Origin of the sequence: Streptomyces sp. KL109B (genome assembly GCF_030766935.1) — a bacterium.
Classification (GTDB): Bacteria; Actinomycetota; Actinomycetes; order Streptomycetales; family Streptomycetaceae; genus Streptomyces.
Genome location: NZ_JASERL010000015.1, coordinates 114,653 through 169,469, shown reverse-complemented (window position 1 = coordinate 169,469; position 54,817 = coordinate 114,653). Strand labels below are relative to the sequence as shown.

General features: G+C 72.0%; 57 protein-coding genes (2 of these 57 cut by a window edge). 35 read left to right on the top strand and 22 right to left on the bottom strand.

All coding sequences use genetic code 11. From position 1 onward, the window contains the following. The 3 genes in view from RBJ65_RS36820 to RBJ65_RS36810 are tightly spaced (at most 53 nt apart) and all read right to left on the bottom strand, a layout consistent with a single transcriptional unit that may run on beyond the window. Positions 1-803, bottom strand: the 5' portion of a protein-coding gene (locus RBJ65_RS36820; protein WP_306319739.1) for a sulfite exporter TauE/SafE family protein. 58 nt of this gene lie to the left of the window's left edge; only the first 803 of its 861 coding nucleotides appear in the window; its start codon is at positions 801-803; its stop codon lies beyond the left edge, outside the window. Next, positions 800-2,233 carry a rhodanese-like domain-containing protein gene (locus RBJ65_RS36815; RefSeq protein WP_306319740.1) on the bottom strand — a complete coding sequence of 478 codons (1,434 nt, stop codon included), beginning with the start codon at positions 2,231-2,233 and terminating at the stop codon, positions 800-802. Before RBJ65_RS36815 ends, RBJ65_RS36820 begins: the two co-directional genes overlap by 4 nt. Positions 2,234-2,286: 53 nt before the next feature. Beyond that, entirely contained in the window at positions 2,287-3,492 is a 1,206-nt protein-coding gene (locus RBJ65_RS36810) for an FAD/NAD(P)-binding oxidoreductase (protein ID WP_306319741.1), read from the bottom strand. A gap of 144 nt (positions 3,493-3,636) precedes the next feature. On the opposite strand from RBJ65_RS36810, the gene RBJ65_RS36805 reads away from it, so the two are divergent. Together RBJ65_RS36805 and RBJ65_RS36800 are read left to right on the top strand one after the other, a co-directional pair. After that, positions 3,637-4,032, top strand: a complete 396-nt coding sequence (locus tag RBJ65_RS36805; protein WP_306319742.1) for a VOC family protein — start codon at positions 3,637-3,639, stop codon at positions 4,030-4,032. Positions 4,033-4,111: 79 nt separating this feature from the next. Further along, positions 4,112-5,479: an aminopeptidase C gene (locus RBJ65_RS36800; RefSeq protein ID WP_306319743.1), complete on the top strand. Its 1,368-nt coding sequence runs from the start codon at positions 4,112-4,114 to the stop codon at positions 5,477-5,479. A 3-nt stretch (positions 5,480-5,482) separates the two neighbouring features. Here RBJ65_RS36800 and catC read toward each other — a convergent pair whose 3' ends face one another. Genes catC through RBJ65_RS36770 form a run of 6 tightly spaced genes read right to left on the bottom strand, consistent with a single transcriptional unit; the run spans position 5,483 to position 10,593 of the window. Continuing rightward, a complete protein-coding gene (gene catC, locus RBJ65_RS36795) occupies positions 5,483-5,761 on the bottom strand; it encodes a muconolactone Delta-isomerase (protein WP_306319744.1) in 279 nt (92 codons plus the stop codon). 35 nt (positions 5,762-5,796) lie between these two features. Next, positions 5,797-6,645 carry a catechol 1,2-dioxygenase gene (gene catA / locus RBJ65_RS36790; protein ID WP_306319745.1) on the bottom strand — a complete coding sequence of 283 codons (849 nt, stop codon included), beginning with the start codon at positions 6,643-6,645 and terminating at the stop codon, positions 5,797-5,799. Positions 6,646-6,692: 47 nt separating this feature from the next. Continuing rightward, positions 6,693-7,796, bottom strand: coding sequence for a mandelate racemase/muconate lactonizing enzyme family protein (locus tag RBJ65_RS36785; protein WP_306319746.1), 1,104 nt, complete (start codon positions 7,794-7,796; stop codon positions 6,693-6,695). A gap of 31 nt (positions 7,797-7,827) precedes the next feature. After that, entirely contained in the window at positions 7,828-8,787 is a 960-nt protein-coding gene (locus RBJ65_RS36780; RefSeq protein WP_306319747.1) for a PDR/VanB family oxidoreductase, read from the bottom strand. Continuing rightward, a complete protein-coding gene (locus RBJ65_RS36775) occupies positions 8,784-9,302 on the bottom strand; it encodes an aromatic-ring-hydroxylating dioxygenase subunit beta (RefSeq protein ID WP_306319748.1) in 519 nt (172 codons plus the stop codon). Before RBJ65_RS36775 ends, RBJ65_RS36780 begins: the two co-directional genes overlap by 4 nt. Next, positions 9,295-10,593: an aromatic ring-hydroxylating dioxygenase subunit alpha gene (locus RBJ65_RS36770; protein ID WP_306319749.1), complete on the bottom strand. Its 1,299-nt coding sequence runs from the start codon at positions 10,591-10,593 to the stop codon at positions 9,295-9,297. Before RBJ65_RS36770 ends, RBJ65_RS36775 begins: the two co-directional genes overlap by 8 nt. A gap of 151 nt (positions 10,594-10,744) precedes the next feature. Between RBJ65_RS36770 and RBJ65_RS36765 the strand changes: the two genes are divergently transcribed. From RBJ65_RS36765 to RBJ65_RS36740, 6 genes are all read left to right on the top strand, one after another. Then, positions 10,745-11,302 carry a flavin reductase gene (locus RBJ65_RS36765; protein WP_306319750.1) on the top strand — a complete coding sequence of 186 codons (558 nt, stop codon included), beginning with the start codon at positions 10,745-10,747 and terminating at the stop codon, positions 11,300-11,302. Continuing rightward, the gene (locus RBJ65_RS36760; RefSeq protein ID WP_306319751.1) at positions 11,299-11,592 is read left to right on the top strand and encodes a hypothetical protein; all 294 of its coding nucleotides are present in this window, start codon (positions 11,299-11,301) and stop codon (positions 11,590-11,592) included. Before RBJ65_RS36765 ends, RBJ65_RS36760 begins: the two co-directional genes overlap by 4 nt. After that, complete coding sequence (locus tag RBJ65_RS36755; RefSeq protein WP_306319752.1) at positions 11,589-12,863, top strand: amidase; 1,275 nt, start codon at positions 11,589-11,591, stop codon at positions 12,861-12,863. The genes RBJ65_RS36760 and RBJ65_RS36755 overlap by 4 nt, the downstream gene beginning before the upstream one ends. After that, on the top strand, positions 12,860-13,420 hold the full coding sequence (locus RBJ65_RS36750; RefSeq protein WP_306319753.1) for a nuclear transport factor 2 family protein: 561 nt from the start codon (positions 12,860-12,862) through the stop codon (positions 13,418-13,420). Before RBJ65_RS36755 ends, RBJ65_RS36750 begins: the two co-directional genes overlap by 4 nt. Before the next feature lie 97 nt (positions 13,421-13,517). Further along, positions 13,518-14,150, top strand: a complete 633-nt coding sequence (locus RBJ65_RS36745) for a response regulator transcription factor (protein ID WP_306319754.1) — start codon at positions 13,518-13,520, stop codon at positions 14,148-14,150. A 7-nt stretch (positions 14,151-14,157) separates the two neighbouring features. After that, the gene (locus tag RBJ65_RS36740; RefSeq protein ID WP_306319755.1) at positions 14,158-15,654 is read left to right on the top strand and encodes an ATP-binding protein; all 1,497 of its coding nucleotides are present in this window, start codon (positions 14,158-14,160) and stop codon (positions 15,652-15,654) included. 28 nt (positions 15,655-15,682) lie between these two features. Here the strand turns inward: RBJ65_RS36740 and RBJ65_RS36735 are convergent, their stop codons facing one another. After that, on the bottom strand, positions 15,683-16,063 hold the full coding sequence (locus RBJ65_RS36735) for a hypothetical protein (RefSeq protein ID WP_306319756.1): 381 nt from the start codon (positions 16,061-16,063) through the stop codon (positions 15,683-15,685). A gap of 280 nt (positions 16,064-16,343) precedes the next feature. Here RBJ65_RS36735 and RBJ65_RS36730 point away from each other — a divergent pair, with 280 nt between their 5' ends. The 3 genes from RBJ65_RS36730 to RBJ65_RS36720 all read left to right on the top strand — a co-directional run bounded on the left by RBJ65_RS36730 (position 16,344) and on the right by RBJ65_RS36720 (position 18,671). Further along, on the top strand, positions 16,344-17,456 hold the full coding sequence (locus tag RBJ65_RS36730) for an acyl-CoA dehydrogenase family protein (RefSeq protein WP_306319757.1): 1,113 nt from the start codon (positions 16,344-16,346) through the stop codon (positions 17,454-17,456). 76 nt (positions 17,457-17,532) lie between these two features. Next, positions 17,533-17,895: a hypothetical protein gene (locus RBJ65_RS36725; protein WP_306319758.1), complete on the top strand. Its 363-nt coding sequence runs from the start codon at positions 17,533-17,535 to the stop codon at positions 17,893-17,895. Then, entirely contained in the window at positions 17,892-18,671 is a 780-nt protein-coding gene (locus RBJ65_RS36720; RefSeq protein ID WP_306319759.1) for an SDR family NAD(P)-dependent oxidoreductase, read from the top strand. The genes RBJ65_RS36725 and RBJ65_RS36720 overlap by 4 nt, the downstream gene beginning before the upstream one ends. A gap of 12 nt (positions 18,672-18,683) precedes the next feature. On the opposite strand, the gene RBJ65_RS36715 is transcribed toward RBJ65_RS36720, so the two are convergent. Beyond that, positions 18,684-19,202 (bottom strand): MerR family transcriptional regulator, encoded by a 519-nt coding sequence (locus tag RBJ65_RS36715; RefSeq protein ID WP_306319760.1) that lies wholly within the window; start codon positions 19,200-19,202, stop codon positions 18,684-18,686. Between the two features lie 24 nt (positions 19,203-19,226). On the opposite strand from RBJ65_RS36715, the gene RBJ65_RS36710 reads away from it, so the two are divergent. The 7 genes from RBJ65_RS36710 to RBJ65_RS36680 all read left to right on the top strand — a co-directional run bounded on the left by RBJ65_RS36710 (position 19,227) and on the right by RBJ65_RS36680 (position 27,123). Continuing rightward, positions 19,227-20,675: a DHA2 family efflux MFS transporter permease subunit gene (locus RBJ65_RS36710; RefSeq protein ID WP_306319761.1), complete on the top strand. Its 1,449-nt coding sequence runs from the start codon at positions 19,227-19,229 to the stop codon at positions 20,673-20,675. A gap of 146 nt (positions 20,676-20,821) precedes the next feature. After that, positions 20,822-22,390: a hypothetical protein gene (locus RBJ65_RS36705; RefSeq protein ID WP_306319762.1), complete on the top strand. Its 1,569-nt coding sequence runs from the start codon at positions 20,822-20,824 to the stop codon at positions 22,388-22,390. A 174-nt stretch (positions 22,391-22,564) separates the two neighbouring features. Next, positions 22,565-25,120, top strand: coding sequence for an ATP-binding protein (locus RBJ65_RS36700; protein ID WP_306319763.1), 2,556 nt, complete (start codon positions 22,565-22,567; stop codon positions 25,118-25,120). A 3-nt stretch (positions 25,121-25,123) separates the two neighbouring features. Beyond that, complete coding sequence (locus RBJ65_RS36695; RefSeq protein WP_306319764.1) at positions 25,124-25,549, top strand: roadblock/LC7 domain-containing protein; 426 nt, start codon at positions 25,124-25,126, stop codon at positions 25,547-25,549. Continuing rightward, a complete protein-coding gene (locus RBJ65_RS36690; RefSeq protein ID WP_306319765.1) occupies positions 25,546-25,941 on the top strand; it encodes a DUF742 domain-containing protein in 396 nt (131 codons plus the stop codon). The genes RBJ65_RS36695 and RBJ65_RS36690 overlap by 4 nt, the downstream gene beginning before the upstream one ends. Next, positions 25,919-26,521 (top strand): ATP/GTP-binding protein, encoded by a 603-nt coding sequence (locus RBJ65_RS36685; RefSeq protein ID WP_306319766.1) that lies wholly within the window; start codon positions 25,919-25,921, stop codon positions 26,519-26,521. Before RBJ65_RS36690 ends, RBJ65_RS36685 begins: the two co-directional genes overlap by 23 nt. 29 nt (positions 26,522-26,550) lie before the next feature. Beyond that, positions 26,551-27,123, top strand: coding sequence for a GAF domain-containing protein (locus tag RBJ65_RS36680; protein ID WP_306319767.1), 573 nt, complete (start codon positions 26,551-26,553; stop codon positions 27,121-27,123). Here RBJ65_RS36680 and RBJ65_RS36675 read toward each other — a convergent pair. After that, positions 27,120-28,304, bottom strand: coding sequence for an acyl-CoA dehydrogenase family protein (locus tag RBJ65_RS36675; RefSeq protein ID WP_306319768.1), 1,185 nt, complete (start codon positions 28,302-28,304; stop codon positions 27,120-27,122). The genes RBJ65_RS36680 and RBJ65_RS36675 overlap by 4 nt on opposite strands. 373 nt (positions 28,305-28,677) lie before the next feature. On the opposite strand from RBJ65_RS36675, the gene RBJ65_RS36670 reads away from it, so the two are divergent. Beyond that, a complete protein-coding gene (locus RBJ65_RS36670; protein ID WP_306319769.1) occupies positions 28,678-28,839 on the top strand; it encodes a hypothetical protein in 162 nt (53 codons plus the stop codon). 20 nt (positions 28,840-28,859) lie between these two features. On the opposite strand, the gene RBJ65_RS36665 is transcribed toward RBJ65_RS36670, so the two are convergent. The 3 genes from RBJ65_RS36665 to RBJ65_RS36655 are packed head-to-tail and all read right to left on the bottom strand — an operon-like array spanning position 28,860 to position 32,291. Continuing rightward, positions 28,860-29,990, bottom strand: coding sequence for an FAD-binding oxidoreductase (locus RBJ65_RS36665; RefSeq protein ID WP_306319770.1), 1,131 nt, complete (start codon positions 29,988-29,990; stop codon positions 28,860-28,862). After that, positions 29,983-30,768, bottom strand: coding sequence for a FadR/GntR family transcriptional regulator (locus tag RBJ65_RS36660; RefSeq protein ID WP_306319771.1), 786 nt, complete (start codon positions 30,766-30,768; stop codon positions 29,983-29,985). The genes RBJ65_RS36665 and RBJ65_RS36660 overlap by 8 nt, the downstream gene beginning before the upstream one ends. Beyond that, the gene (locus RBJ65_RS36655) at positions 30,765-32,291 is read right to left on the bottom strand and encodes an amidase (protein WP_306319772.1); all 1,527 of its coding nucleotides are present in this window, start codon (positions 32,289-32,291) and stop codon (positions 30,765-30,767) included. The genes RBJ65_RS36660 and RBJ65_RS36655 overlap by 4 nt, the downstream gene beginning before the upstream one ends. A 96-nt stretch (positions 32,292-32,387) precedes the next feature. Here RBJ65_RS36655 and RBJ65_RS36650 point away from each other — a divergent pair, with 96 nt between their 5' ends. From RBJ65_RS36650 to RBJ65_RS36620, 7 genes are all read left to right on the top strand, one after another. Then, positions 32,388-33,947, top strand: a complete 1,560-nt coding sequence (locus tag RBJ65_RS36650; protein WP_306319773.1) for an ABC transporter substrate-binding protein — start codon at positions 32,388-32,390, stop codon at positions 33,945-33,947. Positions 33,948-33,963: 16 nt separating this feature from the next. Beyond that, positions 33,964-34,911, top strand: a complete 948-nt coding sequence (locus RBJ65_RS36645) for an ABC transporter permease (RefSeq protein ID WP_306319774.1) — start codon at positions 33,964-33,966, stop codon at positions 34,909-34,911. Continuing rightward, positions 34,911-35,777, top strand: a complete 867-nt coding sequence (locus RBJ65_RS36640) for an ABC transporter permease (protein WP_306319775.1) — start codon at positions 34,911-34,913, stop codon at positions 35,775-35,777. The genes RBJ65_RS36645 and RBJ65_RS36640 overlap by 1 nt, the downstream gene beginning before the upstream one ends. Continuing rightward, entirely contained in the window at positions 35,774-36,862 is a 1,089-nt protein-coding gene (locus tag RBJ65_RS36635; RefSeq protein WP_306319776.1) for an ABC transporter ATP-binding protein, read from the top strand. The genes RBJ65_RS36640 and RBJ65_RS36635 overlap by 4 nt, the downstream gene beginning before the upstream one ends. Next, complete coding sequence (locus RBJ65_RS36630; protein WP_306319777.1) at positions 36,855-37,772, top strand: ATP-binding cassette domain-containing protein; 918 nt, start codon at positions 36,855-36,857, stop codon at positions 37,770-37,772. The genes RBJ65_RS36635 and RBJ65_RS36630 overlap by 8 nt, the downstream gene beginning before the upstream one ends. Continuing rightward, positions 37,769-39,253 carry an aldehyde dehydrogenase family protein gene (locus tag RBJ65_RS36625; RefSeq protein WP_306319778.1) on the top strand — a complete coding sequence of 495 codons (1,485 nt, stop codon included), beginning with the start codon at positions 37,769-37,771 and terminating at the stop codon, positions 39,251-39,253. The genes RBJ65_RS36630 and RBJ65_RS36625 overlap by 4 nt, the downstream gene beginning before the upstream one ends. Positions 39,254-39,332: 79 nt before the next feature. Next, complete coding sequence (locus tag RBJ65_RS36620) at positions 39,333-40,085, top strand: SDR family NAD(P)-dependent oxidoreductase (protein ID WP_306319891.1); 753 nt, start codon at positions 39,333-39,335, stop codon at positions 40,083-40,085. Between the two features lie 25 nt (positions 40,086-40,110). On the opposite strand, the gene RBJ65_RS36615 is transcribed toward RBJ65_RS36620, so the two are convergent. Beyond that, the gene (locus tag RBJ65_RS36615) at positions 40,111-40,845 is read right to left on the bottom strand and encodes a bifunctional 2-polyprenyl-6-hydroxyphenol methylase/3-demethylubiquinol 3-O-methyltransferase UbiG (protein WP_306319779.1); all 735 of its coding nucleotides are present in this window, start codon (positions 40,843-40,845) and stop codon (positions 40,111-40,113) included. A gap of 193 nt (positions 40,846-41,038) precedes the next feature. Between RBJ65_RS36615 and RBJ65_RS36610 the strand changes: the two genes are divergently transcribed. Continuing rightward, positions 41,039-41,344, top strand: a complete 306-nt coding sequence (locus RBJ65_RS36610; RefSeq protein WP_306319780.1) for a hypothetical protein — start codon at positions 41,039-41,041, stop codon at positions 41,342-41,344. Between the two features lie 15 nt (positions 41,345-41,359). Here RBJ65_RS36610 and RBJ65_RS36605 read toward each other — a convergent pair whose 3' ends face one another. Then, the gene (locus RBJ65_RS36605; protein WP_306319781.1) at positions 41,360-42,307 is read right to left on the bottom strand and encodes an ornithine cyclodeaminase family protein; all 948 of its coding nucleotides are present in this window, start codon (positions 42,305-42,307) and stop codon (positions 41,360-41,362) included. 88 nt (positions 42,308-42,395) lie between these two features. Beyond that, positions 42,396-43,130, bottom strand: coding sequence for a helix-turn-helix domain-containing protein (locus RBJ65_RS36600; protein ID WP_306319782.1), 735 nt, complete (start codon positions 43,128-43,130; stop codon positions 42,396-42,398). A gap of 244 nt (positions 43,131-43,374) precedes the next feature. Here RBJ65_RS36600 and RBJ65_RS36595 point away from each other — a divergent pair, with 244 nt between their 5' ends. Beyond that, the gene (locus RBJ65_RS36595; protein ID WP_306319783.1) at positions 43,375-44,046 is read left to right on the top strand and encodes a DUF4097 family beta strand repeat-containing protein; all 672 of its coding nucleotides are present in this window, start codon (positions 43,375-43,377) and stop codon (positions 44,044-44,046) included. Positions 44,047-44,080: 34 nt separating this feature from the next. Here the strand turns inward: RBJ65_RS36595 and RBJ65_RS36590 are convergent, their stop codons facing one another. After that, positions 44,081-44,950: a LysR family transcriptional regulator gene (locus tag RBJ65_RS36590; RefSeq protein ID WP_306319784.1), complete on the bottom strand. Its 870-nt coding sequence runs from the start codon at positions 44,948-44,950 to the stop codon at positions 44,081-44,083. Positions 44,951-45,020: 70 nt separating this feature from the next. On the opposite strand from RBJ65_RS36590, the gene RBJ65_RS36585 reads away from it, so the two are divergent. Continuing rightward, positions 45,021-45,767 carry an acetoacetate decarboxylase gene (locus RBJ65_RS36585; protein WP_306319785.1) on the top strand — a complete coding sequence of 249 codons (747 nt, stop codon included), beginning with the start codon at positions 45,021-45,023 and terminating at the stop codon, positions 45,765-45,767. 55 nt (positions 45,768-45,822) lie between these two features. Next, complete coding sequence (locus tag RBJ65_RS36580; protein WP_306319786.1) at positions 45,823-46,611, top strand: 3-hydroxybutyrate dehydrogenase; 789 nt, start codon at positions 45,823-45,825, stop codon at positions 46,609-46,611. Here RBJ65_RS36580 and RBJ65_RS36575 read toward each other — a convergent pair whose 3' ends face one another. Together RBJ65_RS36575 and RBJ65_RS36570 are read right to left on the bottom strand one after the other, a co-directional pair. After that, positions 46,612-47,526: a hypothetical protein gene (locus tag RBJ65_RS36575; protein ID WP_306319787.1), complete on the bottom strand. Its 915-nt coding sequence runs from the start codon at positions 47,524-47,526 to the stop codon at positions 46,612-46,614. It lies immediately after the preceding gene. 27 nt (positions 47,527-47,553) lie between these two features. Continuing rightward, positions 47,554-48,717, bottom strand: a complete 1,164-nt coding sequence (locus RBJ65_RS36570; RefSeq protein WP_306319788.1) for a S1 family peptidase — start codon at positions 48,715-48,717, stop codon at positions 47,554-47,556. Positions 48,718-49,015: 298 nt separating this feature from the next. Here RBJ65_RS36570 and RBJ65_RS36565 point away from each other — a divergent pair, with 298 nt between their 5' ends. Continuing rightward, entirely contained in the window at positions 49,016-49,720 is a 705-nt protein-coding gene (locus RBJ65_RS36565) for a 3-keto-5-aminohexanoate cleavage protein (RefSeq protein ID WP_306319789.1), read from the top strand. Positions 49,721-49,748: 28 nt separating this feature from the next. Here the strand turns inward: RBJ65_RS36565 and RBJ65_RS36560 are convergent, their stop codons facing one another. Beyond that, a complete protein-coding gene (locus RBJ65_RS36560) occupies positions 49,749-50,522 on the bottom strand; it encodes a GntR family transcriptional regulator (protein ID WP_306319790.1) in 774 nt (257 codons plus the stop codon). Between the two features lie 109 nt (positions 50,523-50,631). Here RBJ65_RS36560 and RBJ65_RS36555 point away from each other — a divergent pair, with 109 nt between their 5' ends. The 4 genes in view from RBJ65_RS36555 to manD are tightly spaced (at most 58 nt apart) and all read left to right on the top strand, a layout consistent with a single transcriptional unit that may run on beyond the window. Next, positions 50,632-52,014, top strand: a complete 1,383-nt coding sequence (locus RBJ65_RS36555; protein ID WP_306319791.1) for an MFS transporter — start codon at positions 50,632-50,634, stop codon at positions 52,012-52,014. Between the two features lie 58 nt (positions 52,015-52,072). Beyond that, complete coding sequence (locus RBJ65_RS36550; protein WP_306319792.1) at positions 52,073-53,143, top strand: alcohol dehydrogenase catalytic domain-containing protein; 1,071 nt, start codon at positions 52,073-52,075, stop codon at positions 53,141-53,143. Then, on the top strand, positions 53,140-54,726 hold the full coding sequence (locus RBJ65_RS36545) for a mannitol dehydrogenase family protein (RefSeq protein ID WP_306332196.1): 1,587 nt from the start codon (positions 53,140-53,142) through the stop codon (positions 54,724-54,726). The genes RBJ65_RS36550 and RBJ65_RS36545 overlap by 4 nt, the downstream gene beginning before the upstream one ends. A gap of 53 nt (positions 54,727-54,779) precedes the next feature. Beyond that, positions 54,780-54,817 carry the 5' portion of a D-mannonate dehydratase ManD gene (manD, locus tag RBJ65_RS36540; RefSeq protein ID WP_306319794.1) on the top strand. 1,180 nt of this gene lie beyond the right edge of the window, so 38 of the gene's 1,218 nt are visible here — the first part of the coding sequence; the start codon lies at positions 54,780-54,782; its stop codon lies off the right edge, out of view.

The following is a 54,817-nucleotide window of genomic DNA, read 5'->3' as shown; positions in this document are numbered from 1 at the left end:
GTGCGCTGCAAGGCCCGGCCGGACAGCTTGCCCGCGAGCCGCTTGCCGTCCCACGCGCCGAGGACGGCGGCGCCGACGAACGGTCCGAGCACCTTCGGGTCGACGGAGATGCCCTCGGTGCTCAGGCGGGTGGTGAGGGAGACGAGCGAGTTGAGGAGTGTGACGACGAGGCTGGTGCCGACGGCCATCCGCATCGGCAGGCGCAGCACCGACACCAGGGTGGGGACCGCCAGGAAGCCGCCGCCCACCCCCAGCAGACCGGTCACCGCGCCGAGCCCCGCCCCGGCCCCGGCGGTCCGCACGGGACCCGCTCGCTGAGTCCGTACGTCTCCAGGTACGCCGGTGGGTGCGTCGGGGGCCACCTCATCGGGTACGTCGCCGGGGCCGGGCCCGGCGGGGACCGTCGCCACCCGCGCCTTCGCGGGCGGCGCGGCGGCGCGGGCCCGGGTGCCGCGCAGCATCACGACGGCCGCCACCGCCGCGAGCACCGCGAACGCCGAGGTCAGCAGGGGCTGCGGGAGGCGGTGCGCGAGCACGGACGCCGCGACGGTCGGGACGACGCCGACCGCCGCGAACAGCAGGCCGGTGCGCCAGCGGATGTTTCCGGTGCCCGCGTGCCGGGCGAGGGCCGTGGCGGAGGTCGCGGTGACGATGACCAGGCTGGCGGTGCCCGCGTCGGCGGGCGACACACCAAGGACGTACACCAGGGCCGGTACCGCGAGCACGCCGCCACCGCCGCCGAGGCCCCCGAGGGCCAGGCCGACGACGGCGCCGCACAGCACGGCGAGGATCACGACGCTCACGCGGGGACGCCGCCCTCGCCGGCCCGGTGCTCTACCGGGCCGTGCCAGGCGGCGAAACCGCCGCGCAGATCGTCGGCGTCGAAGCCGCGGGCCCGCAGCACGGACGCGGCGACGGACGAGCGGTTGCCGCTGGCGCACAGCACGACGAGCGGCCGCTCGGGCGTCAACTCGTCGACGCGCGCGACGAGTTCGGGCAGCGGGATGGTGCGGGCGCCGGGCACGGTGCCGGTGTCCTCGATCTCGCCGGGGCCGCGCACGTCGAGCACGGTGGCGCCGTCCCCGAGGGTGTCGGCGAGCGCGTCGGGCTCCACGCGCGCCACCGACGTCAGGTGCTCGGCGCCGAGGGCGTCGACCTCGGCGGGCAGCGCGCCCAGTACGCGGTCGTAGCCGATGCGGGCGAGCCGGTTGCGGGCCTCGCGCGCGGCGGCCGGGTCCCCGCACAGGACGAGGTCGGCCCCGGCCGGGAGCACCTCGCCGCACAGCTCGGCGAACCGGCCGCCGAGCGGCACGTTGACCGCTCCGGGCAGGTGGGCGGCGGCGAAGGGGTCGGGGGCCCGGGTGTCGAGGACGAGCGCGCCGTCCGCCACGGCGGCCAGCGCGGCGTCGAGGGGGAGCGTCGGCACGGGGGCGTCCTCGTCGAGCACCGGGCGGGCCTCGCGGTTGCGCGCCGAGGTGTACGGGAAGTAGGCGGGCGCGGCGGGCTGGCCCGCGGTCACCACCTCGACGAACGCGTCCTCGGACATGTCGGCGAGGGCGTAGTTCTCGCGGCGCTGGGCGCCGATCGTGGAACTCGGCTCGCTCGACAGGTTCTTGCCGCAGGCCGAGCCCGCCCCGTGCGCCGGGAAGACGCGGGTCGCGTCGGGGAGGGGGAGCAGCCGCTCGCGGGTGGAGCGGTAGAGGGCGCGGGCCATCTCCTCGGCGGACCGGCCGCGCGCGCTCAGCAGGTCGGGGCGGCCCACGTCGCCGATGAACAGGGTGTCACCGGTGAGGACGCCGTAGGGGATGTCGTCGTCCGGGTGCTCGCGCACGACGACGCACACCGACTCCATGGTGTGTCCCGGTGTGTGCACGATCTGGAGGTCGACCGAGCCGAGGCCGATGTGCGCGCCGTCGTCGAGGGGGTCGGTGTCGAAGTCGACGTCGGCGGCGGACCCGTAGGAGATCCGGGCGCCGGTGCGCTCGGCGAGTTCCAGGTGGCCGGAGAGGAAGTCGGCGTGGACATGGGTCTCGACGACGCGCTCGATGGTGAGGCCGTGGTGTGTCGCGGCGGCGAGGTACTCGTTGACGTCGCGCTGCGGGTCGACGACGACGGCGCGGCCCGTGGTGCGGTCGCCGATGAGGTACGAGGCGTGCGAGAGGCAGTCGAGGTAGAATCGCTCGAATATCAGCGGGCCGGTGACCGGGTCGTCGGTGACGGGGTCGTCGGGCATGACGGACTCCTTGAACAGGGGGGGGGAGCAGGGGGCAGGAAGGTGTGCGGGGATTACGCGAGGCCGCGCAGCATGAGGTTCCAGTACAGGAACGGCAGTCCGTGCCGCTTGAGGTACCACATGTCCGTGCGCTCGCGGACGGTGTCGATCAGCGGGATCGACGGCGTGGGCCGCCCGCTGTAGTCGAACTCGGCGAGCAGCATCTTGTTACGGGCCGTGGTCAGCGGGCACGAGGAGTAGCCGCCGTAGGTGGCGGTGGGCTCCCGGCCGTTCATCGTCGCGAGCAGGTTCTCGACGACCACGGGCGCCTGCTTGCGCACGGCCGCGCCGGTCTTGGAGTTCGGCGAGGACCCGGCGTCACCGAGGGCCCAGACATTCGGGTACCGGGTGTGCCGCAGGGTGTGCTTGTCGATCTCGACGTAGCCGGCCGGGTTGTCGGCGTCGGCGAGCGGGCTCCGCTTGAGCCAGTCCGGGGCGCTCTGCGGCGGCACGAGGTGCGCCATGTCGTACGGCAGCGTCGTCTTCTCGCCAGTGCCGTGGTCGGTGACGACGAGCTCGCGGGACTCGGGGCGCACCTCGGTGACCTCGCTGCCGTAGTGGACGTGGATGCCGTACCGGCGGGCCACGCCTTCAAGGACCTGAGCGAACTCCGGGACGCCGAAGATCGCGTCCGTGGGGATGACGAGGTGCACGTCGATGCGGCCGAGCACACCCTGCTGACGCCAGTAATCGGCGGCGAGGTAGGCGATCTTCTGCGGGGCGCCGCCGCACTTGATGGGCCCCGGCGGCATGCTGAAGACGGCGCTGCCGGAGCGGGTCTCGCGGATGAAACGCCAGGTCGCGGGCGCGGTGTGCGGCAGGTAGTTGCTGGACAGGCCGTTCTCGCCGAGCGCGGAGACCTCCAGGCCCGGCACGCCGTCCCAGTCCAGCTGGATGCCCGCGCACACCACGAGGTGGTCGTAGCTCACGACACCGCCGTCGTCCAGGGTCACCTCCTGGGCCTCCGGGTCCACGGCGACCGCGGCGCGCCGGATCCAGCGCACCCCCTTCGGCATCACGGACCTCTGCGGGCGCACGCTCTCCTTGAGCGGTGCCCGGCCGCCACCGACCAGCGTCCACAGCGGCTGGTAGTAGTGCCGCTCGCTCGGGTCGAGGACCGCGACGTCCCGCTCGCCCGCGCGCCGCAGCCGGGCCGCGACCGAGACACCGGCCGAGCCGCCTCCGACGATCACTGTCCGGTGGTGCTGCTTGGTCACCAAGGCAATCCCTCCCGATAATGTACGTACATCTAACCTAAGGCGAGTTCCCCCTGGCGTTCAAGTGACCCAGGGGGTTCTGGCTCCGAGTGTCCGTACATTTGCGAGGGGGTGTACACGCTGGACGGGCGGGCGGAGAATCGGCCCATGCGCGTCAAAGCTCTCGACCACGTGGTGCTGAACGTGGCCGACATCGAGAAGTCGCTGGAGTTCTACACGGGACGCCTGGGCCTCGCGCCCGAGCGGGTGGAGCGGTGGCGGGCAGGGGAGGTGCCGTTCCCGTCCGTGCGCATCGACGACAGCACGGTCATCGACCTGTTCGCCGCGCCGCGCGCCGAGTCCAACGTCGACCACCTCTGTCTCGTCGTCGATCCCCTGGACTGGCAGGAGGTCATCGACTCGGGTGACTTCGACGTCCTGGAGGGGCCCGTTCCGCGCTGGGGCGCGCGGGGTCAGGCGCAGTCCGTGTACGTCAAGGACCCGGACGGGAACACCGTCGAACTCCGTTGGTATCCGCAGGACATGGAGGGCGCGGAGGCCTGACAACTCCGTTGACCACGCTAGAACGGCCGTGCGACCGTGAGGGAAATACGGGCCGACGTGTGGATGGGAAGCGGATACTGTGACGGACTCCATTGAATCGACGGCCCTCGCGGTCGACGGCGACCGCAGCCTCACTCCGGCGCAACTCGACGTCTACGAGAAGGAGTTCGCCGCCCGCCCCGCCAACCGGCTGATGCAGAACGCCGTGACGCAGACGCCGGTGGACGACATCGCCCTCGACCGCCGGATCGTCACCGCCGTCGACCACTCGGTCTCGCACCACCTGGACGACTGGAAGGTCACCAACCAGAAGCGCAGCGGCCGCTGTTGGATGTTCGCCGGACTCAATCTGCTGCGCGTCGGCGCGGCGGAGAAGCTCGGCGTGAAGGACTTCGAGTTCTCCCAGAACTACGTCCTGTGGTGGGACAAGTTCGAGCGCGCCAACTACTTCCTCGAGAGCGTCATCGACACCTCCGACCGCCCCGTCGACGACCGTACGGTGGCGGGCCTGCTCGCCGACCCGATCAGCGACGGCGGGCAGTGGAACATGTTCGTGGCGCTCGTCGCCAAGCACGGCCTCGTACCCAAGTCGGCGATGCCGGAGACCGAGAGCTCCTCGTCGACCGGGTCGATGAACCGCGCCCTGATGAGCCTGCTCCGGCAGGGCGCCCGTGACCTGCGTGGCGCGGTGGCCGATGGCGTGGAGGCGCAGCGCGCCCGCAAGGCGGAGGTGCTCGGCGCCGTCCACCGCGTGCTCAGCATCCACCTCGGCACACCGCCGCGTAAGTTCCTGTGGCAGTGGCGGGACAAGGACCAGGAGTTCCACCGCGACGGCTGGACGACACCGGCCGAGTTCGCCGCCGCGTACGTCCGGATACCCCTCGACGAGTACGTGTGTCTGGTCCACGACCCGCGCGAGTCGAGCCCCGTCGGCCGCACCTTCACCGTCGAGCACCTCGGCAACGTCGTCGAGGCGCCGCCCGTGGTGTACCTCAACGCGGACATCGACGTGCTCAGGCGCCTCAGCATGGAGGCGATCGTCGACGGCGAGCCGGTCTGGTTCGGCTGTGACGTCGCCCAGCAGATGCGCGCCGACCTCGGCATCTGGGACGCCGCGCTCTTCGACTACGAGGCCGTCTACGACGCGCCGTTCACGCTCGACAAGGCGGACCGGCTCGTCCACCACGAGACCCAGATGACGCACGCGATGCTCTTCACCGGCGTCGACGTCGTCGACGGCGAGCCGCGCCGCTGGCGGGTCGAGAACAGCTGGGGCGAGGAGAAGGCCGACAAGGGCTTCTGGACCATGAACGACTCGTGGTTCGGCGAGCACGTCTTCGAGGTCGCCGTCCGCCGCTCCGCGCTCCCGCCGGAACTGGCTGCCGCCCTCGACGAACCGCCGATCGTGCTGCCCTCGTGGGACCCGATGGGCGCGCTCGCCGACTGACCGTCAGCCGATGGCCGAGGGGTGCTCGGCCAGTGGCGTGACCTCCAGCGACATGTACGGGAACAGCGGCAACTCCCAGAGCACCGCGTGGAGTTCGTCGTTGTCCCGTACGTCGAAGACGCTCAGGTTCGAGTACTGGCCCGCGCAGCGCCAGATGTGCCGCCAGACACCCTTGCGCTGAAGGTCCTGCGAGTACGCCTTCTCGCGGGCGATCGTGTCCGCGCGCACCTGCGGGTCGAGGTCGGTGGGGATACGGACGTCCATCTTCACGGCGAACAGCATGAGAGCTCCTTACGGCCTATGGCCGGGGTGGTGTGTCAGGCGGGGTCGAGCACGAAGTCGTAACGGACCTCGTGGCCCGCGCCGTCCGCCGCCGCCCCCGGGGCCAGGACCAGCTCCGGCTTCACGGCCCGCGCGATGTCGTCCTCGATGTGGCTGCCGCCCTTGAAGTACAGCTGGGTGGTGACCAGTTGGTGGCCGGGCGCCGACACCTTGAGGTGCAGGTGGGCGGGGCGCCACGCGTGCCAGCCGGCCGCCGCGATGAGGGTGCCGCAGGAGCCGTCGGTGGGGATCTGGTACGGCGCCGGTTCGATGGTGCGGATGGCGAAGCGGCCCTCGCCGTCGGCGGCGACCGTGCCGCGCAGGTTCCACTCGGGGAGGTCCGGGGCGTACTGCGAGTAGTAGCCGTCGTCGTCGGCGTGCCACATCTCGACCCGTGCCCCGGAAAGGGGTGTTCCGTCGACGGAGCGAACCTGGCCCTGGAAGAGGAGCGGCGTGCCCCGCTCGTCGGGGCGCATGGGGAGGGTGGCATCGGCGGGCAGGGCCGGGGCGTCGGGGACGTAGTACGGGCCCTCGATGGTGCCCTTCGAGCCCTCGCGGGAGGCGTTCGCGACCTCCTCCACGACGTGCTCGATCCACACGTCGAGGAACAGCGGCCACTCGCCGTCCTCACCGACCTGGATCAGCCACGCCTTCAGCGCGTCGTACTCGGCGTACGTGACCCGGTGGCGGCGCACGATGTCGCGGACGGCCGCGAGGAGTTCGGAGGCGAGGGTGTCGACGCGCTCCGTACCGCTCGCGGCGCCGGAGCGGGACTTCTGGGCGAAGGCGGCGGTGGCGGCGTTCCCGGACGCGGCGGCCGTGGCCTGTTCGGCGGGCGTGGTCATGATGGCGGATCTCCTTGTCAGGTAAGAAGGTTGAGAGGGACGGGAGTTCAGTGGTCCTGGCGGTAGCGGGCCAGCTTCTCGGGGTCCAGCGCGATGCCGAGGCCCGCGCCCTCGCGCACCCGCAGCGTTCCCTCGCTGATGCGCAGCGGCTCGGCGAGCAGGTCGTCCGTCATGTCGAGGAAGTTGGAGAGCTCGCCCGCACGGCGTGAGGTCCCCTCGAAGGCCGCGCCGAACGCGACCGAGCACAACGAGCCGAGCTGGCCGTCGATCTGATTTCCCATCACCACCTCCACGCCGAGCCCCTCGCTCTCGAAGAGCACGCGCTGGGAGTGGCTGAAGCCGGTGCGGGCCGTCTTGATGCTGATGGCGGTGGCGGAGCCGCCGAGCAGCTCGCGGGTGACCTCGCCGGTGCGGGTCGCGCTCTCGTCGGCGACGAACGGGACCGGGCAGTCCGCGACGAGCCGGCGACGGCCCAGCACGTCGTCCGCCGGGCACAGCTCCTCCGCGAGCGTCAGGTCCAGGTCGGCCATCGCACGCAGGGCCCGCGCCGCTTCCGAAGGCGTCCAGCCGCGGTTGCCGTCGACGTACAGCTCGACGCTGTCGCCGAACTCCTCGCGCAGCGCCCGGCACACGTCGACGTCGAGCCGGAAGGGGCGGCGGCCGACCTTCACCTTGAACGTCGTGATGCCGTACGTCTCCCGGATTCGCCGCGCTTCCTCCGCCATTGCCTGCGGCGGCGCGAAGCCCAGCATGTGCGAGACCCGCATGAAGTCGCCGTGGCCGCCGAGGAGTTCGGTGACCGGCAGTCCGGCCGCCTGCCCGACGATGTCCCACAGGGCCATGTCGATCGCCGCCTTGGCGGTCGGGTTGCCGACGGTGCGGTTCAGCCGGGCGTGCACCGCCTCCCGGCGCGTGGGGGAGAGGCCGAGCAGCTGCGGCTCGAAGATCTTCCCGATCACCGCGACGATGGACGCCTGCGTCTCGCCGTACGTGAACGGGCGCGGCGGCGCCTCCGCCGTACCGGTCAGACCCGCGTCGGTGTGCACACGGACGAGGACGTGCTCGGCGGTGTGCACCTCGCCGCTGGCGAACTTCAGGGGCTTTCGGTACGGGATGGCGAAGGGGACGGCCTCGATACCGGTGATCTTCATCGTGCTCCTGGAAGGGGAATGGGGGCGGGCGTCAGTACAGCTCGATGACGAGCCGCTCCGACCTGGCCCGCGACACACACAGCGCCAACTGCTCCCCGGACGCCCGGTCGGCCGCGGACAGGCAGTTGTCCCGGTGGTCCGGGGTGCCTTCGAGGACACCCGAGACGCAGGAGCCGCAGATGCCCTCCTCGCAGGACTTGAAGACGTCGATGCCGCCCGCCTCCAGGACGGAGAGGATGGACCGGTCGGCGGGCACCTCGAAGACCTCGCCGGTGTCCAGCTCGACGGTGAACGCCCGGTCGGCGCTCGTGTCCACCTCGGCGGCCTCGAAGTGCTCGATGTGCACATGTGCCGAGCCGACGACCGGCTCGAAGGCCTCGGTGACCTGCCGCATGAAGCCCTCGGGACCGCACGTGTACACGTGCGACGCGCCGGTCAGCCCGCGCGCGGTGGCCGCGAGCAGCGCCGGGCGCTCGGCCCGGTCCGTCCCGAAGCGGAGCCGCACCCGCCCCGGGAACGCGACGCGCCGCTCCAACAGGTCGACGAACGCGGCCTCTTCGCGGCTCCGGGCGAAGTAGTGCAGCTCGAACTCGGCGCCCCTGCGGTGCAGTTCGTACGCCATGGCGAGCAGCGGGGTGATGCCGATGCCGCCCGCCACCAGGACGTGCCGGTCGGTGTCCGTGTCCTCGGCGAGGCGCAGCAGATTGCGCGGGCCGTCGATCTCCAGGCGGTCGCCCGCCCGCACCCCGTGCAGGGCGAGCGAGCCACCGCGCGAGGACGGCTCCCGCTTCACCGCGATGAGCAGCGACGACGGGGCGGACGGCGGGCCGCACAGCGAGTACTGGCGCAGCACACCGGTCGGGCCCGTCACATCGATGTGCGCGCCCGCCGGGTACGCGGGGAACTCCGCCCCGTCCGCCCGCACGAGCCGCAGCGCGCGGATGTCGGCCGTCTCCTCGGTCACCTCCCGGACCCGCACCTCGACGCTCACAGCAGGAACCCGGCGGCGGGCACGGCGTCCTCGCTGTCCACGAGGCGTACGACCTTCAGCGCGATCCGGTCACCCGCGTCGGACAGCCGGACCCGGTGCGTGACCTCGGCCGCCCACAGGTCGTGCCGCCCCCGCTTGTACGCGACGAGCACCTGCGCCGAGCGCAGTGTCACCTCCGCGTCGCCGACCTCCTCGGGCACGAACCGCGACACGGTCCGCACGGTGCGCGCGGCGTCCACGGCGGCGATGGCGTAGCCCTCGGTCATGCGGGTCACCCGCATCCGCCGCATACGGGCGTCGTCGTACACCATGTTCAGGGAGCCGGCGTGGTCGTCGGTCGCCGGGTCGATGGGGATCACGTAGTGCGCGTCGTCGGCGTACAGCGCCTGCCACTGCTCGTACCGCCTGCGGTCGAGGAGGTCGGCCTCGTGCCAGACGAGGGAGACGGCGCGCAGCACACGGGGGTCGGAGAGGCCGAGGAGTGCTTCGGCCGGAGTCACCACCGAGTCAGTCATCGCGCATCATCTCCTTCCACTGCGCGTACGCGGCGCGCATCCCGGTCTCGTCGGTGACATGCGCGGTCGGCCAGCCCTCGGGGCTCGGTGTCTCGCGGGCGAGGCCCCGGTTGACGAGGATCGGCATGTCGGGCGCGGCCCGGGCGCCGCGCTGGACGCGGTCCCAGCCCTCGGCGTCGTCGGGGGTGCCGAAGCCGAAGGGGCCCTGGAAGTGCTCGTGGATGCGCAGCCGTTCGCGGTTGACCGGGTCGACGACCTCGGGCGGCCCGTCGGGTCCGATCGCCACGTGCTCGATGAGTGTCTCGTCGGGGCCGAGCGGGCGCAGCACCCGCAGGAAGGAGTTGGACATCGACACGTTCGGGAACAGGTTGAGGTTGAACCCGGTGCCGTGCACGGCCCGCACCAGCTTGCGGACCGCCGCGTCGTCGAGCCCAGCCTCCTCCAACTCCCGTACGAGGCCGTCGAATCGGGGTTGCAGCGGCTCCGTGCCGTCGTCGGCGTCGAGGTCCGCGTGCCCGGGCACCATCTGCATGACACTGTGCCCGTGGCCGAGGTCGTGGGTGACCGCATCCGGGTCGGTCATGAAGGACATCATGTCGGCCGTCTCGGCGTCCACGGACGCCATCCAGGAGCGGTGCACGATGGGGAAGTGGTAGCCGTCGGTGGTGTTCTCCAGCTGGATCTTCCAGTTGCCGCGGAAGCGGAACCGGTGGGTGCCCAGCACCTTCACCGGGTAGCCGCCGCCCTGCTTCATGAACCGGTCGATCCACAGCCGCACATCACCGAGGAAGTCCTCAAGCGGCTCGATGTCCTCGGCGAACGTCGCGAAGATCATGCCGCCGTACGACTCCGTGCGCAGCCTGCGCAGCCCCAACTCGCCCTTCTCGACGACGCCTTCGTAGCCGTCCGGGTACGGGATGCCGCGCAGCGCCCCGTCGAGGCCGTAGGACCAGGCGTGGTACGGGCAGGTGAAGCCATTGGCCTGACCGGTGCGCTTCTCGCACAGGCTGGCGCCGCGGTGCCGGCAGCGGTTGAGCAGCGTGTTCACGTTGCCCTTGCGGTCCTTCGTCACGATCACCGGCTGCCGGCCCACGTACGTCGACTTGAAGCTGCCGGCCTTCGGCAGCTCGCTGTCGTGGGCGACCCACACCCAGGTCCGTTCGAAGATCGCGGTCAGCTCCCGCTCGAAGAGCCGGGGATCGGTGTACATGCGGCCCGCCACGCGGTCCTCGCCCACCAGGTCGTACGGGGCGAGGCCGTGGACGGTGTCCGCACTGAACTCAAGCGTCATCGTGCCTCCGTCGTTCGGTGCCCAAGACGCTAGGCAGGCGGCGGGGCGCGAACAATCGGGAATGGCCTCGCCCCGCATAGGGGAAATCCTGCGACGCCGCGAAGGAACTCTCGATACCGCGAGCCACCCGCGCCGCCCTACCGTGACAGCCATGACACCCGTGACACGCAGGGCAGCGACGGTGGACCACCTCACTCAGAACCAACTCTCCCCGAACCAGCGAGCGTTCCGCGACGCGATGGCGAACCTCTCCGCAGGCGTCAACATCGTCACCACGGACGGGCCGCGGGGCCGCGCCGGCATCACCGTGAGCGCGGCCTGCTCGGTCACCGACGACCCGCCCACCATGCTCGTCTGCATCAACCGGTCCAGCCGCAGCCACGACCTGTTCACCGACAACGGCCGCGTCTGCGTCAACGTCCTCGGCCCCGACCACGCCGACGTCGCCAAGGCCTTCGCGGGCGGCGTGCCCGCCGAGGAGCGCTTCGCTGCCTGCGGCGACGTCTGGGACCACACCGTGGCCGACGTGCCGGTGCTCAAGGGCTCCGCCGCCTCCGTACTCGGCCGCGTCACCGGCACCGCCGAACGCGGCTCGCACACCGTGATGTTCATCGAGGCGGAACGCGTGCTGGTCGGTGAGGACGGGGCGGGCGCCCTCGTCTACTTCCGCCGCCGCTTCCACTCGATCCCTACGTCGCTGACCGCGTGACCGGCGCGACACGGGGCGCGGACGAGCCCCGGCACACGACGTTGACCTGCTACAACGACACCTTCGACTACGGCTGGCGGCATGTCGACCTGTTCACCCACGACGCCGAGGGACACGAACTCGGCTGGGTGCACTGGACCGTCGACGCCGACGGGCCCGAGGCCGCCGATGCCGTCACCGCCCGCGTCGAGCCGACACTGCGACGCACCTCCCCGTGGCGCCACTCGGTCAGCGCCGCAGGGATGGACTACTGGGAGGCCGACGCGCGCTGGGAGGACGACGACGTATGAGCACTCTGTGGCAGCCCTGGTCGCTACGGGAACTGGTGGACGACCTCGCGGCGGGACGCACCACGGCGCGCGCCGCGCGCGAACGCGCCGAGACACGCATCGCGCGGACGGACCCGCAGGTGCGGGCGTGGGTGACACCGGTCGCGGAGACCGACGCGTCAACTACCGGACCCCTCACCGGAGTTCCCTTCGGTGTCAAGGACATCATCGACGTCGCGGGACACCCCACACGGTGCGGTTCACGGCTGCGCGCCGACACCGCCCCGGCCACCGAGGACGCGGCGATCGTGCGGGCCTGGCGCGCCACCGGAGCCGACGTCGTCGGCAAGACCGTCACCACCGAGTTCGCCTTCTTCGCGCCGGGCCCCACCCACAACCCGGCCGCGCCCGGACACACCCCGGGCGGCTCCTCCAGCGGTTCGGCGGCGGCCGTCGCCGCCGGGCAGGTGCCGCTCGCGATCGGCTCGCAGACGGCGGGCTCCGTCACCAGGCCCGCCGCGTTCTGCGGCGTCGCGTCCCTGGTCATGACCCACGGTCGGATCCCGGTCGACGGAGTCGTCGGCCTGAGCCCCAGCCTCGACAGCCACGGCTGCTACGCCGCCGGGGTCGGGGACCTCGCGCTCGCCTGGAACGCCCTCACCGGTGAGCGGCCGGGGGAGGCGGCGTCACCGCGCGTACTCCTGTGGAGTGCCGAACCCTTCGGCGGGGTGAGCGACGCGATGCGGGAGGCCGTGGACACGGCGCGGGCGCGGCTGGGAGCGGCCGGAGCCGTCGTGGACGCCTTACCCGAGGAGAAGCTCGTCGCGGAACTCGCCGCCGCCCACCCGGTGGTGATGGCCTACGAAGCCGCCCGCGAACGCGCGGCGGAACTCGACCACTCGGCCCAACTGAGCGCGCCCCTGCGCGAGTTGCTGCACATCGGCGCCGCCACCTCCGAAGCCGACCACGCCGCCGCACGCGCGACGGTCGAGGCGGCCCGCGCCCGGATCGCCGCGCTGTTCGCCACGTACGACGTCGTGCTCGGCCCGGCCGCGCTCGGCGCCGCCCCCGCCGGGCTCGACGCCACCGGCGACCCCGTGCTCAGCCGCGCCTGGCAGGCCCTCGGCCTCCCCGTCGTGACCGTGCCAGGACTGCGCGACGCGGACGGCCTGCCCCTCGGTGTCCAGGCCGTCGGCCCGCCCCACGGCGAGACCCGGCTGCTCGCGCACGCCGACCGGATCCAGGCCGCGCTCACGACACCCACCGGCAAGGAAGGCACCGAAAGCCGATGAGCGACCCGCACACCGTCGCCACCCTCCTCCAGCGTGTGGAGACCCTCGAAGCGGAGGCCGACATCCGCCGCCTCCAGGCCCGCTACATGTTCCTGTGCGACACACCATGTCCCGAGTTCGGCGTCCGCGACGACGCCCACCGGATCGACCTCATCATGGAGCTGTACGCGGAGGACGCCGTATGGGAGGGCGTCGGCGAGTACTACGACGGACAGTTCGGCCGCGCCGAGGGCGCCACCGCGATCCGCGCCCACTTCGAGGCGTTCTGGGGAGAGCGCCAGGAGCCCGAACTCGTCCTCAACGCGCACTACTTGACCTCCGAGCAGATCCACGTCGACGGCGCCACGGCCACCGGACAGTGGATCCACATGCAGCCCTGGCTCTACGCCGACGGCACCGCGCTGCTGCGCTCCAGCCGCCTCAACAACGCCTTCCGGCGGCAGGCCGACGGCACCTGGCGGATCACCCGCACCCGCACCGAGAACGTGCTCGTCGCACCCCTGCCGACACACTTCGCCGAGAGCCGGCCGTCCACCTCCGTGCTGATGCGGCCCTGACGATTCCCGCCAAGCCTGTACGAACGGCCTGGTCACGAGGGATGGTGGCAGCACATGCGACGCGCCACGCCGCGTCGCCGTCCGGAAGCGAGGAAACATGACAGGTGTACCGGCCGCCGAGCTCGTGTACGTACTCGACGACGACGAGGAGCTGTGCCGCTCACTGGCGTGGCTCCTGGAGTCCGTGCACATCAGGACCGAGTGGTTCACCGACGCCGACACCTTCCTCGCCGCCTTCGACCCCGACCGCCCGGCCTGCCTCGTCCTCGACGTACGCATGCCGGGCGTCGGCGGATTCCACGTACAGGAACTCCTCAACGAGCGGGGCGCCGCGCTGCCCATCGTCTTCGTCTCCGCGCACGGTGACATCCCCATGTCGGTGCGCGCCCTGCGCGCCGGAGCCGTCGACTTCCTGGAGAAGCCCTACGACCCGCAGCGGCTGCTCGACATCGTGCAGGGCGCCCTGCGGGTGGCGGGCGAACGCTACGCGCGCCGCTGTGAGCAGCGGACCCTGCGCGAGCGGATCACCCACCTCAGCCCCCGCGAGCGGGAGATCCTGCGGCAGGTCGTCGAGGGGGTGCCCAGCAAGGTGATCGCGCGGCGGCTCGGGATCAGCCTGAAGACCGTCGACGCCCACCGGGCGCGGATCCGGGAGAAGACGGACGCCGACACCCTCGGCGCGCTCATCGCGGACATGATGCGCTGCGGACTGCGCCCCGAGGAGGTGTGAGCCGCCGATGCCCGCCACCGCCGAACTCGGCTGCCCCGACCTGGCCCGCCTCTTCGAGGTCATCGACCACTGCGTCCTGGTGCACGACGCCGGGACCAAGGACATCCTGTGGGCCAACCCCGCCGCGCGCACCGCGCTCGGCTTCACCCTCGACGAGCTGAAGCCGCTCAAGGCCCCCGACATGAGCTCCAACGCGGCGCAGTACGCCCGGCACATCGGCGTCGCCTGGCTGCAGCGCGCCGCCGACCAGGGCCGCAGCCGCATCGAGTGGTGCTACCGGTCGAAGTCGGGCACCGACATCCTCAGCGAGGCACTCGCCGTGCGCGTGGAGCTGTCCGCCGGGCCCGTCGTCATGGTGCAGTTCCGCGACATCGCGGAGGAGAAGGCCACCCGGCGCGATCTGACCCGCACCGAGGCCAGGCTGCAGGCGTTCCTGCGCAACCTCGACGAGGGCATCGTGGTGCTCGACGACGACGGCCGGATCCTGTTCGCAGGGGAGTCGGCGGGCAGCCTGCTCGACCGGGACCCGGACGACATGCTCGGCACGGACTTCACGACGTTCCTCGCGGCCGACTCCACCGCCGTGCTGCGCGGCGTCCTGCACGACACACCACGCGGCGGCCGGCCCACCGACGCCCGCTACCGCCTCGCGGCCTCCGACAGCGTCGGCCCCGACCGCTGGTTCGCGGCGCGCTGCCAGTACATCGACATCGAGAACGACCTGCGCGGACTGCTCCTCCTCTTCCACGACATCACCGACACCGTGCACACCGAGGAGGAACACCGCCGCGACGCCCAGTACCTCAACCAACTGGCCCGCCACAACGCGATGGGTGACATGGCGATGGCCATCGCCCACGAGGTCAGCCAGCCGATCGCGGCCGCCCACAACTTCGTCGCGGGCACTCTCGGCCGCGTCGACGACAGCCACGAGGCGCCGGACCCGCTGCGCTGGGGCCTCGACCACGCCACCCGCCAGCTCGAACGCGCCACCACGATCCTGTCCAGCCTGCGCGCCTACGTGCTGCGCCTGGAGGACGCCAAACGCTCCGTCGACCTGAACGACGTCGTCGCCGACTGCCGGTACTTCGTCGATGTGCGCGCCAAGGCGCACCGGGTCGCCGTGCGCTGGGAACACACCACGGACGACCTGCCCGTGAGCTGCGAGAAGGTGCTCATCGGACAGGTCGTCATGAACCTTGCCTTCAACGCCCTTGAAGAGATGGCCCGTTGGCCCGAGAATCCGGGACCCGTCACCATCACCACGCGCCGCCACGAGGACCGCGCCGAGGTCGAGGTACGTGACACCGGAGGCGGCCTCCCGACAGCCCCCGGCGACCGGATCTTCGACGGGGCGTTCACCTCGAAGGGCAACGGCCACGGCATCGGCCTCGCCCTCAGCCATCGCATCATCTCCCGCCACGACGGCCATATCGAGGCGTTCCCGAACTCCCCGCGCGGCGCCGTGTTCCGGTTCCGGCTGCCGCTGCTCCCGGGGCTCTAGGCGTGGGCGTCACACGGTCGACGGGCGCTCAGCAGCGGTTGGGCACGTTGCCCGTCTCGCTGCCCTTGAGCAGGCCGCCCCAGACCCAGCTCTGACCCGAGCCGAGGAGCACCCACTTGTTGTGGGTGTAGCCGTTCTGGCTGATGGTCTGGCCGTAGTCCCAGCAGATGGCGCTGAACCGGTAGTTGGCGCCGACGGTGTAGTTGATGCCGCACGAGAGGTACGGGCAGCTGCGGACGTTCGCCTCGGTCCACGTGTAGACCCAGGTGTTGGCGATGGCCTGGTCGGCCTTCGGCGACGGGACGCCCCGGTCGGTGGGCGTCGCCGCGGAGGCGGCGGGCGCGAACATCCCCGCGGCGGCCAGCAGACCTGCCGCGATCGACGTGGCGACCTTGGCTCTTGTGCGCATGAGTGGTTCCCCCTGTTTGAAGTGGATCTACTGGGACATCCAGCGTGAAAGACGCTAACGGGTGCCAGTGGGACTAGTTAGTCATGTACTGGCCAATACGGTAATGAGAGGTGTCATTCCGGTACTTCGGGTTCAGGTTCGTCATCGGGCTCGGCTGAGCAGGGGAAATCCCCTATGCGGTCGCACTCATTCCCAATTGTTGGCGCGCAACGGCCCGCCTAGTTTTGAGGCTGAAAAGGGTTCGAGCGATCAACTCGCCGGTCGGGCAAGGGAATGACGCATGACGCAGACTTTGGACAACGTGCTGGATGTGGTGGCCGCGCGCAGGGCGGAATTCGAGAACGGGCGGCACGTACCGCGCGAAGTGATCGCCGAATTCAAGAAGGCGGGAATCTATCGGGCGAGCGCCCCGCGGCGTTTCGGCGGCGAACCGCTGCCCCCGGCCGAATTCCTGCGCATCATCGAGCGGATCTCCAAGGTCGACGGATCGGCCGGCTGGGTAGCCAGTTTCGGCTCGTCCCTGATCTATCTGGCGGCGCTGCCGCTGGAGACCCAGGAGCGGCTGTACGCCGACGGTCCCGATGTCGCCTTCGCCGGCGGCCTGTTCCCCGTACAGCCCGCCGAACCCGTCGCGGGCGGCTACCGGGTGTCGGGCCACTGGAAGTTCGCGAGCGGCTGCAAGGGCGCCGACGTCCTCGGCGTCGGCATCAAGGCCGGCGAGGACCGGGCGGGACGGCCGCGCACCGCGCTGCTGCGCCCCGAGGACGTCGAGATCGTCGAGAACTGGGACGTCATCGGGATGCGCGGCACCGGCAGCCACGACCTCGCCGTGCACGGCGTCACCGTCCCCGAGGAGTGGACCTTCGTCCGCGGCGGCACCCCCACCGTCGACGAACCCCTCTACCGCTACCCGGCCGTCCCGTACGCCGCCCAGGTCCTCGCCGTCGTCGGCCTCGGCGTCGCCCGCGCCGCGCTCGACCAGGTCATCACCGAGGGCGGGCGCGCCAGTTACACCGGCGGCCCCGTCGCGGCCGACCGCGCCGCGTACCGGATCGCCGTCGGCCGCGCCGAGGCCCGGCTGCGCTCGGCCCGCGCCTTCTTCTACGAGACCACCGAGGAGGTGTGGGACACCGTCCTGACCGGCGACCCCGCCACCGACCACCAGGCGAGCCTGCTGCGCCTCGCCTCCACCACCCTCGCCCACGAGTCCTTCGCCGTCGTCCGCGCCGCCTATCAACTGGCGGGCATCCGGGCCATCGCGGACGGCAGCCCGATGCAGCGCTATCTGCGGGACGCCTCCGTGGTGCCGCAGCACGCGTTCCTGCAAGAGGGCCTGTACGACGGGGCGGGCGCGGTGCTCATGGGCGTCGACCCGTTCCCCGGCTACCTCTGAGAATCAACGCCGACCCACCGACGTACGTACCCCAACTCCCTTACCCCGTCGTCCCGTTCACGAAAGGTGTGACCGCATGTCCACGTCCCCCCAGGCACCCCTGCGGGTGCTGTTCTGCATCGGCGTCAACCAGAACTTCTTCGACCTGCCGACCGGCCAGGGCAAGGCGGTCTGGGACGGCTTCACCAGCATGCTGCGCCAGCTCCACGAACTGCCCGGCGTGCACGTCATCGGCACCATCGACGACGACCAGCACATGGTCGGCCCCTCCGGCTCCTGGCCCTGGACCAGCTACGTCCTCGCCGACGTCGTCGACCAGCCGACCGTCGCCGCCGCCTGCAACCTCTTCCGCACCGTTCAGGTCGGCGAGTACGGGCTGTGGCGGTACATGAAGATCGAGGCCCGCGTCGGCCGCCCGCTGCCGGACGTGACCAAGTGAGCCCGCAGGGAGTGGGGGAGCGCTGGGAGGACGACACCCACCGCGTGGTCCTGGTGACCGGCGCGGCCGGCGGCCTCGGCGGATGTGTCGCCGCGCGGTTCTACGACCACGGGTACCGGGTCGCCCTCACCGACCTCGACGAGTCGGCCGCCGTCGAGGCCGCCGCCGCGCTCGACCCCACCGGCGAGAACGCCGTCGGCCTCGGCCTCGACGTCCGCGACAAGGACGCCTTCGCCGCCGCCCGCGACCGGCTCGTCGAACGGTGGGGCGCGGTGCACGTCCTCGTGAACAACGCCGGGCACTCCAAGGTCGAGTCACTGATGGACATCACGCCGGAGAGCTTCGCGGCCGTCGTGGAGACCAACATGCACGGTACGTTCTTCGGTTGCCAGGTCTTCGGCGGGTACTTCGCCGAGCGCGGCTACGGACGCATCGTCAACGTCGGCTCACTCGCGGGCCAGAACGGCGGCACCGCGACCGGCGCCCACTACGCGGCGTCGAAGGGCGGCGTCGCCACGCTCACCAAGGTCTTCGCGCGTGACCTCGCCCCGCGCGGTGTCACCGTCAACGCCGTCTCGCCAGGACCGCAGGACCTGCCGGTGGTGCGCCGCACCGTCGACCCCGACACGCTCGCGCGGACGGAGGCGATGATCCCGGTGGGGCGGCTCGGGCGGCCGCAGTTCATCGCCGACATGGTCGTCCTGCTGGCGGCCGAGCACGCCGACACGGTGACCGGGGCGTGCTGGGACGCCAACGGCGGGCTCTTCATGAGGTGACGGGCGCCCACATCATGAGGTGACGGGCGCCCACAGCCGGTCGGCCTCGCCCGCGGCCAGGCTGCCCCGGTAGACGTCGATCTTGTGGTCGATCATCTTCAGGTTCTCCTGCGTCTCCGCCAGCCTGGCCAGCACGTCGGCGCGGTGGGCTTCGAGGAGCGCGAGCCGCTCCGCCTCGTTGCCGGGACCGGCCGCGACCAGCTCCGCGTAGGCCCGGATGCCCCGGATCGGCATGCCGGTGGCGCGCAACTTGGTGCAGATGACGATCCACTTGAGGTCGAGCCGGTGGTAGCGGCGGCGGCCGGTACTGGTGCGGTCGACGGGGCTGACGACGAGGCCGGCGCGTTCGTAGTAGCGCAGGGTGTGCACGCTGACTCCGGTGCGGCGGGCGGCCTCGGCGATCGGCACACCCTCGTCGGGGAGGGCTCGGGACTCGGGGTCGGCTGGGGACTTGGGTTGGGCTCGGGACTTGGGTTGGGCTCGGGACTCGGGTTGGGCTCGGGACTCGGGTTCGGGCTTGATTTCGAGCACGCTCTCAATTCTAGCGTCGCGGACATGAGTTCCCCCTCGCTCTCTCCCGTCGCGGCCCGGGCCACGAGCCCGCGCCGCAAGTCCCTCGTCCTGGCGGTCTGCTGCCTCAGCATCGTGGTCGTCATCATGGACGTCTCCATCGTCAACGTCGCGCTCCCCGCCCTCCGCCGCGACCTGGGCGCCTCCGAGTCCGGTCTCCAATGGACCGTCGACGCCTATACGTTGGTGCTGGCCGCGTTCCTCGTCCTGGCCGGGTCCACCGCGGACCGGGTCGGCAGGCGGCGCGTCTTCCGGATCGGGCTGAGCGCCTTCGGCGTGGGATCGCTGCTGTGCGGGCTCGCGCCGGGCATCGGCTGGCTGATCGCGGCGCGGGCGGTGCAGGCCGTCGGCGGCACCATGCTCAACCCGGTGGCCATGGCGATCGTCGCCAACACCTACACCGGAGCCGCCGAACGGGCCCGCGCCATCGGCGTGTTCACCTCCATGTCAGGGCTCGCCCTCGCGCTCGGACCGATCGTCGGCGGCGGCCTGGTCGACGCCCTGGGCTGGCGGTCGGTGTTCTGGATCAACGTACCGATCGTCGCCGTGGCGCTCGTGGGCTCGGCGCTGTTCGTGCCGGAGTCCCGCGCCGACCGGGCCCGCCGCCCCGACCCCGTCGGGCAGGCGCTGATGGTGCTGGTCCTCGGCTGCCTCGTCTTCGCGATCATCGAGTCCGGGGCGCTGGGCTGGTCCTCGCCGACCATCGTCGGGCTGCTCGCGGTCGCGGCGCTGGGAGCGTGGGGCCTCGTACGCTATGAACCGCGGTGCCGTGAGCCGCTGTTGGAGCTTCGGCTGTTCCGCAGCGTGCCGTTCAGCGCGGCGATCGTGACGGCGCTGGTGGCGCTGTGCGGGTTCGGCGCGTTCCTGTTCGTCACCACCCAGTACCTCCAGGACGTACGCGGCCTCTCGCCGGTCGCGGCCGGGCTGTGTCTGCTCCCGGTCGGGGTGCCGGTGCTGCTGGTGTCGAGGGCCGTCGGGCGGCTGGCCGGCGCGCGCGGCCCCCGGCTCCCGCTGGTCGTCGCCGGGAGCGCGCTCGCCCTCAGCGGCGGCCTCTCGCTGTGGGTGGGGCCCGACACCCCGCTGGCGGTGGTCCTCGGCGTGCACCTGCTGTTCGGCGTCTTCATCGGCGCGGTCAACCCGCCGATCAGCAACGCGGCGATCGACGGGATGCCGCGCTCGATGGCGGGCCTCGCCGGAGCGCTGGCCTCCACCGGGCGGCAGACCGGAACCACGCTGGGCGTGGCCGTCGCCGGCGCCGTCGTGGGGCCGCATCTCGCCGGTGGCGGCGCGGAGTTCACCGGTGCGGCGCACCATGTGTGGTGGCTCGTCCTGGTGCTCGGCGCGAGCGTCGTCGGGCTCGGGGTGCTGGCGTCGAGCGCGTGGGCACGGGGTACCCGGGCGTCTACAAACGATCTTCACAGATTCATGGCCTGAGCATGACTTGGTGTAGACATAATCGCAGTCATGGATCTCTACACCCGCACATGCCGAAGGCATGCGCACCGTCAGCCGCACGCCGACCGACGGGTGTTGGGGGTCCCACCGCTCCCACGCACGGAGCGCGCGGGAGCGAGGGGCTGATGGCGCGGCGGACCTTGCTGCGGGTGTTGCTGGAGGAGCGCGGCTGCCACCGCTACGCGGCGTTCGACGCCGAGTTCGGGCGGGCGGCCGAGCTCGCCGCGAAGGAACTGGGCAGGCCCGCGCTCGGCACGGTCACCGCGTCGCAGGCCACGTGGAAGCGGTGGCTCAGCGGCGAACAGATGCCGCGCGCCGACACCGCGACCGTCCTCGAACACTGGCTGGGCGCCGACGTCATGACGCTGCTTCAGACGGTGGCCGAGGACCGGGACACGCCGCGCTCGCTGATCGACGAGGACGTGGCGCGGGCCACCGCGCGGGACCTCGACGACGCGTTCGGCGGCTCCTCGCTCCGCTTCTCCGAGACCACCACCGGACTCGAAGGACGCTGGTACCTGTCGGGGCGGCACCGCTTCGACGGCACCCAGTTACCCGTGCAGATCTACGAAGCGGACGAGCACGACGGACTCGTCGTCATCGGCGCCGCCGACCAGCCGCACGTACGGCACTTCATCCGGCCCACCCGCAGGGCCCTCGTCCTCGCCGTGTCGAAGGAGCGCGCCTACGCCCTCGACGCCGCGTACGCGAAACGCAGCCGCGTCCCCGGCGGCGACATGCTGACCATCCCGTCCGCGTACCTGGTCGACCAGCTCACGTACGCGCTGCTGTGGGCGATGACCAACATCGACGACAGCCTGCAGGCCGACGACGCCGTGCTGCACGCCGAACGGCAGCGCCTCGGCCCGTACCTCGGCCAGCCGCGCTCGGCCATGGCCCGCGCCGCGATGCCGGAACTCAGCAACGTGAGCGCGGCATGGCTGGGCATGCACGTCTGCGCCCGGCACATCACCCGCCAACTCGCGGGGACCAGCGCGCCACCCCTGTTCTGGACCCCCGTCCCCTCCGCCGAGGACGCCGCGGCCTGGCTGTTCTTCGCCTGCTGGCCCGAGTACCAGCGCGCCGTCGAGGACCACGGCGACGCCGCGGCCCCCTCCGAACGGGCCCTGTACATCCCCGACGACGTCCTGCGCGAAGCCCGCCCCCACGAGCGGATCCTGCTGTGGCTCGGCGTGGCCCTGATGGAACTGCACGGACTCGAAGTACGCGTGTACGCCGACCCCGGATACGCGCGCACCGACGCCTTCGTCGTGGTCCCCGACACCAAGGTCATCGTCACCAACTGGATGGCGGAGCACGGCATTTGGCACGTCGACACCAGTGACGCGCTGACCGACGTCCGGGCCTGCGCCGAACTCCTCGACCGGGCCCGCGGGCACGCCGTCACCGAAGGCGCGACGCCGGAGCGACGGCTGCGCTCGCTCGCCGACCGTCTCGACCTGGACTGGGAGTGGCTGACGCGACGCTGCGCCGAACTGGCGGAGTTCGGCACCGGAGGGCTGCTGCGCCCGCGCAGTCGACTCGTCGACACGGCGGAGCTCGACGCCGTCCTCGCCTTCGCGGGACGCCTCGGCGAGGCCGACCCGCCAGACGGCGCACCGGCCGTCGACGGAACGACCCTCAAACGACCCTCGGGATTCGTAGCCCCGAACGCCCGGGACGCCGCAGGGTAGTTCAAGATCCTGACGTGGCTGTTGCCCGAGGTGCCGGTGTGGCGGCCCGTCCGCCGCGCCTCGCGCCCCGTACTTCGCGCGGGCGCGCCCGCGCCGCGTGGTGACGGCCACCGTCGGGGCCCACCCGCCGACGCCGGTGCGCGTCGCACGCTTCCCCTACCGAGGAAACCCCCCATGCCTGACTATTCCGCGGAGGGCGCCGCCACGGGCGGCCGCGGCCTGCACCGCGGCAAGCCCGCGCCGACGCTGCTCTCCGAGAAGGGGCTGCGGCAGCGCCTGACCCTGCTCGCCGTCGCGCCCACCGCGTCCGTCACCGTCGCGGCGGCGGGCGCGTACGCGGCGTGCGCCGGTACGGACTCCGCCGCCGTGGCCTGGGGCGCCGGGACCGGGGCCGCCGTGGTGTGCGGGTCCGCCCTCACCCTCGCCTGGCGCGCGGCCCGCGCCACCGCCCGTAACCTGCACGCCTCGCAGACCGCCCGCGAAGCCACGCTCGCCGAGCGGTCGGCCCGGCTGCGGGCGGTCCTCGCGGAGCGCATCGAAGGCATCCAGCAGGCGGCCCAGCGGATCCAGCAGGGCGAACCGGCGGGCGCGCCCGCGGCGGCACCGGACGGGGTGACCGACGCGCACCCGCTCACCGCCCTCGAGTACGAGCTGCACCACGGGCTGCACGCCACGCACACGGCGGTCCTCCAGGCGGCGACGCGCCGCCAGCTCGACGCGTTCACGACGATCGCGCGGCGCCTCCAGTCGCTGGTCGTCCGCGCGCTCAAGAGCCTCGACGAGGCCGAGCGCATCGTCGAGGACCCCGAACTGCTCAACACCCTGTTCGGCATCGACCACTTGATCACCCGGATCCAGCGGTCCGTCGAGTCCATCGCCGTGCTCGGCGGCGCCGTGCCGCGCGAGATCCGGCACCCGGTGCCGCTGGCGACGGTGCTGCGCCAGGCCATCGCGGAGATCGAGCAGTACCCGCGGGTGCGTGTGCTGCCCGTGGCGGGCGGCGTGCAGGTGCGCGGCCACGCCGCCGTCGAGACGATCCACCTCGTCGCCGAACTCGCGGAGAACGCCACGCGCTTCTCGCCGCCCAGCAGTCAGGTCCTGATCCGCTCGGAGATGGCCGGGTCCGGGATGGTGATCGAGGTGGAGGACCGCGGCCTCGGCATGTCGGACGAGGACCGCCGCCGCATGAACGAACTCCTCGCGCACCCCGAGCAGTACGACGTCGAGCAGCAGCTCAAGGACGGCCGCACCGGCCTCTTCGTCGCCGCGAAGATCGCCCGCCGCCGCGGCCTCACGGTCCGCCTCGAAGCCAACATGTACGCGGGCACCCAGGCCATCGTGATCCTCCCGCACGCGGTACTGCACGCACCGTCGGAGGGAACCGCGTCCGCGTCCACCGGGACGGGGGCTTCGGCGCCGGTGGGCGCGTCGGCGCCGCGCGCCGGGTCCGCGGCGGTCCCGGGAGCCGCGGTGGCTTCTGGGGCGGCGGCGGGTTCGGGGGGCGGGCCGTCGGCGGGTTCGGGGGGTGGGCCGGGTGTGGGCCCGGAGTTCGGGTCCGTGGCGGGTTCTGGGGTTGGGCCGGGTGTGGGTCCGGGGTCCGGGCCCGCTGCGGTTGCGGGGTCCGGGTCTGGTGCGGGTCGGGAGTTCGGGTCTGCCGGGGTTGCGGGGTCCGGGCCTGTCGCGTCGGCGGCGGCCGCCGTCCCGTCGCAGGCGCCGTTCAACGCCGAAGGGGATGCCGCGCGGCACGCGTCGATGGGGCCGAATCCGGCGTATGTTCCCGGGCCGCGCGCGCCCGAACACGCCCAGGCGGAGGCCTCCACCGCCCCCCGTACGTCGCCCGACGGACCGCCCCGGCCGGACGGCGTGCCGGTCGGCCCGGTGGGCCCGGTCGTCCAGGCGGGCGCGCGGCCCGCGTCGGGTGTGGACCGGGTGGCGATGACCGCGCCGGGGACCGCCGCGGGCGCGGGCCCGATGCGGGGCACCGCGGGTGGCGCTGACCCGATGATCGGGATCGGCCGGCAGGCCGGACCCGAGTCCGAGGGATGGATCGGGCAGCAGGTCGGACCCGAACCCGGGGCCGGGATCGGCCAGGAGGCTGGCAGCAGGTCCTGGACCGGTGTCGGGCAGGACGCCGGGACCGGGTCCGGTGCCGGGCCGGAGGCCGGAGCCGGGATCGGGCAGGACGCCGGGACCAGGGCCGAGCCCGACGTGGCATCCCAACCCGCCTCCCTGCCCCGCCGTATCCCCGGCAATCCGGCCACCGGCCACATCCCGTCCGCCGCCACCCCCACCACGGCCTCCTCGCGCCGCCGGCACTCCGCCCCGTCCCCGGGCGTGCTGCCCCAACCGGGACCCGGCGGTTCACGGGGCCCGGTGCCCGGCGCGGCGGCCTCCGGCGCCGCATCGGGACCGGTACCCGGCGCGGCGGCCCCCGCCAACCCCACCGACCCCACACCCCCACCGACCCCGCCCGCGACCAACACGACCAACACGACCGACCCCACCGAAACCACCGACCCCACCTCGACCCACCGTCCCCCACTGACCCAACGGACCCGCCGCGGCGCCAGCCACCTCGCCCCCGAGTTGCGGCACGGCGCACCCGTTCCGGACGGCCAACTTCCGCCGCAGGCCGACCTCGACGGCGGACTGCTCGCCCGGTACGCGCACGGCGTCCAGGCGGCCCGCCAGGAACCGTCCCGGTCCGACGACGAACACCAGGAGAACTGACACATGACCACGCAGGCGCCTTCCGAGGACCTCGACTGGCTCCTCGCCGACTTCGCGGCCCGGGTGCCGCATGTCCTGGGTGCCGTACTGGCCTCCAGCGACGGCGTCACCCGCTACCGGCACGGATTCGACGACGCCGCGGCGGACCGGCTCAGCGCCATCGCCACGGGAATGTGCTCGCTCGGCAGCGGGCTGACCACGATCCACGCGCCGATGGCCGGCGTGGAGCAGGTCATCGTGGAGTGCGCGGGCGGCTACCTGTTCGTCTCGAAGGCCGGGCTCAACGGCGTGCTCGGCGTCCTCGCGGAGCGCGAGGCGGAGGCCGGCGTCGTCGGCTACGAGATCACCATGCTCGTACGCAGCGTACGAGGCCACCTCGGCACTCCCACCCGTCTCAGCCCGGCGCCCTCCGGCGACTGGGCGCAGTGACCGAGGGACCGGTGGACGGCAGCGATCCGAACCCCGAAGGGGCGGCGTGGCTGGCGGAGGACATCGCCACCACCCGCCCGTACGCCCTGACCGGCGGCCGCACCACCCCCGGCCACCCGCTCGGCCTGGCCACCCACATGCGGATCGACGCGGAGCGCCCCGGTCTCGTGCTGGCGCCCGAGGGCGCCCAGGTCGTCGACCTGTGCCGCACCGAACCGCGCTCCGTCGCCGAACTCGCCGCCCGGCTCCGCCTGCCCGTCCAGGTCGCCAAGATCATCCTTTCCGACCTCATCGACTCCCACGTCCTGGCCCCCACGGTCCCGCCCCGCGACGCCGACGGCGGCGACCCCAACCTTCTGGAGGCAGTCCTTGTCGGCCTACGCAGCCTCTGACATCCCGCTGACCGCGCTCAAGATCCTCGTGGCCGGCGGCTTCGGCGTCGGAAAGACCACGCTGGTGTGCGCGGTGAGCGAGATCGAACCGCTCACCACGGAGGCGGTCATGACCTCCGCGAGCGCCGGGCTCGACCGGCTCGACGGCGTGGAGCACAAGACGACCACCACGGTCAGCATGGACTTCGGCCGCATCACGCTGTGGCAACAGCAGCTGCAGATCCTGCTGTTCGGCACCCCGGGCCAGGACCGTTTCTGGTTCATGTGGGACGACCTCGCGCTCGGCGCCATCGGGGCGGTCGTCATGGTGGACACCCGGCGCATCTCCGACAGCTTCGCCGCGATCGAGTACTTCGAGGACAGACGGCTGCCGTTCATCGTCGCCGTCAACGAGTTCGACACCGCGCGCCACCAGTACACGTCCACCGAGGTCCGCACCGCCCTCGAACTGGATCCGGAGGTGCCGGTCGTGCTCTTCGACGCCCGCCGCTCCGACACCGGCCGGCACGTCCTCATCGCCCTCGTCGAATACGCCCTGACCCTCAGCCGACGCCACCGCGCGCCGACCATGATCCGCTGAACCCGCCGACCCTCCCCGCTGGAGCGACCATGCCGTACGACGCCCTCACGGGCTTCCACAACCCGGCCGACGACACCGAACTCGCCGCCAGGAGCGAGCGATTGAGGCAACTCGGTCTCGGTGAGCCCGACGAGCGCTTCGACCGGCTCGCCACCGAACTCGCGGGCGCCGCCGACACCCCGTACGCGATGGTCAACCTGATCACCGAGCAGCAGTTCTTCGTCGGCCTGCACACCCCCGAGGGCACCCGGCACACCATGGTGCCGCAGGACCACACCGCCACCGAGGTCGGCCGGATGATGTCCCGCGACCACGGCTACTGCCCCGAAGTCCTGTCCCGCCGCAAGCCGTTGGTGCTGCCCGACGTGTACGCGGCGCCCCGCTTCGCGGGCAACCCCGTCGTCGACGAACTGGGCATCCGCGTCTACCTGGGCGCCCCGCTCATCGACCCGCACACCGACCTCGTCCTGGGCACGGTGTGCGCCGTCGGCACGGAGCCCCATGCGCTCGACACCGGCCACAACAGCCTGCAGCTCATCAAGAACGTACGGGACGAGGCGATGCGCCTGATCTACGAGCGGGCCGGCGAGCCGCTTACCTAAAGCTGGACGGGCTGGGCGAGCTGCTCGGACCAGCGGCTGCGGGACGTGCCAAGGGCGACCTCGGCGAGGCGCAGCACCTGGATGTCGGAGGTGCCCGCGGGGGAGTAGATGTGCATCGCGTCCCGTACGAGGCGCTCTATGGGGCGGTCGGGGAAGAGCCCGGCCGCCGCGTGTATCTCCATCGCCGTACGCCCCGCGGTGATCGCCGACTCCACGCCCACGTACTTGGCGTTCATCAACTCCGCGTCGCAGGACGCCCCTTCGTCCAGCAACTGCGCGGCGTTGTACGCGAGGAGCCGCGCCGTCATCAGGCCGGACTGAAGCGCGCCGAGTTTCTGGCGCACGGTCGGCTCGGCGCTCAACGGCTTGCCGTAGCGCTGCCGTTCGGACACGAAGCGGACCGTCTCCTCGACGATCGCCTGGTGGATGCCGAGTGAGACGGCGGTGAGGTTCGGACGCCCGTACAGGATGCTGGAGGAGTACGCCACGTCCAGGCCGCGGCCCTCGCCCGCGAGCAGATTCGACGCCGGGACCCGGCAGTTGTCGAAGCGAAGCTCGCCGAAGCTGAAGCCGTGCAGCCCCATGGCGGGGGTGTGCGGGGCGAGGCTGAAGCCGGGCCTGTCGGACTCGACGAGGAACGCGGAGAGTCCGCGTGAGCCCTCCCCGGTCCGCACGACGACGCCGTGCAGATCGCCCACATGGCTGTTTCCGACGTACACCTTGCGGCCGTTGAGGACGTAGTCGTCCCCGTCGCGGTACGCGCTCGACTCCATGCCGAGGACGTGGCCGCCGGACTCGGGTTCGGTCACCGCGATCGTCGGAAGGCAGTCACCGGAGGCGACCCGCGGCAGCCAGGCGCGCTGCTGGGCGGCGTCCCCGAAGTGGATGATCTTCGCGACGCCCAGCTGGGAGGCCTGCGCCATCGCGCCCATGGCCCCGCTGACCCGCGACAGCTCCTCGATGACGATCGTCTTCGCGAGGTGCCCGAGCCCCATCCCACCGAACTCGGCGCCGACGGTCACCCCGATCCACCCCTGCCGGGCGATCAGCCGCGCCAACTCGACCTCGACACCCCGCGAGGCCTCCATGTCCGCGACCCGGGGCGCGATCTTCTCCTCGGCGAACGACCGCACCTCCGCCCGCAGTTCTTCATGACGGCCCGTCATGACATAGGCGCTCATGGTGCGGCCTCTCCTCCGTGTGTCCCGGTGATCATTCCGATCACCTTTACATTGACCAGCAGCGGTCCCGAAAACACGGGCGTATCAGGGTCGTTCGGGGGTCGTTTCCCTCCTGCCCGGCGTGGCGCGACCACCCCTGAGGTCGCTCCTCCAGGAGGCGGATCGCCTCGTGGAGGAGCGGGGGAGCGGCGCGAGAGCGCGAGAACTGTCCGTACTGCGGCCCGGTCCTGACTCTTCGACGACCACGAAGTGCCTTCGCAGGGAGGAGGCGTTGCCGGTGGATTCCCCCGGCGCCCGTAACGGCGCGACGTATCGCCGTCGTACGGAGTGACGTATCGCCGTCGTACGGAGTGACGAGACAGGAGGTTCACCCATGGAGAAGCCCGCAGAGGTGCCCGAGTCGCGGTCCCGACGGATACGCGCCGCGCTGCGCCGATACCGCGCGGAAGCGGTCCGCGGCCTGGTGAGCGGCGCGTCCACCGCGACCGGCGGTGCCCTCGTCACGGCCGTGGTGGTGTGGTGGCGTTCCCGGTAGGCCGGGTCCCCGCCCGGAGGTCAGGTGACCGGAAACCGTTCCGGGCGGTAGTCCGCCAGCAGCTCGGCCCTTCGCCCGGTGAGGATCTCCTCGGCGAGCAGGCGGCCGAGGACCGGGCCGAGGGTGATGCCGCTGTGGGTGACGGCCTCGTAGTAGCCGGGCACCGACGGCACCGCTCCCACCGAGGGGAAGCCGTCGGCGGGGACGGGGCGGTTGACCACTCGGGTCTCGACCGGGTGGGCGGCGGACAGTGCGGGGACGACGTGTCGCGCCGAGGCGTGCAGCAGGCGGCCGAACTCCTCCGGGGACGCCGGCCCCGTGTCCGAGTCGATGAGGGCGTCGACCTCACGGCTGTGGAGCACCATCGATGTGTCGCCGTCGGGGCGCACCTCGATGTGGGGTGTGTGCATGGCCCGGTGGACGGGGACGGGCCCGCCGCAGTCGATCCGGCTGACGGCGCCCGGCTCCCGCCGCATCGGGAGCCGCCGTCCGACGAGCCCGGCGACGTGGGAGGCGTCGGGCCCCGCCGCGTTCACGACGGCGTCGGCGTCGAGGCGGCTACCGTCGGAGAGGGTGACCGTGTGCGGGCCACCGCCACCGCCGCCGGTGCCGGTGTCGATGGTGCGGACCGCGGCGCCCGTGCGGAGTTCGGCCCCACCCGCCACGGCCTCGTCGACCAGGCGGCGCACGAGTCGCCGCCCGTGCACCCACGCCTCGTCCGGATAGTGGAGCACGGACGCGTCGTCGGGGAGGGCGACGGCGGGTTCGAGTCGGCGGCGCGCCTCGGCGCCCGTGCACACCTCGACCCCGTAGCCCCAACTCGCCAACAACTCACCCGTGTTGAGGAACTCCGCCTCCGTCGCAGGATCGTCCGCCCAGCGCAGATGCCCGCCGGGGTGCCACCACGAACCGGGCCCCACGGCGGCGGCCAGCTCGCGGTGGGCCGCCATCCCGGCGACGTTCAGGTCGAAGTAGGCCCTGGTGACGGTCTTGTTGCTGGCGTTGACCCACGAGAAGGACCAGTTGGTGACACCCGCGCCCGGTCGCTCCGCCGCGTCGACGAGGACCACCCGCGCGCCCCGCCGGGCCAGATTCCAGCCCACGCACGCACCCAGCACGCCCACGCCGACGACCGCGACCCGCTCAGTCATGACCGACCCTGCCTCCCTCCGCGTCCACCAACGCCAGCAACGGCTCCCGTTCCCCCTCCGTCACATACCCCGCGTAGTAGTCGTACAGCGTCCGCCGTGAGATTCGCGCCGCCGCAAGGCCGTCGCCCGCGCGGATGGCCGCCAGGACCTCCTCGTGGTGGCGCAGCGACGTACGCATGAGGGCCTCGCGGTTGTCCGCGTGGGCGACCTTGTCGGCGATGAGGGTGCGGACGGCGCCGCGGACGACCTGGTTGGAGACCTCTATCAGGGCGTTGCGGCTGGCGCGGGCGACCACCTCGTGGAAGGCCACGTCCGCCTTGCTGAAGTCCTCGTAGCCAGAGGTGATTGCCGCCGACATGTCCGTCACCGTCCGCTCCATCGCGGACAGTTCGTCGCTCGTGCGCAGCCGCGCCGCGAGCTGGCTCGCCGAGCCGTCGAGGATCATGCGGAAGGAGATCAGCTCGGCCATCGAGACGGTGTCGAAGCGGGCGAGCCGCGTCATCTCCTTGGCGAGTCCCGCCGTGCTGAACGGCAGGATCTCCGGGCCGCGCGGGTCACCGGGCCGGGAGCGGATGAGGCCACTGCTCTCCAGGACCCGCAGCGCCTCCCGGACCGTGGGCCTGCTGGCGCCGAACTGCGACACCAACTCCCGCTCGCTGGGCAGCCGCTGACCGGGCTTCAGGTCGCCGCGCGCGATGGCCTGCTCGATCTGCTCGACGATGCGCTGGTACAGCCGCACGGGCGCGACCTGCTCGAACCGCGCCCCGTCCGGCGTCATGGTGTCTCCCCATTCTCCCCGTGCTCCCCGTGCTCCCCGTGCTCCCCGTACTTGCCGTTCTCCCCGTACTCCCGGTTCTCCCCGTTCCCGCCCGGGAGCGCCCCGCCCGGGAGCGCCCCGTCCGGCCACCTCGGCACCGCCGCGGCCGGTCGGTGCCGCTCGTACCACGCGGCCGCCCGCAGGACGCCGAGGTCGTCGAAGCGGCGCCCCGACAGCTGTACGCCGATGGGCCGACCGTCCGCCGTAAAGCCGCAGTTGACCGTCGCGGCGGGCTGGCCCGACATGTTGTACGGGGCCGTGAACCCGATGTGGGACATCGTCCGGCCCGGCTCCATGAACGGCATCGGCTGCTCCGCCGCGAACGCCGCCACCGGCGTCACCGGTGAGAGCACGAGGTCGTACGGGAGGGTCGCCTCGACCGTCCTGGCCTGGATCCGCATGATCTGCTGGTAGCAGTGCAGCACCCGGGTCCCCGGCACGTCCGCGCCCTCCCGGCACCAGCCCATCACGTACGGGTGCACGCGCAGCGCGGCATCGGGGGACAGCTGGCGCAGGTCGTTCCAGGAGCGGACCCGCCAGAACAGGTCCAGGTCGTCGAGGAGTTCCTGCGTCATGAACGGCTCGACCGGTTCGACAGCCGCGCCCGCCGCCTCGAACACCTCGGCCGCCGCGCGCACCGCCGCCACCACCTCCGGGTCGCGCGCGCCGCCGCACCCCGCGTCCAGGTGCAGCCCCACCCGCAGGCCGCGCGCCTCGCACTCCAGGCGCGACCAGTCGATGTCCTGCGGCGGCAGGCTCGTCCAGTCGCGCGGGTCCGGGCGGCTCAACACCCGCATGAGCAGGGCCAGGTCCGCGACCGTGCGTGCCATCGGGCCCGCCGCTCGCCCCAAGTAGGGCGTGTCCAGCGGGATTCGGCCGTCGCTCGGCTTGAGGGTGGCGAGCCCCAGCCACGTACCGGGAAGGCGGATCGAGCCGCCGATGTCCGAGCCGACGTGCAGCGGGCCGTACCCGCCGGCGGCAGCCGCGCCCGCTCCCGAGCTCGAACCGCCCGTCGTCCAGGCCGGGTTCCAGGGGCTGCGCGTGATGCCGTGCTTGCTGGAGACGCCGGACGACAGCATGCCCCAGTCCGGCATGACCGTGGAGCCGAGCACCAACCCGCCCGATTCCAGGACCCGTTCGGTGATCGGCGCGTCCCGCGCGGGCACGACCGGCGCCACGCCCGCGTTGCCCGAAGGCATCGGCACACCTCTGCGGCCGATGTTCTCCTTCAGTGTCACCGGCACCCCGTCGACGGGACCGAGCGGCGCCCCGGCCGTCCAGCGGGCCTCGCTCTCCTCGGCGCGCTTCCGGGACCCGGCGGGGTCGTCCCGCACCCAGAACGCGTTCAGCACACCTTCGCGCGCCTCGATCACCGACTGCACGGCGTCGTGCACCTCGACCGGTGACACCGAGCGGTCGGCGAAGCGGGCGGTCATCTCGACGGCGGACAGGGTGGCCAGGTTCTCTTCGCCGCGCATCGGCATCCGCAACCTCTCCTCTTGACAGGCGCCGCGTCAGTCGTCACGGTACCTGTCAAGTGAGCTTACTGGTCAGGCCAGTTGCAGCGGAAGGTGTCGTGCATGGCGCGGGACAGCAAGACGGCTCGGCTCGTCCGGACCTCCGGAGCCCTTCTCTCCTGCCTCCTCCTGTCCGCCACGGCCGCGTGCACCGCCGGGTCCACCGCCGCCGGATCCCGCCCCGAAGGCCCAGGGGACTCCCTCGCGATCGGTGTCACCGCCGAACCCGCCAACCTGGACTTCACGAAGACGGACGGCGCCGCCATCCCGCAGGCGCTGCTCTACAACATCTACGAGAACCTGGTGAAGCTCGACCAGCACGGCCGGATCCGGCCCGCGCTCGCCCGCTCCTGGGAGCTGTCGAAGGACCGCAGGACGTACACCTTCCACCTCACCAAGGACGCCACCTTCAGCAACGGCGCCCCGTTCACCGCGAAGGACGCCAAGTTCTCCATCGAGCGCGTCGTCCCCAAGTGGACCGTCGCGCTGAAGGCCCAGATGAGCGTCGTGGACCACGTACGGGCCGTCTCCCGCGACGAGTTGAGGGTGACGCTGAAGAGGCCGAGCAACGACTGGCTGTACCGGATGACGACGCGTACCGGCGCGATGTTCAGCCGCACCGGAGTCGACAAGCTGGCGACGCGGCCCGTCGGCACAGGACCGTACGAACTGAAGAAGTGGAACCGCGGCGACTCCCTCACGCTCGCCCGCCGCCCCGGCTACTGGGGACCGGCACCGCACTTCGACACGGTCACACTCAAGTACTTCAAGGACCCGACGGCGATGAACAACGCGCTGCTCACGGGCACCATCGACATGATCGGCGCGATGCAGTCCCCGGACTCCCTCTACCGGTTCGAGAACAACCCCAAGTACCGCGTCATCGAGGGCTCCACCAACGGCGAGGTCATGCTCTCCCTGAACAACGGTTCAGGGCCCATGCGGAGCAAGAAGGCCCGGCAGGCCGTCCAGTACGCCATCGACCACAAGGCCCTCGTCGACACCTGCTGGGGAGGGCGCGGCAAGCTCATCGGCAGCATGGTGCCGCCGACCGACCCCTGGTACCAGGACCTCACCGGCCTGTATCCGTACGACAGGGACAAGGCGCGCCGGCTCCTCAAGGAGTCCGGTCAGGCCGGACACACCCTTCGGCTGCGCATTCCGACGCTGCCGTACGCCACCGCCTGCGGCACCGTCGTCAAAAGCCAGCTCGAACAGGCAGGATTCAAAGTCGAGTTGAGCCAATTGGAGTTCCCGGCGGCGTGGCTCTCGACCGTGTTCAAGAACGCCGACTACGACATGACGATCATGTCCCATGTCGAACCCCGAGACATGGCCGCCGTGTTCGGCGACAAGAACTACTACACCCGCTACGACAGCCCCGGATTCCGCGATCTGCTGGCGAAGGCGGATGTCGGCAGCCAGGAAGAGCAGCTGACGGCCATGCGCGCCGCCGCCCGGACACTCTCGAAGGACGCCGCCGCCGACTGGCTGTTCCTGCTGCCGAACCTGATGGTGGCCGACGCGGACATCACCGGACTGCCGGTGAACAGTGTCACCGAGTCCCTCGACCTCACCGGCCTCGGCCGGTCCGGCTCCTCCCACCCCTCCAGCCGGTCCTGAAAGGCGGCCCCAACCGATGATCGTCCGACTGGTGCGGCGGCTCGCGATCCTGGTGGCGAGCCTGTTCGTGAGCTCCGTCGTGGTGTTCGCGTTCATGGCGGTGCTGCCCGGCGACCCCGCGCGCGTCGCCCTCGGCACCGGCGCCTCCGACTCGGCGGTGACGGCGCTGCGCGAACAGTTCGGCCTCGACCGCCCCCTCCTCGACCAGTACACCGGCTGGCTGCACGACCTGGCCACCTTCGACCTCGGCGACTCCTACATCTCCCACACACCCATCGCGCCGCAGCTCACCGACCGGCTCCTTGTCACGCTGTGGCTCGTCGGCACCGCCATGGTCATCGCCTGCCTCGTGGCGGTGCCGCTCGGCACGCTGATGGCGGTACGGCACCGCAAGCCGTCCGGGCTCGTCCTGTCGGCGCTGTCCCAACTCGGCGTCGCTGTACCGGCGTTCCTCGCCGGCATCCTCATGATCACCGTGTTCGCGGTGGGGCTCGGCTGGCTGCCCGCGAACGGCTGGACCCCGCCCGCGGACGATCCGGCGCTCTTCCTCAAACAGCTCCTGATGCCCGCGCTCTCCCTCGGCCTCGTCCAGGCCGCCGTCCTCACCCGCTACGTCCGCAGCGCCGTCCTCGACGTGCTGCGCGAGGACTATCTGCGCACCGCCCGCGCCAAGGGCCTGCGCCCGACGCAGGCTCTCGTAAGGCACGGGCTGCGCAACGCGTCCGTGCCCGTGGTCACCGTCCTCGCGCTGCAACTCGCGACGCTCCTCGTCGGCGCCGTCGTCATCGAGCGCGTCTTCGTGATCCCCGGCCTCGGCAGCCTGCTGCTCGACAGTGTCGCGAGCCGGGACCTCATCGTCGTCCAGGACGTCGTCATGATCCTCGCGGCGGCGGTGCTGCTCGTGAACTTCCTGGTGGACCTGGCCTATCTCGTGATCGATCCTCGACTCAGGGTGCGTGGGTGATGGCTGCAAGCGAAGTCCTTGACACGGCCGTGGTCGCGCGGCGCCGCCGCGGGCCGCTGCCCGGCTCGCTGCTCGTCGGCGGGACCGTCGTCGCGCTCGTCGTCGGCATGGCGCTGCTGTCCTTCGTATGGACACCGCACGACCCGACGCTCGTGGACCCGGCCGTCCGCCTCCAACAGCCGTCCGCCGACTACTGGTTCGGCACCGACAAGTACGGCCGCGACGTCTTCAGCCAGATCCTGATCGGCTCGCGGACGACGCTCTACGTCGGGTTCGTCGCGGTCGGCGTCGCCGCGCTCGTCGGCGTCCCGCTCGGCATCCTCGCCGGGATGGGCCCACGCTGGGCGGGCGAACTCCTCATGCGCGGAAACGACCTCGTCCTCGCCTTCCCCGCCCTGCTGCTCGCCATCATGCTCGCCGCCGTCTACGGCGCGGGCACCGGCGTCGCCATGATCGCAATCGGCATCGCCGCCATCCCCAGCTTCGCCCGCCTGATCCGCGGCGGCACCCTCCAGGTGATGAGTACGGAGTACGTGACGGCGGCGCGGGCCGCCGGGCGCGGGCCGTTCGCCATCGCGCTGCGGCACGTGCTGCCGAACGTCAGCGGCCTCGTCATCGTGCAGGCCTCCGTCGGCTTCGCCCTCGCCGTGCTCGCCGAGGCCGCGCTCTCCTTCCTCGGCTTCGGCACCCCGCCACCCACCCCGTCCTGGGGCCGGATGCTCCAGGAGAGCCAGGAACTCCTCGCCGCCGCGCCCCGCCTCGCAGTCTTCCCCGGCCTCGCCATCGCGGTGGCCGTGCTCGGATTCAACCTGCTCGGCGACGGGCTGCGCGACCGATTCGACCCCAAGGTGGAGGACCGCCGATGACCGCCGCAGTGGACACCCCGCCGGACGAGGTGCTGACCGTGCGCGGACTCGACGTACGGACGAAGGGCGACGGCGGCGGCCAACCGCTCGTCCAGGACGTCGAGTTCACCATCCGGTCCGGTGAACGCGTCGGCCTCATCGGCGAATCCGGCTCCGGCAAGTCCCTCACCTCGCTCGGCCTCATGGGCCTGCTCCCCGAAGGACTGCACGCCACCGGCTCGGTGAAGCTGGCCGGTGTCGGCCACGACCTCATCGGCGCCGACGAGAGACACATGTCCCGCGTCCGCGGCAAGGACATCGCCATGGTGTTCCAGGAGCCCATGACCGCCCTCAACCCCACGATGCGCGTCGGCCGCCAGATCGCCGAGGTCCTCCTCGTGCACCGCACACGCCCCGACCGCGCCTCCGCCCACGCCGCCGCCGTGGACCTCCTCGACCAGGTCGGACTGCCCGACCCGGCGACGGCCGCGCGTGCCTACCCGCACCAGTTCTCCGGCGGCCAGCGCCAGCGCGTCGTCCTCGCCATCGCCCTCGCCAACGACCCCGCCCTGCTGGTCTGCGACGAACCCACCACCGCCCTCGACGTCACCGTGCAGGCCCGCGTCCTCGACCTCATCGTGCGCGGCGTCCAAGGGCGCGGCTCGGCGCTCCTGTTCATCACCCACGACCTGGCCGTGGTCGCCACGGCCTGCGAGCGTGTCATGGTGATGTACGGGGGCCGGGTCGTCGAATCCGGGCCCGTACGGGAGGTGTTCACACGCCCCCGGCACCGGTACACACAGGGACTGATCGGCGCGTCCGACCTGACGGCCGTGGACGAGCGCGGCCGCCTCGCCACCATCGCAGGAACGGTGCCACCGGCCGGCGCCTTTCCCTCCGGATGTGTCTTCCGCAGCCGCTGCACCGCCGCCACCGATCGCTGCGCGAACCGCCCCGAGTGGACCCCGACGGGCCCCGACTCCGGCTACGCGTGCTTCCACCCGGTGCCGGACCCCGCGACGACGGTTCCGGACCCCGCGACGACGGCGCAGGACCCCGCGACCACGGCGCAGGACCACAAGCGCCAGGGGGTAGACCGTGCCTGAGCAGCGGCCGAAGCGCACCGACGCCCTCCGCGTCACCGACATCACCCGCGACTACCACCGCCCCCGCACCTCCCTGCGCACACCCTCGCCCCCCGTACAGGCGCTGCGGGGCGTCACCTTCTCCGTGCCGCGCGGCCAACGCTTCGGCATCGTGGGGGAGTCAGGGTGCGGCAAGTCGACGCTGCTGCGCATCCTCGCCGGGCTCGACAAGCCGACATCGGGCACCGTCGAGGTCGAGGGACGTGACATCACGCGGCTGAGCGAACGCCGGCTCCGTTTCGTCCGCGAACGCCTCCAGCTCGTGTTCCAGGACCCGATGAGCTCGCTCGACCCACGCATGCGGGTGGCCGACACCGTCGCCGAACCACTCGTCGCGCAGGGCATCGGGGACCGCAAGCGGCGGGTGGCCGAACTCCTCGAATCCGTCGGCCTCGACGCGGCCGCCGGGCGCCGCTACCCGCACCAGTTCTCCGGCGGCCAGCGCCAGCGCATCTCCCTTGCCCGCGCCCTCGCCCCACGCCCGCACATCCTCGTGGCGGACGAACCGGTCAGCGCCCTTGACGTGTCCGTACGCGCCCAGGTCCTCAACCTCGTCACCGACCTCGTCGAGGAACTCGACCTGACGCTCGTCCTCGTCTCCCACGACCTGTCCGTCGTACGGCACGTGTGCGAGCGCGTCGCCGTCATGCGGGAGGGCGAGATCGTCGAGATCGGCCCGACGGAACAGCTCTACGACAACCCCCAACACCCCTACACGCAGCGGCTGATCGCCGCCGTGCCCACGCTGGAGAAGGCCCTCGCGGGCGTGACCGCGGCCGACCTCAACCAGGACCTCGACCAGGAGTACGCGGAGCCCCCGGAGCCCCCGGAGCATGCGGCACACCAACAGCAGGAGGAGTACCGCGCGTGAGTGCACAGTGGGCGACGGAGTGCCCCGACGGCCTGCCGGTCGGCGACACATGGCTGCCGGCACCGTCCAGTGAGGAGGTCCGCTTCCCGTACGACGGGACGGTGATCGGCCGCGCGCCGGTCGGCGACACCGCACTGGCGGTCCGGGCACTGGACGAGGCGGTCGCGGTCCGTGACACGGTCGCCCGGCTCCCCTCGCACACCCGCGCCGCGGCCCTGACCGCGACCCACGACGCCCTCGCCGCGCGCCGCGCCGACATCGAGCGACTCCTCGTACTGGAGACGGGAAAACCGCTGGTGGACTGCCGGGTCGAGGTGGACCGCACGCTGCTGACCCTGCGGACGTCCGCCGAGGAGGTGGCCCGGCTGCACGGCGAGACGGTCCCGCTCGACCTGCTGCCCTCCGGCGAGGGACTGCTCGGCTTCTGGACCCGCAAGCCGATCGGCGTCGTCGTCGGCATCGCCGGCTTCAACTACCCGCTGCTGCTCGCCGCGCACAAGGTCGCGCCCGCGCTCGCGGCGGGCTGCCCCGTCATCGCCAAGCCCGCCCCGCAGACACCCCTCGCCACCCTGTGGTTCGCCCACCTGCTGCGCGAGGCGCTGCACGAGGCCGGGGCGCCACGGGCGGCGGTCCAACTCGTCACCGGGGGACCGGAGGTGGGCCGGGCGCTCACCACCGACCGCCGGATCGGCGCGGTGTCCTTCACCGGCTCCGCCGCCGTCGGCCACCGTATCGCCAAGGACGCGGCCCCCACCAAGACGCTCCTCGAACTCGGCTCCAACGCCGCCCTGTTGGTGGCCGCCGACGCCGACCTCGACGCCGCCGCGGACGCCGTCGTACGCGGCGGGTACTACGCCTCCGGGCAGGCCTGCATCAGCGTGCAGCGCGTCGTCGTGGAGGACGCGGTGCGCGAGGAGTTCGTGGCCCGCCTGAAGGCACGTGTCCCGGACATCACGACCGGCGACCCGCGCGAGCCCGACACACGTGTCTCGGCCCTCATCGACACGGCCTCGACCGCGCGCGTACGTACGTGGGTGGAGGAGGCGGTCAAGGCGGGCGCCACGCTCGCGGCGGGCGGCCGGGTACTCGACGGCGGCGTACTGGAACCGGCCCTCCTCCTGGACCCGGACCCCGAACTCGCCGTCTGGAGCGAGGAGGTCTTCGGCCCAGTGGTGTGCCTCCGCTCCGTCCCCGACATCGACTCGGCGTTCGCCCTGGTCAACGCCTCGCGCTACGGACTCCACGCCAGCGTCTACACCGCGTCCCTGGACACCGCGTTCGCCGCCGTCGACCGCCTGGAGGCGGGCGGCGTCGTCGTCAACGAGGTCCCCGGCTTCCGCTCCGACACCATGCCGTACGGCGGCGTGAAGGACTCCGGGACCGGCCGCGAGGGCCCGAGGTTCGCGATCGACGAACTGACGGTGACCCGCATGGCAGTGATCCGCCCGAGCACGCGGAACACGCAGAAGAAGGGCCGGTGACACGGTGACGACGGAACAGCCGACGGAAGGTCCGACGGAAGATCCGGCGGAAGGCGCACAACGCCCGGACTACGCACGCCTGTTCCGCCTCGATGGACGCAGAGCGGTCGTCGTGGGCGCCGGCGGCGGCATCGGCAGGGAGAGCGCGCTGGCCCTCGCCGCGCACGGCGCCGACGTGGTGTGCGCGGACCGCGACGCGAAGGCGGCGCGGGAGTCGGCGGCGCTGGCCCCCGGGATGTCGGCGTACACCCTGGACGTCCTCGACACGGCCGCCGTCGACCGCGCCGCCGACGACCTCGGCCCGGTCGACGTCCTCGTGTTCACGGCGGCGACGAACGTCCGCAAACGCCTCCTCGACTACACGTCGGAGGAGTTCGACCGGGTCGTCTCCCTCAACCTGCGGGCCTCGTTCGACCTGGTCCGGGCGTTCGGGCGCGGGATGGCGGAGCGCGGCCGGGGCAGCATCGTCGGGTTCAGCTCGATCCGCGCCGTGACCGTGGAACCCGGCCAGGGTGTGTACGCGGCCACGAAGGCGGGGCTCGTCCAGCTCGCCCGGACGGCAGCCGCCGAACTGGGCCCTTCCGGCGTGCGCGTGAACACCATCGCGCCGGGCGTCGTGTCCACCCCGCTGACCGCGCAGATCCGCGCCGTACCGGAGTGGTCGGACGCGTACGCCGACAAGAGCGCCCTCGGCCGCTGGTCACGCCCCGACGAACTCGCGGGCGCGGTCGTCTACTTGGCCTCCGACGCCTCGTCGTTCGTGACGGGCAGTCAACTGTTCGTGGACGGCGGCTGGACGGCGATCGACGGCCGGTACACCCCGCCGAGCTGATCCGACCCCGGGCGGGGGGGGCGTTTCACTGCTCGTGCGGGCGGCGCGCCACGAAGACGTACTCAAGGCCCGGCCGGTCGGGTGCCTCGCGCACCTCCACCACCTCGTAGCCCTGCGCGCGCAGATCCCGCTCGACCTCCTCCCGCTCCCGGAAGCGCAACGTCGAGTCCGAGGTCAGGACCGCACCGTCCGCGCGGAACACGAACGTCCCGCGAAAGGTCACCAACGGCCCGTCCACGTCCGTCACTTGGTTCCAGTGCTCGACCGGGCCGACACCCGGAACGTCCGTCACCTGCCGGGTGCGCGCACGGGTCCACCCCTCCCAGGCGCGGCGGGCCGGAACCCGGGTCTCGAAGACGAGGTGTCCGCCGGGGCGCAGGGCCTCGTACGCTCCTCGCAGCGTGTTCCGCCACGCCCGCGGGTCGGCGATGGCCTGGGCGGCGTTCGCGGTCATCGTCGCGAGGTCGACCCGCAGCGGCGGCAGCGCGGACACGTCGCCGCTGATCCACCGCACCCGCTCGGCCCCCGGCTTGCCGCGTGCGACGTCGACGGAGGCCGCGGCCGGGTCGACGCCGGTGACCTCGACCCCTTCGTCGGCGAGGAGCAGCGCGAACACCCCGGTTCCGCAACCGATGTCCAGTACCTGGCGCGCCCGCAGCTCCCGCGCGATCCGCAGATAGGCGTCGAGGTCGCCGCGGTCCGGGTCGAGCGGATCGTAGAGCGCGGCGAGTCTGGGGTGCCCGAAGCATGCGTCAGCCATGCGGCCGACGATAGGCACGCGACTTGATCATTGTCGCGTCAAATATTGGGCGATACACGAGAGTTGGGAGCGGTGTGTTCCGTTTACGGGTGTGGGTGATCGGGCACGGTCCCGGGCCGGTGATCATTTTCACCGAACGACCGCACGACCGAAACGCACGACCGAACCGCGAAGAAACGGTGGGAGCAACACCATGCCCGATCTCCACTTGAAGACCCTGAAGTGCGTCACCCAGGAGGACCTGACCTTCGACGACGACGTCATACTCAAGGTGAACGGCGACAACGTGCTGTTCACGTCGATGGACGACGGCGAGAGCTACAAGGTCGACCAGTACATCTCGTTCACGTCCAAGGCCGTCGTCAAGCTCTACGAGGCCGACTACAACCCCGGCGACGACGACGACTTCCTGGGCGCGCACACGGTCCGAAGCGGCAGCGGCACGCTCCACTTCACCCGTGACGGCGCCAACTACCAGCTGTCGTACGCGGTGAGCTAGAGGCGAGCACGTCGTTCAGCGTGCGTCGAGCGCTCGTACCGCGGCGTCCGCGACGACGGCATCCTGCCAGGCCATGCCCGATCCCTTGAACAGGACGGGCCGGTCCGGGGCGAGTTCCGACTCGCCCCGGACGACCGCCGCCATGGGCACCAACCGCCCGGCGGACAGCACCCCTTCGGCCACCGGGAGCACGATGTCCCCGCACTCCCGCAGCGCCGTGGCCGGATCCTCCACGATGACTTGAGCGCGCGCCGTCAGCGCCGAGTCGACCTCGCGGGCGTCGGGGTCGTGCGAGCCGACGGCCAGCACGACCGCGTCGTCGGCGAGCAGGGCCGAGTCGAGGACGGGGGTGGGGGAGGGCGTGGCACACACCACCAAGTCGGCCCGGCGGAGCCATGGTTCGACGTCCCCGGGCGTGACCACCCTGTCGTCGCCCGTCAGCTCAGGGTCCGCCCGCGACGGATCCCGTACGACGTACGTCACGTCGTCCAGCTCGGCGCCGACATCCCGCAACGTCCGTACATGGCCTGTCCCTTGAGGCCCCGCTCCGAACACCACGACGCGCCACCGCCGCCCCGGCCGGGTCAGCAGTGGCAGCACCGCCGCGACCGATACCGCCGGGGTGCGCAGCGTGGTCAGCGCCGCTCCGTCGACGATCGCGGCCGGGGTGTAGGACGGTGGCCGGAAGACGAGGTGGACGCCCTGGATGCGGGGCAGTCCGCGGTCCGCGTTGCCGGGCACCGCCGAGATCGCCTTCACCCCGACACCGAACTCGGATGCGGCGGGCATGGCCAGCAACTGGCCCGCCCCATCCGGTAGTTCGAGGATCGAGCGGGGCGGGCCCGCCGTCGGGTCGAGGCCGCCGGCGAGGGCCTCGCGGAGGGCGGTGACGGCTTCGCGCGGCGGCAGCAGTTTCGTCAGTTCGTCGGCGCCGATGTACTCGATCTTCGTGGACTGCGGCATGTGTGCTCCTGTCCTGGTCCGCGCGGGTCCTGGTCCGCGCGAATCCTGGTCCGCGCGGGCCCTGGGTCCGCTCGGGTCCTGGGTCCGCTCAGGATTCGGCTGCTGTCTCGGATTCCGGATTCGTGTGGAGGATGTCGCGCACCTGGTCCGCGGCGCGCAGGATGCTCTCGCTCATGAAGTCGCTGAAGCGGGCGATGTTCTCGAGGCGCGCGGCGGCGGGGGAGTCGCGGCCGAGGACCCCGACGCCCTGCCGGGCGATCTCGGCGACCTCGGCGGTGCCGCGGGCGCTCGCGACCGTCGACTGGTACCAGACGTCGTCGTCGACGACATAGCGCTCCCGGCGCCCGGCGTCCCGCTGACGCCGGATCAGGCCCTGCCCTTCGAGGAAGGCCACGGACTTGGAGACGGAGGCCGGGCTGACGTCCAGGCGGTGCACGAGGTCGGCCGCCGTGACACTCCCCGTGTCGCTGGTGAACAGGCATGTCAGCACGCGCGCCGTCATCTTCGGCAGCCCCTGCCGCATGAGCAGGGTCGTGAACGTCTCCTCGTACTCGCGCACCGCCCCGTCGTCACGCCCGCGCGCGGGTTCCCGGGTGCCGCGTCCGGAGGGCGGGGGCTGCTTGCGGCGGTGGGCGCGGCGCTCGGTGGCGCGGTGCGCGAGGTCCGCGCGGTAGGAGGTGGGGCCGCCGTTGCGCATCACCTCGCGTGTGACGGTCGAGGTGGGGCGCTCCAGGCGGCGGGCGATCTCGGCGTAGGCGAGACCGTCGGCGAGCCCCACCGCGATCTGCTGCCGCTCCTGCTGGGTGAGCCGGCCTCCGGGCATCCCCACCACTCCTCGGTCCGTTCCGTGGTCCCTGGCCCCGTCAGCGTAGCGTTCACGCTCATCCCAATGCAACGGAGTCGCGCATTCTGTTGCGTTAGACCGCCATCCGTTGCAACGAAATTGATGCTCTGAACTGCTGCAATGTAATCGCAGCGCAATAACATCGTTGAGTGATCATGAAACGCAACGTAGCTTTTCATCCATCGGAAACAAGCCCGGCACCACCCGAACCAAGGAGAGCACGATGCGTACGTTCGACACCCCCGCCACGATCTCCGCCGTCCTGCACCTCCCCGCCGGCCGTATCCAGGTCATCGCCGCCGACCGCGCCGACACCACCGTCGAGGTCCGCCCCGCCGACCCCGGGAAGGGCCGCGACGTGAAGGCCGCCGAGCAGACCACCGTCGAGTTCGCCGACGGTGTCCTGCGGGTCGACGCCCCCGCCGAGAAGAACCAGTTCCTCGGGGCGTCCGGCGCCATCGAGGTGACGGTCCAACTGCCCGCCGGTTCCGGGGTGCGGGCGACCGCGGCGGCCGTGGAGTTCCGCGGCGTCGGACGGCTCGGCGACCTCGTCTGCGAGGGCGCGCACGGCGCCGTCAGGATCGACGAGGCCGCGAGTGTACGACTGGCCGCCTACGCAGGTGATGTCACGGTCGGCCGACTGGCGGGACCCGCAGACATCACGGTGCAGAAGGGCGACATCCGCATCAGCGAGGCCATCTCCGGCACGCTCGAACTCCGCACCAGGATGGGCGATGTGACGGTCGACGCCGCGCCCGGCGTCTCTGCCACCCTCGACGCGGGCACCGGCTACGGCCGCATCGACAACACGCTGATGAACACCGAGGGCGCCAAGGCCGCCCTCACCATCCACGCCACCACCGACCACGGGGACATCACCGCGCGCAGCCTGTGACCCCCCTCTCCACCGCGATCCCCCCTACGGCGGCTCAGTCCAACTGGGCCGCCGTACGCGCGATCCGCTCCAGCTCGTCCGTCAGCGGATGCGGCGACCGCGCCGGACGCACGAAGACCAGCGGCGCCGACGGGGCGTCCGTGATCGTCACATAGCGCACCCCGGGGTGCGGGTGATCGCGCGCCGAGCGGGGCAGCACCCCCACACCCCGGTCCGCCGCGACCATCTCGATCCACTCGTCGTACGTACGACAGGTGACGGCCACCTCCGGGCGCGCCCCGGCCGGCCACAGGGCGGGCCCGACCGTGCCGCTCAGCTTGTTGACCACCAGGGCGTGGCCGGCGAGCTCCGCCCAGCGCAGCCGACGGCGGCGGGCCAGCGGGTGCCCGGAGCCGACCGCCGCGACCCGCTCCTCCATCCCCAGCTCGACCACGTGCAGGCCGGTCGCGGGGGACGGGTGGCCGTGGATCACCGCGGCGTCGGTGTGTCCCGTGGTGACACCGGCCGTGCGCTCGTCACGCCGGACCAGCTCCAGACGCCCGCCGGTCCCCCGCTCGAACTCTCTGATGAGCCGCCGCGTCAGCTCGCTCGGCAGCAGCCACGTGAACCCGAGCCGCAGCGCGGGCCGCTCGCCCACGGACCGCAGCGCCGAATCCAACCGGGGCAGCACCGCGGTCAGTTCGGCGTGCAGCCGCTGCCCCGCCTCCGTCAGCCGCACGCTGCGCGTCGTACGGTCCACGAGACGCACACCGAGCGCCCTCTCCGTACGCGCCAGGGAACGGGTCAGGGTCGGCTGGGTGACCCGGCAGCGCTCCGCCGCCCGGGAGAAGTGCTCCTCCTCGGCCAGCACCAGGAACCAGCGCAGATCCCGCAGCTCCACATCCACGGGATCGTTCTCATTCATACGCCCAGTGTATAAAACCTGGCCGCCGCACATTTCTCTTGCCGCACCGCACTCCCTAACGTCGAAGGACATGAACATCGGCAGCATCCTCGACGCCCCGGCCACCCCGCTGAACGGACCGGCCTTCCCGCACGGCCCGTACCGCTTCGTGGACCGGGAGTACCTCAACATCACCTATCGCACCGACCCGGACGCGCTGCGCGCCGTGGTCCCCGAGCCGCTCGGGATCGACGAGCCGCTCGTGCGCTTCGAGGTGATCCGGATGCCCGACAGCAGCGGCCTCGGCGACTACACCGAGTCCGGACAGGTGATCCGCGTGACCGGACTCGACGGCGAGGCGGCCGACTACATCCACTCCATGTACCTCGACAACGGGCCCGCGATCGCGCTCGGCCGGGAGGCGAGCGCGTACCCGAAGAAGCTCGGCACACCCCGCCTCTGCACCGACTCCGACACCCTGGTCGGCACCCTCGACTACGGATCGCTGCGGGTGGCCACCGCCACCATGGGCTTCAAGCACGCCACGCTCAGCGAAGAGGAGGCGCGCGAGGAGGTCGCCGCGCCCACGTACATGCTCAAGATGATCCCCGGCTACGACGGTGGCAGGCCCCGCATCTGCGAACTCGTCCGCTCGCGGATCACCGACCTCACCATCAAGGGCGCCTGGACGGGACCGGCCCGCCTCCAGCTCTTCGAGCACGCCCTCGCCCCGCTCGCCGACCTGCCCGTACGGGAGATCGTCAAGGTCTCGCACGTCCTCACCGACCTCACCCTGCCGCGCGCGGAACTCGCCCACGACTACCTCGCGCGGCGATAGGCGGCGTCCCCCGCTTCGTCACTCGTAGCTTCGTCACTCGCAGAAAGGCACCCAGGTGAGCAGCACGTCCTCCTCCCACTCCTCCGACTCCTCCCACCCCTCCGATCCGGCCGGCCGCCGCGCCCTCGTCACCGGCGCCGCCAGCGGCATCGGCCGCGCCACCGCCCTGCGCCTGGCGCGAGCCGGGGCCCACGTCATCGGGCTCGACCTGAACGCGCATGCCGTGCACAGCCTCGCGGCCGAGACGGGCGGGGACGCGGTCGTCGCGGACCTGTCCGAGCTCGACACGCTCGACTCCGTCGTCCCCGAGGCCGACATCGTCGTGAACTGCGCGGGCATCCAACAGGTCGCGCCGCTCCACGAGTTCGACCCGGAGAAGTTCTCCCTGATGCTGCGCATCATGCTGGAGGCCCCGTTCCGGATCATCCGGAAGTCGCTGCCGCACATGTACGAGCAGGGCTGGGGCCGCATCGTGAACATCTCCTCCATACACGGGCTGCGCGCCTCCGAGTTCAAGGGCGCGTACGTCACCGCCAAGCACGGCCTGGAAGGGCTGTCGAAGGTGGTGGCGCTGGAGGGCGGCCCGCACGGCGTGACCTCCAACTGCGTCAACCCCGGCTACGTACGCACCCCGCTCGTCGACAAGCAGCTCGCCGACCAGGCCCGCGCGCACGGCATCAGCGAGGAGGAGGTGCTGCACTCCGTGATGCTGAAGGACGCCGCGGTGAAGCGGCTCGTGGAGCCGGAGGAGGTCGCCGAGGCGGTGGCGTTCCTGTGCGGTCCGCAGGCCGCCGTGATGACGGGCACGGACCTGGTCATCGACGGCGGGTGGACGGTCGGCTGATCACGGGGCGAGACCGGCGAGCCCGCGAGCGGGCACCGGGCGGCCGGAGAGCGCGTCGAGCAGGAGCCGCTCCCCGAGGGGCTCGCGCAGCTTCACTTCGACGCGCTCCAGCTTTCCCTGCTTGGTGCAGGTGCGTTCACCGTCCGGGTCGGGGTCCGGCACGGTGGCGGACAGGACGACACTGCCGCGCGTCTCCAAGGCCTCGACCGCGGGGCCCTTGTCGCAGACGCCGTGGATGGCGACGACCGTCACCTTCCGTCCGTCGGAGGGGGAGGCCCCGAGGAAGCGGTCGAGCGGGAGGCCGGGGAGGTCGTGGGTCGGTGCGATGGGGGAGCGGGGTGCGGCCGACGGGACGGCGGCGGCCTGCTTCAGCGGGGTCGAGTAGCCGTCGAGCGTGTAGATCCAGGCGGGGACGAGCGCCGGCCCACGGCTGGTGGCCACTGTCATCCGCCCCAACTCCACCGCGCGTACCGAGAGATGGGGCTCGTTCGCGTCACTCGGCCCGGCCAGCGCGTCGTACGACTCCTCGGCCCCCACCAGCGGACGTACGACGGATGCGCCCCCGGACGGCCACGTCACCTCTCCGGTCTTCGGGGCGGTGCCGGGCAGGCCGCCGCCCGCGAGCTTGAAGTTCCGCCGCTCGTACGCCTGTTGGTCGGCGCCATCGTGAAGGCCGCCGCGCGGCAGCCGCACCGGCTCCCCGGTGGGGTGGTAGCCGGCGGTGCGCCACGCGGTGGCCGCGGGGGAGCCGTCCCAGGCGTCGGCGACCCGCCGGGCCCGCTCCGCGAGCGCGTCCCCGCCGTCGCCCGCCACCTTCCCGGCGCCGCCGCAACCGGTCACGGCGACGAGCCCGACGACGGACAGGACGACGAGGCGCGCCCACCGGCCGCCGGAGCGAACTCCCCCGCTGCGCATGTGTCCTCCTGGACGGTCACCGGACGGTCAGTAGACGTGCAGCCCACGCTCGTTCAGCACGGTCTGCACCCTGGTGAAGTAATTCCGGTACGTGCCGCTGGAGCTGGAGGTGCACACCGTTTCGCTCGTGCCGCCGGAGAGCATCCCCAGAGCCACCGTGCCGTGCACCGCCGGTCCACCGCTGTCGCCACCGAGGGCGCAGTTGTTCGTCTCCATCATCCCGTAGAGCGTCTCGCCGTCGATGTTGACGGTCGTGCTCGTCTTGGTGACGTTGCCCGTCAGGTCCTGGCTGCTGACGCCGATCCGGTCGATGTGCTCGCCCTCCGTCGGGAACCGGGAGCTCTCGATCTGGTGGTAGTCGCCGCCCCAGTACCGGACCGTGCCCAGCGGGTTGATGCTCGTGACGTCCGCCTTGATGCTCGCCCAGTCGCACGCGCGCGTGGAGCCGTCACAGGTGCCGGTGGTGCCGCTGGTGCCGGAGCCGAAGGTGTACGCGGTCTGGGTGCCGATCTTGGCGTTGTTGTGCGCCATGTACCAGGTGTTGCCGGTGCCCGGCACGCAGTGGCCCGCGGTGAGCGTGTAGATCGTCCCCGAGGAGTTCTTCGTGTTGAACCCGGCGCTGCACAGCCAGCCGCTCGACGTGATCCCGTTGGCGCCGCGCAGGTCGGTGGCCTTGAACTTCAGCTTGGTGTCGAGCCTGTTGACGCGGATCGCGTCCGGGTGGGCCTGGGCCAGCTTCTCGATCTTTGCCCGGCCGGCGGCCGGTGCCCCGTCGAAGACGTCCACGCTCACCTGGTTGGCGCTCGCCTCGACGCCCCAGCTCGTGTTGGGGATGTTCCCCAGGGCGTCCAACTTGCGGTGCAGCGCGTTCAGTTCGGCGGTGCTACGAGCGACCAGCTCCGGGGTCCCGCCGGCGTCGCGGACGGACTGCGCGGCGGCCTTGTCGGTCACCGCGACGACGGTCCGGCCGTCCTTGACGTACGTGCCGCCGGTCCGGTCGGCGCCGAGCTTCTTCGCGAAGGCCGTCGCCTCGGCGGGGGAGGAGAGCGGCTTGGCGGAGCCGTCCGCGGGGCCTTCCGCCGAGCCGGGCAGGGCCGAGGCGGGCAGCGCGGTGGCGGCGGACAGCAGCAGCGCGGCCGCGGCCAACTGCGCGAGTCTCTTACGGGTGTGTCTCGTGCGGGCGTGTCCCATGGTGCGTCCCCCCAGGGCTGCGTGAGTGCGATGTGGCCAGAGAAAGTTAGGTAGGCCCGGGGTATTTGAACTGACGAATTAGCATATTCCTCGACGGTTCTGGCCGGTTGTGACCGGACCACGAACGGCGGGCAACACGGCCCCGGGCCCGGGACCAGGGCCTCCGTACCGGGCGACGCCCCGACCACGGCGTACCGAACAGCGCCGAATTGGCCGAAAGCCGTGCGGGGCCGGGGCCGGAGGGATTCGGCTCGGCCCGGCGACGGCGATTGTCAGACCCGCCTGAGAGCATCGAGTCATGTTGCAGGTCTGTCCGAACGGCGCGCGAACCCGCGCCGAGTGCGCCCACCTTCCCGTGCGCCCCGAGGAGTTGGCGGCCGCGGCCCGTGGGGCCGTCGCCGCCGGGGCCCGGGACGTCCATCTCCACCCCAAGCGCGCGGACGGAGCGGACACCCTCGACCCCGCCGTCGTCGCGGCTGCCGTCAGCGCGGTGCGGGCCGCCGTCCCGGGCATACCCGTCGGCGTCACCACGGGCGCGTGGGCGACGCCGGACGCCGCGGCCCGCGCCGCACAAGTGCGTGCCTGGACGGTGCTGCCCGACCACGCTTCCGTGAACTGGCACGAGGACGGCGCCGAAGAAGTGGCCACCGCCCTGCTCGACCGGGGCATCGGCATCGAGGCGGGCATCTACTCCGGAACCGACGCGGCCCGCCGCTTCCTCGCCTGGCCCGAGTCCCACCGCGTGCTGCGCGTCCTCGCCGAGATCACGGAGACCGCCCCGAGGGACGCGGCGCGCGCGGCCGACGACCTGCTGGCCGAACTCGAACCGGCCGCCGCGATCACGCCCGTCCTCCTGCACGGCGAGAACGGCTCGGCCTGGCCGGTCCTCCGCCTCGCCGTCTCCCTCGACCTCGACATCCGCATCGGCCTTGAGGACATACTGCACCTCCCCGACGGCAGACCGGCCGCGAGCAACGCCGAGCTGATACGGGCGGTGGGCTGACGCCGCGTGCGCGGGGCGTCTTGAGTGGTCAGGCGCGCAGGCCCGGATGCGGCCGGTGCCGGGCGGGCGCGGACGGCGACTCGTCCGGCTCGACGAAGAGTTCGGGGCGCTCGGCCTGGATCGTGCCGATGTCGTCGAAGACACCCTGGAGATGACCGCGCAGCGCCTCCTCGGCCCGCGCGGCGTCGCGCTGTTCGAGGGCGTCGACCACCGCCCGGTGCTCGTCGATGAGGTGCTCGATGCGCCGGGGCAGCGGCAGGCTCAGACGGCGGGCCCGGTCGAGGTGGGCCTTGGCCGTCGTGACCGTGCGCCACAGGGTGCGGTGCCCGCTGGCCTCCATCAGGCGGCGGTGGAAGTCCTCGTCCTGCTCGAAGAACGCGTCGTCGTCCGCCGCCTTCAGCGCCGCGCCCTGCGCGTCGAGGATGGCCCGCAGCGCGGCGATGTCCTCCGCCTCGGCCCGCTTCACCGCCTCGCGCAGCGCGGCCAGTTCGAGCGCCTCCCGCATGAACTGCGCCTCCAGGACCGCGTCGACGCTGATCCGGGACACGAACGTGCCGAGCTTCGGGAAGATGTCGACCAGTGACTCCTCGCCCAGCAGGATCAGCGCCTCGCGCACCGGGGTCCGGCTGACGTCGAGCTCGGCCGCGAGTTCGTTCTCCGACAGCGGGGCGCCGGGCGGCAGTTCGAGCGAGGTGATGCGGGCGCGCAGCAGCGCGTGCACGCGGGCCCGGTTCGACTCCTTGGGGCTCGCGCCCGCCGTGCGCCGTGTCGTCGTCCTGCTTCGTCGCTGCTCGTCCCGCATGCCGTCACCCTCTCACCTCAGCTGCGGAAATTCTTACATACAAGGCTTGTATGTAAGAGGTGACGCAGGTAGAAATGGCACGCCTGATTCCGCAGACCGGAGGTCGACGATGACCAGCCACCCCGTCACCGGGTCCGAGGTGACGAAGCCGTCCGGCCCGCCCGCGCACCCGCACACGTCCCCGCCGCCGCGCCCGCGTGGCCGCGGCAAGAACGTCCGTTGGGGCATCGCCGTGCTGTGCTTCGGCGGACTCGCGGTCAACTACCTCGACCGCTCCACGCTCAGCGTCGCGCTGCCCGCCATGTCCAAGGACCTGCACATAGGCCCGGAGACCCAGGGCTTCATCCTCAGCGCGTTCTTCCTGACGTACGCCGTGTGCCAGCTGCCCGCGGGCGCGCTCCTCGACAAGTACGGGGTGAAGCGGGTCTTCGCGCTCGGCGCCATCTGGTGGTCGCTCGCCACCGTCGGCATGGGCCTGGTGCGCGGCGTCGGCTCGCTCATCGGGGCCCGCATGCTGCTCGGCGCCGGCGAGGCGGCCGGCTATCCGGCGCCCGCGAAGGCCGTCTCGCGGTGGTTCCCGCGCCACGAACGCACCCTCGCCAACAGTGTGTGGGACAACGGCGCCCGCGTCGGCACCGCCGTCGCGCTGCCGCTCGTCACCGCGCTCGTCTCCGCCTTCCACTGGCGGATCGCCTTCGTCGCCTGCGGGCTGCTCGGCTTCCTGTGGATCATCGGCTGGTGGCGGCTCTACCACGAGCCCGCCGACCACCCGAAGCTCAGCGCGGAGGAGCGCGAGTACATCGAGGCCGGGGGCGCCCGCGTCGAGGAGGAGACGCCCGCCGGGGCGGCGGACGCGGACGCGCCCAAGGTGCGCTGGCGGGACCTGTTCCGGTACCGGACGGTCTGGGGCATGATGCTCGGCTTCTTCTGCCTCAACTACGTCATCTACTTCTTCATCACCTGGTTCCCCAGCTACCTCGTCGACGAGCGCGGCTTCGACCTCCTCTCGCTCGGGTTCTTCGGCACCGTCCCCGGACTCGTCGCCATCGCCGGATCGCTGCTCGGCGGCTTCACCGCCGACCGGCTCCTGCGCAAGGGCTGGTCCACCACCAGGGTCCGCAAGACGTGTCTCGTCACCGGCACCCTGTGCTCGTCCGTGATCGCGCTCGCCGTCGTCGTGCCGACCGCGTCCGGGGCGCTCGCGCTGCTCTCCCTGAGCTACGCCTCGTTGACCTTCGCCACCGCGTCCGTCGCCTCGCTGCCCGCCGATGTCGCCCCCACCCCGGGGCACGTCGCCTCCCTCGCCGGCATCCAGAACTTCGCCTCGAACGTCGCCGGGGCCCTCGGCCCGGTCGTCACGGGCTTCCTGCTCGCGGCGGGCGGCGGCTCCTACCTGGTGCCGCTCCTCGTGTCCGGGGCGCTGTCGGTCGTCGGCGCGCTGACCTACGCGTTCGTCATCAAGCGCGTCGAGCCGCTGCCGGTGCGGGCCTGAGGGCCTGAGAGCCTGCGCATCGGTGCAAGACATTTCGTACGAGAGAAAGGGGTGCCCCGTGGCCACCACCACGCACCGCGCCGCCGTCCGCGCGGCCGTGCTGCACGGGCCCAAGGACCTGCGCACGCAGGACCGTCCGCTGCCCGAACCGGGCGAAGGGGAAGTGCTCGTCGCGGTCCGCGCCGTCGGCCTGTGCGGCTCCGACCTGCACTACTACGAGCACGGCGAGAACGGGCCCAACGTGCTGCGGCAGCCGACCGTCCTCGGCCACGAACCGTCCGGGATCGTCGTCGGCCACGGCGCGGGCACCGACGAGCTGCCGCACGGGACGCCCGTCGCCGTCGAGCCCGCGCACCCCTGCGGGCGCTGCGCCCTGTGCCGAGCCGGGCGGTACAACCTCTGCCCGAAGGGCACCTGCTTCGGCTCGCCGCCCACCGACGGCGCCCTCACCGAACTCATCGCCGTACCAAGGGACTTCGTGCATCCGCTGCCCGAAGGCATGGACGTGAAGCTGGGCGCGCTGATCGAGCCGCTCGCGGTCGCCGTGCACGCGGTGCGGCGCGCCGGGGTCGAGCCGGGGGAGCGGGTCCTTGTCAGTGGGGCGGGGCCCATCGGCGTACTGGTCGCGCAGGTCGCCGCCGCGAGTGGGGCGGCCGTCACGGTGTCCGACGTGGCGGCCGAGCGGCGGGAGTTCGTTGCGGGGCTGGGTGTTGAGGCCGTGGACGCCGCCGTGCTCCAGCCCGATCCGGCGCGGGCGCATGCGCTCGCCGACCCGGACGGCTACGACAGTGTCCTCGACTGCTCCGGCGTCGGCGCCGCGCTTGTCTCTGGTATCCGCGCGCTGCGGCCCGGTGGCACGGCGGTTGTCGTCGGCAACCCCAACCGCCCCGTCACCGAACTGCCGTTGGCGTGGATGCAGCGGCAGGAGATGGCGTTGCTCACCTCGTTCCGGTACGGGGCCGGGGACTTCGCGGCGGCCGTGCGGCTTGCCGGGGGCGGGCGGGTGCGTCTCGATGGGCTCGTCACCGCCGAGTTCCCGCTGGAGCGGGCCGACGAGGCGCTGCGCGTGGCGCTCACCGACCGTACGCAGATGAAGGTGCTGGTCACCTCCGGTGGGGTGGGCGTGTGAGTGCGCTTCCGAGGTTGGGGCGGGGCGTGTTGTCGCGGTCGGCCGGGGCCCGCGCCGTAAAGGATTGGGGCTCTGCCCCATACCCCGCTCCTCAATCGCCGGAGGGGCTTGATCGTGTATCGCCGGAGGGGCTTGGTCGTGAATCGCCGGAGGGGCTTGGTCGTGCCGGCATCGTTCACCTCGGCCTCGGTAACTTCCACCGTGCCCACCAGGCCGTCTACACCGCCGAAGCGCTGCGACACACGGACGGGCCCTGGGGGATCACCGGGGTGTCCACCACGCCAGGGAGGCGACCCCGGCCGGTCATCGAGGGGATGGCCGAGCAGGGCGGGCTCTACAGCGTGCTCACCCTGCACCGCGACGGCGGCTTCGCCGCGACCGTGCCCAGTGTGCATCGCCAGGGGCTGGTCGCCGACGGGCAGGGGGCGGACGTGGTCGCCGCCATCGGCAGCGCGGACACCCGCATCGTGTCCCTCACCGTCACGGAGAAGGGCTATACGTTCGGCGCCGACGGGCGGCTCGACCTCGACGACCCGCTGGTCCGCGCCGACCTCGCGGGCGGCACCCCGCGCACCGCGCTCGGTCTCATCGCGCGCGGGCTGCAGCAGCGGCTGCGCGCGGGCGCCCCACCGGTGACGCTGCTCAGTTGCGACAACCTGATGGACAACGGGCACCGGCTCCGTACCCTGCTCGGCGAGTTCGTCGACGTGCTGCCCGCGGCCGAACGCGAAGACCTCCAGGCGTACGTCGACGGGGCGGTGTCGACGCCGAACGGCATGGTCGACCGGATCGCCCCTGCCACCACCGACGAGCACCGCGACCTCGCCGCCCGCGCGCTCGGTGTCCGCGACACCGTGCCGGTGCCCGCCGAGCCGTACAAGCTGTGGGTGATGCAGGACGACTTCCGCGCGGGGCGGCCCGCCTGGGAGCACGCGGGCGCGGTGTTCACGAAGGACGTCGCCCCGTACGAGGTGATGAAGCTGCGCCTGCTGAACGGCGCCCACTCTCTCCTCGCCTACCTCGGCCTGCTGCGCGGCCACCGCTCCATCGACGCCGCCGTGGGGGATGAACTCCTCGGCGGGGCCGTTGAGTTCGCGATGCGTGAGGAGATTCTGCCGACCGTTTCCGAACCCGATGGCATGCCAGGCGCGGCGTACATCGGGGAACTCCTCGAACGGTTCGCCAACCCGGCGCTCGGCCACCGCACCGCCCAGGTCGGCTCCGACGGCTCCCTGAAGATCCCCGTGCGCTGGGCCGGAACCCTCACCGAGTCACTGGCCGCAGGCCGCGTGCCGCGCGTGCTCGCGCTCGGATTCGCCGCGTACGTAAGGGTGATGACGGTTGAGGGTGCGTACGACGAGCCGTCGCTCGGTGCCGTCCATGACGGCGCACGCGCCCGACTCGTCGAGCTGGCGGCACGGGCGAGCGGGCCCGAGAGCGCGGCCCGGCTGCTGCTCGCCGAAGGCGGCCTGCTGCCTCAAGAGGCGGCGCAGGACGAGGAGTTCGCGGACGCCGTCGCCGAGTTCGCCCGAATCCTCGACGCGCACGGCGCGGACGCCGCACTGCGCGCCGCCCGCGACTGAGCCACCCCGCCACCCACGTCCCGTAGAAGAGTCCAGAGAGAGAACGGCACCGCATGCCCTGCACCATCACCTCCGCCGAGGTCTTCGTCAC

What these genes read in the sequence shown, in the direction of transcription:
- RBJ65_RS36745 (WP_306319754.1), top strand. Translation starts at nt 13,518, where the DNA reads ATGACAGGTGTACCGGCCGCCGAGCTCGTGTACGTACTCGACGACGAC.
- RBJ65_RS36595 (WP_306319783.1), top strand. Translation starts at nt 43,375, where the DNA reads ATGCGTACGTTCGACACCCCCGCCACGATCTCCGCCGTCCTGCACCTC.
- RBJ65_RS36705 (WP_306319762.1), top strand. Translation starts at nt 20,822, where the DNA reads ATGGCGCGGCGGACCTTGCTGCGGGTGTTGCTGGAGGAGCGCGGCTGC.
- RBJ65_RS36555 (WP_306319791.1), top strand. Translation starts at nt 50,632, where the DNA reads ATGACCAGCCACCCCGTCACCGGGTCCGAGGTGACGAAGCCGTCCGGC.
- RBJ65_RS36815 (WP_306319740.1), bottom strand. Translation starts at nt 2,233, where the DNA reads ATGCCCGACGACCCCGTCACCGACGACCCGGTCACCGGCCCGCTGATA.
- RBJ65_RS36775 (WP_306319748.1), bottom strand. Translation starts at nt 9,302, where the DNA reads ATGACTGACTCGGTGGTGACTCCGGCCGAAGCACTCCTCGGCCTCTCC.
- RBJ65_RS36755 (WP_306319752.1), top strand. Translation starts at nt 11,589, where the DNA reads ATGAGCACTCTGTGGCAGCCCTGGTCGCTACGGGAACTGGTGGACGAC.
- RBJ65_RS36765 (WP_306319750.1), top strand. Translation starts at nt 10,745, where the DNA reads ATGACACCCGTGACACGCAGGGCAGCGACGGTGGACCACCTCACTCAG.
- RBJ65_RS36740 (WP_306319755.1), top strand. Translation starts at nt 14,158, where the DNA reads ATGCCCGCCACCGCCGAACTCGGCTGCCCCGACCTGGCCCGCCTCTTC.
- RBJ65_RS36655 (WP_306319772.1), bottom strand. Translation starts at nt 32,291, where the DNA reads ATGCCGATGCGCGGCGAAGAGAACCTGGCCACCCTGTCCGCCGTCGAG.
- RBJ65_RS36710 (WP_306319761.1), top strand. Translation starts at nt 19,227, where the DNA reads ATGAGTTCCCCCTCGCTCTCTCCCGTCGCGGCCCGGGCCACGAGCCCG.
- RBJ65_RS36590 (WP_306319784.1), bottom strand. Translation starts at nt 44,950, where the DNA reads ATGAATGAGAACGATCCCGTGGATGTGGAGCTGCGGGATCTGCGCTGG.
- RBJ65_RS36640 (WP_306319775.1), top strand. Translation starts at nt 34,911, where the DNA reads ATGGCTGCAAGCGAAGTCCTTGACACGGCCGTGGTCGCGCGGCGCCGC.
- RBJ65_RS36660 (WP_306319771.1), bottom strand. Translation starts at nt 30,768, where the DNA reads ATGACGCCGGACGGGGCGCGGTTCGAGCAGGTCGCGCCCGTGCGGCTG.
- RBJ65_RS36680 (WP_306319767.1), top strand. Translation starts at nt 26,551, where the DNA reads ATGCCGTACGACGCCCTCACGGGCTTCCACAACCCGGCCGACGACACC.
- RBJ65_RS36670 (WP_306319769.1), top strand. Translation starts at nt 28,678, where the DNA reads ATGGAGAAGCCCGCAGAGGTGCCCGAGTCGCGGTCCCGACGGATACGC.
- RBJ65_RS36665 (WP_306319770.1), bottom strand. Translation starts at nt 29,990, where the DNA reads ATGACTGAGCGGGTCGCGGTCGTCGGCGTGGGCGTGCTGGGTGCGTGC.
- RBJ65_RS36700 (WP_306319763.1), top strand. Translation starts at nt 22,565, where the DNA reads ATGCCTGACTATTCCGCGGAGGGCGCCGCCACGGGCGGCCGCGGCCTG.
- RBJ65_RS36735 (WP_306319756.1), bottom strand. Translation starts at nt 16,063, where the DNA reads ATGCGCACAAGAGCCAAGGTCGCCACGTCGATCGCGGCAGGTCTGCTG.
- RBJ65_RS36675 (WP_306319768.1), bottom strand. Translation starts at nt 28,304, where the DNA reads ATGAGCGCCTATGTCATGACGGGCCGTCATGAAGAACTGCGGGCGGAG.
- RBJ65_RS36805 (WP_306319742.1), top strand. Translation starts at nt 3,637, where the DNA reads ATGCGCGTCAAAGCTCTCGACCACGTGGTGCTGAACGTGGCCGACATC.
- catC (WP_306319744.1), bottom strand. Translation starts at nt 5,761, where the DNA reads ATGCTGTTCGCCGTGAAGATGGACGTCCGTATCCCCACCGACCTCGAC.
- RBJ65_RS36725 (WP_306319758.1), top strand. Translation starts at nt 17,533, where the DNA reads ATGTCCACGTCCCCCCAGGCACCCCTGCGGGTGCTGTTCTGCATCGGC.
- RBJ65_RS36560 (WP_306319790.1), bottom strand. Translation starts at nt 50,522, where the DNA reads ATGCGGGACGAGCAGCGACGAAGCAGGACGACGACACGGCGCACGGCG.
- RBJ65_RS36610 (WP_306319780.1), top strand. Translation starts at nt 41,039, where the DNA reads ATGCCCGATCTCCACTTGAAGACCCTGAAGTGCGTCACCCAGGAGGAC.
- RBJ65_RS36605 (WP_306319781.1), bottom strand. Translation starts at nt 42,307, where the DNA reads ATGCCGCAGTCCACGAAGATCGAGTACATCGGCGCCGACGAACTGACG.
- catA (WP_306319745.1), bottom strand. Translation starts at nt 6,645, where the DNA reads ATGACCACGCCCGCCGAACAGGCCACGGCCGCCGCGTCCGGGAACGCC.
- RBJ65_RS36645 (WP_306319774.1), top strand. Translation starts at nt 33,964, where the DNA reads ATGATCGTCCGACTGGTGCGGCGGCTCGCGATCCTGGTGGCGAGCCTG.
- RBJ65_RS36615 (WP_306319779.1), bottom strand. Translation starts at nt 40,845, where the DNA reads ATGGCTGACGCATGCTTCGGGCACCCCAGACTCGCCGCGCTCTACGAT.
- RBJ65_RS36730 (WP_306319757.1), top strand. Translation starts at nt 16,344, where the DNA reads ATGACGCAGACTTTGGACAACGTGCTGGATGTGGTGGCCGCGCGCAGG.
- RBJ65_RS36785 (WP_306319746.1), bottom strand. Translation starts at nt 7,796, where the DNA reads ATGAAGATCACCGGTATCGAGGCCGTCCCCTTCGCCATCCCGTACCGA.
- RBJ65_RS36600 (WP_306319782.1), bottom strand. Translation starts at nt 43,130, where the DNA reads ATGCCCGGAGGCCGGCTCACCCAGCAGGAGCGGCAGCAGATCGCGGTG.
- RBJ65_RS36750 (WP_306319753.1), top strand. Translation starts at nt 12,860, where the DNA reads ATGAGCGACCCGCACACCGTCGCCACCCTCCTCCAGCGTGTGGAGACC.
- RBJ65_RS36570 (WP_306319788.1), bottom strand. Translation starts at nt 48,717, where the DNA reads ATGGGACACGCCCGCACGAGACACACCCGTAAGAGACTCGCGCAGTTG.
- RBJ65_RS36585 (WP_306319785.1), top strand. Translation starts at nt 45,021, where the DNA reads ATGAACATCGGCAGCATCCTCGACGCCCCGGCCACCCCGCTGAACGGA.
- RBJ65_RS36575 (WP_306319787.1), bottom strand. Translation starts at nt 47,526, where the DNA reads ATGCGCAGCGGGGGAGTTCGCTCCGGCGGCCGGTGGGCGCGCCTCGTC.
- RBJ65_RS36695 (WP_306319764.1), top strand. Translation starts at nt 25,124, where the DNA reads ATGACCACGCAGGCGCCTTCCGAGGACCTCGACTGGCTCCTCGCCGAC.
- RBJ65_RS36650 (WP_306319773.1), top strand. Translation starts at nt 32,388, where the DNA reads ATGGCGCGGGACAGCAAGACGGCTCGGCTCGTCCGGACCTCCGGAGCC.
- RBJ65_RS36770 (WP_306319749.1), bottom strand. Translation starts at nt 10,593, where the DNA reads ATGACGCTTGAGTTCAGTGCGGACACCGTCCACGGCCTCGCCCCGTAC.
- RBJ65_RS36565 (WP_306319789.1), top strand. Translation starts at nt 49,016, where the DNA reads ATGTTGCAGGTCTGTCCGAACGGCGCGCGAACCCGCGCCGAGTGCGCC.
- RBJ65_RS36635 (WP_306319776.1), top strand. Translation starts at nt 35,774, where the DNA reads ATGACCGCCGCAGTGGACACCCCGCCGGACGAGGTGCTGACCGTGCGC.